The following is a 54914-nucleotide window of genomic DNA, read 5'->3' as shown; positions in this document are numbered from 1 at the left end:
GACCGCGTGATGCGGCTGTCGTGCCGGGGCGCGCCCTACCCCAACATCAGCCTTTCGTCATAGGGCGCGCGCGACAGGACGTGCGGGGCGCCCTCGGTGATCAGCACCATGTCCTCGAGCCGCACGCCGCCGCCGCCGCGCACGCCCGGCACCCAGATCAACGGCTCGACGGCGAACACCATGCCGGGCTCGAACTCGTAGGTCGGCGCGCCGGGCAGCGTCTCGCCGATATAGGGCGGCTCGTTCGCCCCGATGCCGACGCCGTGGGCGATGAACAGCGACAGGAACCTTCCGTCGAGCCCGTGCTTGCCGGCCGCCCGCACGATCGCGTCGGTGCAGTCCCGGTTGGTGCGGCCGGGCCGCATCTCGGCGATGCCGGCCATCAGCCCCTCGTAGACGGCCGTGAAGATCCGCTTCTGCTGATCGGACGGCTTGCCGCAGATCACGGCGCGGGCGACGTCGCCGAAATAACCGCCGAAGGCTGCGCCGATATCGATGAACACGATGTCGCCGGAGCGGATCAGCTTGTCGCCGCAGATGCGGTTGGGCGGCGCCATGTGCTCGCCCGAGGCGACGAACGGCGTCATCACGTGCGAGTACTCGCCGCCGAGCCGGAACAGCGTGCGCATCGCCTCGCCGGCGACCTCGCATTCGCGCACCCCGTCGGCGATCGCGGCCGTGGCCGAGGCCGTCACGGCGTCGGCGATGGCGGTCGCCTCCTCCAGGAGAACGATCTCCTCGGGCAGCTTGTGGCGGCGCGCCATCAGCATCGGCGTGTCGCCGTCCTCGATGGCGAGCTTGGGGAAGTGCCGGTGCAGCGCCTTCACGAAGACGGTGTTGGCCTCGTCGAGGCCGAGCTTCGCGTCGGCGAGGCCGTGCTTGCGCAGCACCGGCCCGAGGATGTCCTTGACCATGCCGTCGACGAGGGCGACCTCCTCGATGATCGGGATGGTGTGGGCCTCCTCGATCCACGGCATCGTGAGATCGACGCGGTCGCGCTCGCCGCCCGAGCAGAACAGGATCGGGGCGCGGCCCTCGATCAGCAGCGCACCGTTGAGGGCCGTCGTCTTGCCGGTGATCAGCTGCGGCCGCAGATCGGTGAGATAACGCTGGTTCTCGTCCTTCCAGACGAGCAGCGCGTCGAGACCCGCCTTGCGGCGCTGGTCCTGCGCCTTGGCGATGCGCTTCTGCCGCAGCGCAGCGACGTCGAGGCGTCGCTCGTAGCCGACATTGAAGGGGCCGCGCGCATACCGGTCCATGCGGACTGTCTCCTCGGATTTTCTGATCTGTCGCGGTCGGGTCGAGCCGCCCGGGAGAGGATCCCGGGTCCGCGATCATCGGGGCGAGGAGACTACACGAGGCCGGCGCGCGCACAGAACCCGCGGCCGTGCAGAGCAGCCGCGGCGGAAACGGAGGGCGACCAATTGTCTCCCGGACCGTGCATGCAAAGTGTGCGGTGCGGAAGACGGCGGTCGTTCCGAGGCGCGGGCGACGCCCGCAAACCCGGACTCCGACGCCAGGCTCGGAATTTTCGGCGGGATTCCGGGCTCGCGCCTTCGGCGCGCCCCGGACCGACGTCGCCCTACTTTCCCGACCAGTGCACGAAGCGGCGCTCGATCGTGAGGAACAGGAGGTTCAGCCCGTAGCCGAGCGCGCCGGCGGCGGCGATCGCGGCGTACATGCGCGGCATGTCGAACAGCTGCTGAGCCTCGAAGACGCTGTGGCCGAGGCCGTCCTGCGAGCCGATGAACATCTCGGCCACCACGATGATGACGAGCGCCAACGACACGCCGTTGCGCAGCCCCACGAAGGTCTGCGGCAGGGATTCCCACAGCATCACGTCGAACAGCACCCGCAGCCGCGACGCGCCCATCACCTTGGCGGCGAGCAGCCGCGTCTTTCGCGCGTTCATGACGCCGTAGGCGACGTTGAACAGGATCACCAGGATGGCGCCGAACGCCGCGACCGAGATCTTGGTCTCGTCGCCGACGCCGAACAGCACGAGGAACAACGGGAACATGGCCGAGGCCGGGGTCGAGCGGAAGAAGTCGATGACGAACTCGAGCGAACGATAAAGGCGTTCCGACGAGCCCAGCATGATGCCGAGCGGAATGGCGATCACGGCCGCGATGGCGGTCGCCATGGTGGTGCGATAGACGGTCTTGACGAAGTCGAAGCCGAGCGCGCCGCCGTCCATGCCCTTCCAGAACGCCTTGAAGGTCTCGGCCGGCGACGGCAGCAGCACCGGATCGACCCAGCCGCGCGACGTGACGAGCGACCAGATCGCCAACAGGCCGACGACGCCGACCAGCGGCAGGAACGCATCGAGCCTGCGGATCATCCTCGCCTCACCTCGCGCTGGAACACCTCGAGGCAGTGCGCCTTGAGCCGGACGAACTCCGGGTCCGACAACGTCTCGTCGCCGCGCGGCCGCGCCACGGACACGGGCACGAAGTCCGCGACGCGGGCCGGATGGCGCGACAGCAGCAGCACCCGGTCGGCCAGATAAACGGCCTCCTCGAGATCGTGCGACACCAGCACCATGGTTGTGCCGCTCTCGATGAACAGCTTCTGGAGCTGCTCGCGCATGAACAGCGTCATCTCGTAGTCGAGCGCCGAGAACGGCTCGTCGAGAAACAGGATCTCGGGCTCGACGACGAGCGCCCGCATGATAGAGACGAGCTGCTGCTGGCCGCCCGACATGTGATAGGGATGGAGGTTGAGGTCGATCTTGACGCCGAGCCGCTCGACCAGCGCCTCGGTGCGCGCCTTGCGCTCGGCCGCCGGCACCTTCATCAATTTCAGCGGATAGGCGATGTTGTCGAAGGCGCGCATCCAGGGAAACAGCGCCTCGCGGTAGTTCTGGAACACGTAGCCGAACTTGATCTCGGAGAGCAGCATCCCGTCGAACAGGATGCGGCCGGCATCGACCGGGATCAGCCCGGCGATCATGTTGATCAGCGTGCTCTTGCCGCAGCCGTTCGGCCCGAACACGGAGATCAGCTCGCCGCGCGGGATGTCGAGGTCGAAATCGTCGTAGATGACCGTGCGGCCGAAGCGCTTGCTCAAGCCCCGGATGGTGACGTGCGGCCGCTTGCCGGCGCCGCCGACCGGCGGGGTCGAGGGGAACTCTTCGCCGTGGTGATCGGGCGAAGCGTATCCCGTCGGCGAGGAGCGAACGGCGTCCGGCGTGGCGTCCATGAGCGGCGACCTGTCGGCGTTACGTCGGTTTCGACTCGGCTCGGTTCATCCCCGTCATCCTGAGGTGCCCGGCATCGCCGGGCCTCGAAGGATGCGGCCCTGGAATCAGCCTGGAGAGCCCGGGCCGTCGCCCACCCGATCTCGGGCTTGCCCGAGATCGGCATGTAATGTCGGCAAGTCGGCAAGCCGACTTGCATGGCTCGCCTTCGGCGAGCCCCTCGGGGTGACGGGTCGAGGCGACGGTATCGACCGCGTCATCAGAACCCCTTCACGACCTTCTTGACGTCGATCTTCTCGGGAACGACGCCGATCTGGGTGCCGAAGTCGGCGAACTGCTGGAGCCAGCCGAGCTGCTCGGGGCTCATGTCCTTGGTCATCGTGTAGCCGAGCATCGGCACCTCGTCGACGACGTTGTCCGGCGTCATCGTGTTCTTGGCGAGGTACTTCCGCGCCTCGGTCGGGTTCGCCTTGATGAAGGCGACCGCCTCGGCCCAGCCTTCCGCGAAGCGCTTGGCGACGTCGGGACGCTTGGCGATGAAGTCCGACGTGAAGGCGCAACCCGCCGCGAAGGCGTCGGCCTTCGGGTTACCGAGGATGTAGGTCGAGATCACGCCGGCCTCGATGCGCTTGGCCACGCCCAGCTTCTCCATGATGGTGGCACCGGGCTCCAGCGTGTAGCCGCCGTCGAAGGTGCCGGCCTTCATGGCGTTGACGTGCTGGCCCATGTCGAGCTGATCGATCGTGTAGTCGCCGTCCTTCAGGCCGACCTTGGCGAGCACGCCCTTCGCCGTGTTGAGGTTCGCCGGCCCCGGCGCCGACATCAGCTTGAGCCCCTTGAGATCGGCGATGGACTTCACCTTGTCGGTGAGGCCGGTGCGGACGACGAACTGCTCCATTTTGTATTCGGGCGTCTGGCTGTGCATCGCGATGTACATGGCGACGCCGGGCTTCTTGACGTTGGCGTTGAGGCCCTCGAGCGTGACGAGCACGGCCGAGACCTCGATCTGGTTGGTCATCAGTGCCGCGACATTGGCGGGTCCGCCCATCAGCGTGATGGTCTCGGGATCGATGTTACGGGCTTTGAAGTAGCCTTTCTCGAGCGCCACGAAATACGGCAACGAGGAGGAGATCGGGAACACCCCGACCTTCACCTTGTCCTGGGCGGCGGCCGGGGCGCCCGAGACGCCGAGGGCCACGAGCGCGGCGGCGAGCGCTCCGATCGTTCCGAACAGCTTCATCAGACGGCTCCCGTGAGGTCTGGCCTTTTCGCCGCGCACCGAATTCAGGTCGGCGAAGCGGGCGGGGTCAGGGGGGTTGGACGGTTGTCGGATCAGACGACCGGAGTGCGGTGCGCCGCACTCCGAATTCACAGTATTTGAAGCAAGGTGCGTGCCATCCTCGGCCCGTCACGCCCCGACGTCGACGATGGCGATCACCGGGCCGCCACCGTGCGGCCCTTGGTGCATGGCGTCGACCGACACGAAGACGCAGGGGTCGCCGATCGCCGCCGCCGCGACCCCGCCGACCGCGCCCTTGGCGTGGCGGTGGTGGTGCACGTCGGAATCGTCGAGCATGATCTGGCGGCGGCCCCGGAGCGTCGCGCGCTTGTCCGCCTCGCACTTGATGAAGACGTTGACGAGCTTGCCGTTCAGGTCGGCGGCGCGGGCGCGCTCCGGCAGGTCGAGGCCGGCGTCGCGGATCGCGTCGTAGATGCCGTCGATGTCGAGCGCGTCCTTCATCACGGCGTGGCCGATGCGGTAGCGCCCCCCCGCCCCCGGCTTGTTGCCGAGCAGCACGATCTGGGCTTTCGTCAGCTCGACGCCCGACGAACAGGACGCGACCGACGAGTAGAGATCGAGATTCTTGCAGATCTCCTCCGCCTTGGGCATCGCGATCTCGCCGAGCGCCACGGCGATCCCGAGCGCCGTCGTTCCGTTCGACACGCCCATCGAGTCGTGCACCTCGCAGGCGACCGTCTTGCCGCGATGCTCCGCGTCGCGCACCGAGTCGATGGTGAGGAGCGGCGTCTTGGTCTGGACGTAGTGGACGTCCTTCGGGTTCTCGATCCCGGCGTCGCGCATCGCCGCCTTCACGGCGGCCGCGACCTTCTCGACCATGGCCGGCCGGCCGATGTCCTCGGGCAGCAGATCCTCGGACAGCGCCGTGCCGATGGCGAGCCGCGCCTTGTCGGCCGGGCCGGTCTCGTCGTTGCGGGCGAACACGGTCGCGTGCGGCGTGATCACGCCGTCGCAGCCGCCCGACCACACCATCGGGATGCCGGCGATCTCGGCCTCGCTGCGCTTGCCCTTGGTCTTCAGCACGCGGCGGAACGCCTGGTCGGACAGCAGCCGAGTGAAGTCGTTGACGCCGCCGTTGCCCTCGGTCTTGCCGATGACGGCGATCACCTGGTCGGCGGAGAACTGCCCGGCATCGATGCAGGCGGCGAGCCCGGAGGCATCCTGCACGCTCTTGATCTCGATCTTGGCGACATCGATCGCCATGCTTCACGTCTCCTTCTCGGTCGTTGCATTCGCAGTGATTGCATTCGCAGCGATTGCATTCGCGGTCGTCGCGTTCATGGTGCTCGCGTTCGTGGTGCTCGCGTTCATGGTGGTCGTCGTCACCTGGCGGCGCGGTGCCGTCAGCTCGTTCGTGTCCACGGCTTGCACGCACCGCGCAGCATCGCTTGGAATCCCGGGCCGCGGTCGATCATCGGCAGCGGCGCGGCCCGCCGCAACCTGATTTCATCCCGCAGTGCGGCCGTGGCCTTCGTGTCGGGGACCGCAACGCCGTCGGCGCCGACGGCCAGGACGACGCCGTAATCCTCGCGCGCCGCCTCCGGCGAGACGCGCCCCTCCGTCACGTCGCGCGCCACCAGCTCCGGCTCGCGCAAGAGCGGATCGCCCCAGCCGCCGCCCCCGGTCGTCACCACGCGCACCACCTGCCCGGCTTTCACGGGCTCGCCGTCGACGAGCCCGCCGAGGCGACGCGCCTCGCCGTCGGGATCGACCGTGACGCAGAAGGGTTGCCCGGCCGCACCACCATTCACGCCGTAGCAGCCGAGCCGCACGCGATCGGCCGTCACGATGGTGCGGCAGTCGACCAGGGCGCGATAGTGCTTCTCGTAGCCGAGGCCGCCCCGCCGAAAGCCTGCTCCGCCTGAATCGGTTCGCAGCGCGAGCTTCTCGACCAGCAGCGGGAAGCGCGTCTCGGTGAACTCCGCCGGCTGGTTGCGCGAATCCGGGACGATGTGGATGGCGTCGTTTCCGTCCGCGTACCAGCGTCCGCCCGAGCCGCCACCCAGCACCTCGCGCGACAGGAACGGCTTGCCGTCCCGCCCGACTCCGAAGAAGCCCGTGTACCGGATCGTTTCCTGGTCGGCCGGGACGCGGCCGTCCACGGCCTGCGCCACCGTGCCGGCGAGCAGGCCGAGACAGCGCAGCAACACGAAGCTGCGCGCATTGGTCGGCGCCGGCCATTCGGGCGTGATCAGCGTGCCCTTCGGCGGGAAGATCACGTCGAACACCTCGCAGACGCCCTCGTTGACGTCGATCTCGGCGGCGCGCTCCGGCGTGTCGGCGAGGTTGCGCAGGATCGGCGCGATCCACTTGATCAGGAAGGCGCCGTCGGCGTAGTCGGCCGGCCAGTTGATCGGCCCCGCGGACTGCGGATCCGTGCCGGTGAAGTCGAGCGTGATCTTGTCGCCGCGCTTGATCATCTTCAGCGCGAGCTTGTGCAGCTTCGGATCCGTCAGCCCGTCGTGCTCGACGTAATCCTCCCACGCATACTCGCCGTCGGCGATCTTCGGCAGCAGCTCGTCGGCGAAGATGTCCCGGCACTTGTCCAGGATCGCCTGGAAGCACGCTTCCACCGTGTCCTTCCCGAAACGCGCGAACAGCTCGGCCATGCGGCGGGCGCCCATCAGGCAGGCCTGCATCTCGGAGTCGAGATCGGCGGCCAACATCTCGGGCACGCGGGTGTTGCGCTTGATGATCGTGAAGGCCGCCTCGTTGCGCACGCCCTGGTCGTAGAATTTGATGGGCGGCACCGCGAGGCCTTCCTCGAACACCGAGGTGGCGGTGCCCGGCATCGAGCCCGGCACGCGGCCGCCGATGTCGTCGTGATGCCCGAAGGCCTGGATGAACGCCACCACCTCGCCGTCGTGGAACACCGGCACGGTCGAGCACAGATCGGGTAGATGGCCGATCGAGCCCTCGGTCAGATAGGTGTCGTTCATCAGGAACACGTCGCCGGGCCGCATGGTCTCGACCGGGAAGTCGCGCACCACGGCGTTCGGCATCGCCGAGTAGGAGCGGCCGGTGAGCTTGCGGCAGCGCCGATCGAACAGACCGACCCGATAGTCGTGCGCCTCGCGGATCATCGGCGAGCGCGCGGTGCGCTCGATCGCATACTCGATCTCGGCCTCGATCGAGTTGAGCGTCCCCTCGACGATCTGCAGGACGATCGGATCGACGGCGACCTTGTCCGCCGTCACGTCGCGCGGCTGCATGGTCATCGTCCGTCCTCCCCGGTCTCGGCGCGAATGATCAGGATGCCGTGCGGGTCCACGGTCAGGGTCTGGCCCGGGAACACCACCGTGGTGGAGCCGAACTCCTCGACCACCAGCGGGCCGAAGATCGTCTCGCCGGGCGCCAGTGTCGCACGCGGATAGACCGGCGTGTCGACGACGGCGCCACCGAACCACACCGGCCGCCGTGCCGGCGGCACCGCGGCGCCGTCGCGCACGGCGAGCCGCGGCATCGCGGGCCGCTCGATCACGCCGAAGCCCGAGACCGTGAAATTGACCAGCTCGATCTGCTGGCGGCCGCGATAGTCGTAGCCGAAGGTCCGTCGATGCACCGCGTGAAACGCGTCGATCAGGCCGGCGACGAAATCCCCGTCGATCGCGCCGCCGGGCGCGGCGACCCGCACCTCCATCGATTGTCCGGCGTAGCGCACGTCCGCCTCGCGCACGAGCCGCACCCGGTTCGCCGCGATGCCGTCGCGTTCGAGCGTTCTTCGCGCGTCGTCCTCGAGCCCGGCGTAGATCGCCGCCACCGCGGCGACGTCGATCGCACTCTCGTGCATCACCTTGGTGACGATGTGATCGGTTCGCCAGTCGACCGCCAGCAGCCCGAAGGCCGAGAGATTGCCCGGGTTGGGCGGCACGATGCAGGCCTTCATGCCGATCAGCGCCATCACGGCCGGCGACTGCGCCGGGCCGGAGCCGCCGAAGGACAGGAGTGCGAAGTCGCGTGGATCGATGCCGCGCTGCACCGTCATCTGACGGATGGCGTTCGCCTGACTCCAGTTGGCGATCTCGACGATGCCCTCGGCGAGCTGCTCCGGGCTCATGTCGCCGGGCAGTTGCGCGGCGAGCGCCGCGAGCCCGGCGCGCGCCCGTTCGCGGTCGAGCGGGATGCCGCCGCCGATCAGCGCCGGCGGGATGCGGCCGAGCACCAGATTGGCGTCCGTGATGGTCGGCTGATCGCCGCCGTTCGGGTAGCACATCGGCCCCGGATCGGCGCCGGCCGACTTCGGCCCGACCTTCAGGTGGCCCTCGCGGGAAATCCAGGCGATCGAGCCGCCGCCCGTGCCGATCGTCTTGATGTCGATCATCGGCAGGCGCACCGGGAACGGCCCGACCGACCCGCCGTTGGTGACGCTCGGACGACCCTTCTCGATCAGGCAGAGGTCGGTCGAGGTGCCGCCGGCGTCGAGCGTGACGAGATCGGGAAAGCCGGCGATCTCGGCGATGACGGCGGAGCCGAGCGCGCCCGCGGCCGGGCCGGAGAGCGCCGTCGTGATCGGCTTCTTCATCACCTGCTCGGCACCGGCGACGCCGCCCGAGGACTGCATCACCAGGAACGGCACCGTCCGCAGCTCGGGGCCGAGCTCGTCGGCGATGCGGCGCAGGTAGCGGCCGACGTGCGGCTTCACGAAGGCGTCGACCAGGGTCGTGACGGTGCGCTCGTACTCGCGATACTCGGGCAGCACCTCGCAGGACAGCGACAGCACGGCCTCCGGATACTCCTCCGCGACGATCGCGGCGACGCGGCGCTCGTGCGCCGGATTGGCGTAGGCGTGAATCAGGCAGATGCCGATCGCCTCGATGCCCTGCTGCTTGAAGGCGCGCGCCGCGGCGCGCACGGCGTCCTCGTCGAGCGGACGCAGCTCGCGGCCGAGAAAATCGAGCCGTCCGCCGACCTCGCGCACGCGATGCAGCGGCACCAGGCGGTCGGGCTTCACCCAGAAATAGGAGTTGCCGTAGCCGTCGGGCACCGACTGGCGGGCGATCTCGAGAACATGGCGGAAGCCTTCGGTGACGATCAGGCCGAGAGAGTCGATGGCGCCCTGCAGGAGCGCGTTGGTCGCGACGGTCGTCCCGTGCGCGAGGCCGGCGACATCGGCGACGTCGCCGTCGGCGCTCTTCAGAATCTCGACGACGCCGCGCACCAGGCCGATCGCGGGGTTCTTCGGCGTCGAGGCGACCTTGGTGACCCGCATGACACCCGTCGCGGCGTCGACCGCGACGATGTCCGTGAAGGTGCCGCCGGTGTCGATGCCGATCCGCAAGCGGGGGTGCGTCGCGCCTTGCGTCATCCTGTGCCGTCTCCCGGTGAGGCGCCCCGAGCGGGCGCGAGGTCCGACAGCAAAAGTATGCGAAGCGCGGTTGTCCTTGTCCAAGCGGGATTGGCGAAGCCATTATCGGAAAATCAGATGGCTCTGACTCGTGTCCGGGCGCGACGTAGCATGTCGCGCCCATGCCATGACGCCGTCATGGCCGGGCTCGTCCCGGCCATCCGCGCCTCGAGCCGGCGCCAAGACGTGGATGCCCGCGACGAGCGCGGGCATGACGAGTCAGAGGATTGTGGCCGCCCCCTCACCTCACCAGCGCCGCGCGCACCACGGAAAAGTGACTCTCCTTGCGGCGCGACAGCGCCTGGCGGCGGCGGTAGAGGTTCATGTGGATGTTGCGCTGCGGAGCGATCGGCAGCGCCCGCAGCACGCCGAGCGCGACCTCGTTGTCGACGCAGGCGCGCGGCACGATGGCGAGCCCCCGCCCCGACTGCACGATCACCTTGATGGTCTCGATGTTGTCGGCGACGGCGAGGATGTTGGGCCGGATCCCGAGATCGGCGAACATCGCGTGGACGACGCGTCCGTAGCCGACCGAGAGCTCGCTCATCACGATCGGCTCCAGCACCAGGCGGCCGAGATCGACCGCGCGGGTGCCGCGGGCGAGCGGGTGCGCAGGGTGCGTGATCAGCGTCAGCTCGGCCTGGGCGAGCGGCTCGAACACGATGCCGGGCGGAACGTGCTCGGGGTCGGATTCGATCGCGAGCCCGGCGTCGATCTTCTCCTCGGCGAGCAGCGCGAAGATGGTCCTGGTCGGTGCCGTGAGAATGTCGAGGCGCACGGTGCGCAGGCTGTCCGGCACGGCGTGGAACAGCTTCGGGATCACGATCTGGGCCATGCCGGAGCCCATGGCGAGCGTGAACGTCTCGGACGGTGCACGCTTGAGCCGGCGGGCGATGTCGCCGAGGCTGTCGAAATCGCCGACGACGCGCTCGGCCTCGTAGAAGAAGGTGCGCCCCGCCTCCGTCACCTCGATGCCGCGCGGCGTGCGGCGGAACAGCGAGAATCCGATGCTTTCCTCCAGCATCCGCACCTGCTCGCTGACGGCCGATTGGGACACGTTCAGCCGGTCCGCAGCGCGTGTAAAGCTGCGCTCGCGGGCGACGCTCAGGGCGTAGCGGATCTGACGGAGCTCCATTCTCGCCTCCGCCGATCCGCCACCTGATCAGACCCGTGCGCCCCGCCGCGCCGCGTCCAGGGCGGCGCCGACCAGCCGCTCGTCGGCACCCGGCGCGCCGATCAGCGAGAGGCCGACCGGCAGGCCATCGACGCTCGCGAACGGCATCGTCACCTGCGGCGTGCCGGCCATGCCGGAGACCGCGGTGAGCGCGATGATGCCGGTGCGCAGCCCCCACATGGTCGAGCGCTTCTGGCCGGCGAGCGGCGCCGGGAACGGCGTCGTCGGCAGCGCGATCAGGCTGCCGTCGGCGATGAGCGTGTGGACGCGCTCGCGCACCTGCTCCCGCGTCTCGCGCGCCGCCGACAGCTCCTCGGGGCTCGCCTTGATGCCGCGCAAGAAATTGTCGGCGACCTCGAAGGAGAAGCGCGGATTGGTGCTGTCGATCCAGTCGCCGAACGTGGTCCACGCCTCGCGGCCCTGCAGCGCCGCCTGATGCGCCGACCAGGCGGCGAGCCCGGCCGGCGACAGCGTCACGCGCTCGATCACGGTCTCGCCGCCGAACGCCTTGGTCAGCGCCGCCTCGACAGCGGCCGCGGTCGCCGGCTCGGCGACCGCGAGCGCGTCCTCGGCGAGGACGATGCGCTTCGGCCGCGCGGCCTCGATCGACGATTCCAGCAACACGGCACTGACACGCGCGAAAATCTCGGCGTCGTCGGCCATCCAGCCGACCGTGTCGAAGCTCGGCGCCTGCGGCAGCATGCCGGCGACCGGCACCCGCCCGTGCGTCGTGCGGATGCCGTAGAGGCCGCAGAACGACGACGGCACCCGCACCGAGCCGGCCGTGTCGGTGCCGATGGCGAACGGCACGGTGCCCCCCGCGACCGCGGCGGCCGAGCCGCTCGACGAGCCGCCCGGGATGCGGCCCGGCGCCCGCGCGTTGGTCGGCGTGCCGTAGAAGGCGCTCTCGCCGAAGATGCCGCGCGAGATCTCGTCCGTGATGGTCTTGCCGATCATGGTGGCGCCGGCCGCGACCAGCGCCTCGATCGCCCACGCCGTCTCCTCGGCGGGCGGATGGCTGTCGCGCCAGTCGAAGTTGCCGCCGCCGGTGCGGTGGCCCTTCACGTGGAACAGATCTTTCGCGCCGAAGGTGAGCCCGCTCAGCGGGCCGCCGGGCCTGCCGTCGAGACGCACGTCGACGTCGTGACAGAACGCATTGTGAGGATCGGCGAACGAGAAAGCGTCGGTCATGCGGCAAATCCGGGCGCGATGGTTTTGGTCGGGACGAGCTCCTGCATCACGCGGGCGACACCCAGCACGGTCGCCTCGTGAAGCCGGGGCGCCGCGACCTGCAGTCCGACCGGCAGGCCGGCGGCGTCGAGGCCGGCCGGCACCGAGGCGGTCGGCACGCCGACCAGCGTGAGCACATAGGTGGGCGCGATCCAGTCGATGTAGCTCTTCATCGGCTGGCCGGCGATGTGGGTCGGATGATTCTGCTCGACCGGGAACGGCGGCACGGGAACGCAAGGCGTGAGGAGGACGTCGAAGCGGGAGAAGAAGGCGCAGGTGCGCTCCCACAGCCGCGCCCGCGCGGCTTCCGCCTCCACCACCTGGGCGAGACTCAAGGACCGACCATAGGCGATGTTGCCGGCGAGGTTCTTGCCCATCCGGTCGATCTGATCCATGCGCGCGCGATGGGTGAGCAGCACGGCGGCGCCGCGCAGCACCGGGAACGCCTCGCGGCCGTCGGTCAGATCCAGCACCGTCTCCTCGACGATCGCGCCGGCCTCCTGAAGCACGCGCGCGGCGCGGCGGCACAGCGCCGCGATGCCGCTGTCGATGCCGACGCCCGAGACGTCGTCGACATAGCCGACCCTGAGGCCCTTCACCGAGAAGGCCCGCACCTTGTCCAGGAGCCCGTCCATGGTCACGGGCAACGAGATGGGAGAGTCCGAGCACGGGCCGGCGATCGCCTCCATGGCGAGCGCGACGTCCTGCGCGGTGCGCGCCATCGGGCCGGAGACGCGCAGCGCGTCCCACGGCAGCGCGGAGGGCCGCAGCGGCGTGAGGCCCGGCGTCGGGCGCAGGCCGACGACACCGCAGAACGACGCCGGCACGCGCAGCGAGCCGCCGAAATCGGTGCCCTCGGCGAGCGGAAACAGGCCGGCCGCCAGCGCCGCGGCGCCGCCGCCGGTCGAGCCGCCGGCGGAGAGGCGCGTATCCCAGGGATTGCGGGTGACGCCGAACACCTCGTTGAACGTGTTGGCGCCGGCCGCGAATTCCGGCGTGTTGGTCTTGGCGACCACGATGGCGCCGGCCGCCTTCAGGCGGCGCACCACCTCGGCGTCGGCCGCCGGAATGTTGGTCTCGTAGAGCTTGGACCCGAAGGTCGTGCGGATGCCGGCCGTCTGGGTCACGTCCTTGATGCCGACCGGCACGCCGTGCAGCGGCCCGAGCGGCGCCCCCTGCATCACGGCGACCTCGGCGGCGAGCGCCGCCTGGCGGGCCTGCTCGCGCGCGATGGTGCAGACGGCGTTGATCGGGCCGTCGCGCCGCTCGATGCGGTCGATCACGGCCTCGACCACCTCACGCGGCGACACGGCCTTGGCGCGGATCGCCGTGGCGAGCGAGACGGCGTCGAGCCGGGCGAGGTCATCGGCCGAGGACACGAGGGCGGAGGATCCGGTGGCGGAGGACACGGACGAGACGGAACTGGTCATGAACAGCCTTGGGACAGGGCCTGGCGAGACGGCCCAGAGAACTTGCGGCCCAGAGGACTTGGGGACCGGGCGGCCCCACGGCCCTGCTTAGCAGCGCCGCCGTCCGCATGCAAAATTCGTGCAGCTTCTCCGGCTCACGGCCGCGGTCGGCAACCGCGGCACCGACCAGCCGACCGATCACCGGCGATGTAAACCGGTTTGGACAAATCGCCCCGGGCGGTCTTACACTCGGCGCGCCGCCGACCATCCGGGGCCGCGCGCGCTGGACGGCTCGGGGGCGATGATCCCCGGATGCGAAATCCCCCATGCAGACTTCTACGCTCGACTCCCAGCTCCAGCCGGTCGGCGCCGGCGCCTATGTGTGGCGCGGTGCCGACGGCGAATCCAATGCCGGCGCGGTCGACACCGGCGACTCGCTCCTCGTCGTCGACACCCAGCAGAACGAGAACCTGGCCCACGCCTTCCGCACCACGCTCGCCGATCAGATCGGCAAGCCGATCCGCGCCGTCGTCAACACGCACTATCATCTCGATCACGTGGCCGGGAACGGCGTGTTCGCCGGCAGCGTGCCGATCATCGCGCACGAGCGCACGGCGGAGGCCTTCGCGACGCTGCTCGGCGGCAATGGCGGCCAAGGCTGGACCGTCACCGATCTGCCGACCAAGTCGGCGCTCTGCTACGGCGAGAGCTTTTCCGAGCTGGTCGCCGACGATGCACCGGCGCGCGCCGAGGCGAACCGGCGACTGTCCGAGCCCGGCTACGAGCGCATCACCATCGTGCCGCCGACCCACACCTTCTCGGACCGCTTCGCCTTCCATCTGCCCGACGAGGTGGTGCGGCTGTGCTACTTCGGGCCCGCCCATTGCGACGGCGACGTCGTCGTGCATCTGGAGAACGCCCGCGTCGTCTTCATGGGCGACCTGTTCTTCCGCGACCGCTTTCCCTGGCTCGGCGACTGCGACCTCGACGGCTGGATCCGGGTGCTCGACTGCGTGCTGTCGTTCGAGATCGACACCGTGATTCCGGGTCACGGCCCGCCCGGCACGCTGCGGGACGTCGCGACCTTTCGTGATCTGCTCACCGCGCTGCGCGACGCGGTGGCGGCCGCGATCCGCACCGGCGCGTCCGAGGAGGACGCGGTGCGCAAGGTCCGCCTGCCCCGTTACGAGGCCCTGCCGCGCTACGCCGAATGGATCGGCGCCGACGTCCGCAGCGCCTACCGCTATCTCAAGGGCAAGCGGTTCGGGTGATCTTACCCTCTCCCTGAGGGAGAGGGTCGGGGCGCGCATCAGCGCGCACCGGGGTGAGGGTTTACGGCGCCAGTTGGCTGGCTTCGGCACCCCCTCACCCGGATCTCGCGCTGTCGCGCGAGATACGACCTCTCCCCGGCGGGGAGAGGTGAAGTCCCGCGTCGCGACCGCGGCGAACAGCGGCTCCGCTCGCGTCGCCGTTCTCACATCGCCGTCTTCTCCACCAATCCCGTCGATCGCACGAACCAGCGCTCGCTCGCCATCGGCTTGCCGTTCAGGCGGTCGAGCAGCCAGTCGGCGATCATGGTGGTGGGGAACGGCCCGAGATTAGTCGCCGGCACGTTGCCGACCGAGTGGCGCGAGTCCTGATAGACGACGAACCGCTTCGGCCCCTTCACCGCCGCGAGCAGGCGCTCGGAGTTTTCGAGCGGCGAGAGCTCCTCGCATTCGCCGGCGACGCACAGATACGGCACCGTGATCTTCTCCGCGTGCCCCTCCCAGGTGATGCTCGGGCGGAACGCGTCGAATTCGTCCTCGTCGGCGATGCCCGACATGTACATGAAGCGCTTCTTGAAGGTCGGGCAGGCCTGCTGAAAGATCGTCTCGCCGCCGGGCTCGTGGCACACCGACATCACGGCGCAGGCTTTCACGCGCGGCTCGTTCGCCGTCAGGATGGTGCCGAAGAACGAGCCGAACGAGATCGCCGACACGGCGATCCGATCGGGATCGACCTCGGGCCTCGCGACCAGCCAGTCGACGATCGGGCGGCCCACGGCGGCCCAGCGGTCGGTCGAGAAGTAGATGCCGAGGATCGGCGCCTCGTACTGGCCGGGGCCGTCGATCGCCAGCACGGCGACGCCGCGGGCCAGGAAGCGGTCGTTGGCGAGCGCCACCTGGGCCTCCTTGAAGCTGTCCATCCCAGGCACCGCGATCACCACCGGCAGGCGGCCACCCGTGTAGCCCGGCGGCAGATGGAACCAGGCTGGCAGCGCCCTGCCCTCGAACGGGATCCACACCGCCTCGACATGGTGGTCGGCGAGCGCCGCGTATTTGGTGAAGCACGCGCGCTTGCGGGCGTTGCAGGCGAGATTGGGCGCGTCGTTGCGGTCGTAGGGCCACTGCGCCGCGGCCCAGTGCACGGCCGCCATGTAGTAGTTGTCGCGCGCCGTCACGCGATGGCCTTCGGCCTCGGCGGCCTGCGCCTTCGCCTCGCGGCGGCGCGCCACCGCCTCGAATGCGGGGCCGATGTCGGCCATCTTCTTCACCTTCTCGCGGATGCCGGCAAAATCCGCGTTCGCCTCGGTGCCGCAGGGGCCGTTGAGATAGACCGAGCGCGGCTGGTCCCAGTCGATCCCGTTCGCCCGGACGATGTTGTCGATCACCCAACGCTGCTCGGAGAAGCGCCGCACATGCGGCTCGTCCCGCAGGTCGGGAACGGCACCGGCATGCAGATCGGTCGGCTGATTCATGGTCGGATCCTTGGACGGGTTTTTTTGCGCGGGCGGGCCGCGGGGCGGGAGCGACGAAGACGAGACGAAGAAGAAGAGACGAAGAAGACCGGTGCGCGGAGGCTTTCGAGGAGCGCTCGTGAGGACGTGTGGGTGGACGACCGGCGCGCCCGCGGGCGCGCCGCGGCGCCGGGGGCGATCAGGATTTCTTGCGCGACGACTTGCCGCCCTTGCCCATGCACGCGTCGATGTCGTTGGCGCGGGCATTGGCGCCGAGGCCCGGCTTCTTGGCGTAGGATTGGGCACAGCAGCGCCGGTACGAGGCAGGCCCGTACTGGCACACGATGCCGCCCTGGGCGACGGCCGGGCGGGTGTCGACGAGGGTGAAGGCGAAGGCGACGAGCAGCGCGGCCGCAAGGCCGGCCGACCAGGAGACGACCACCATCAGGTTCCTCCGTTGCAGCGTTTCCGACCCGTTGTCGTTGTTGGCGAGGCCGCGCCGGTGCGACCACCGGCGGCGGCGCGGCGGCGCGGCCCCTCGCGACCGTCATCGTAGAGCATGTCGGAGGCGTCCGGACAGCCCCCTTTCCTCTACCGGAACCGGCCCTATGATGGCGCCCGCGCGCCGGGTCCGCCCGGCGCGGCCCCCGTGAGGCATGGAGTGTGGCCGATGGCGATGACGATGACCGGCGAGGTGGAGCTGCCCGCCGCGCGCGAGACCGTGTGGGACAAGCTCAACGACCCCGAGGTGCTGCGCGTCTGCATCCCCGGCTGCGAGATGCTCGACCGCCTGTCCGAGACCGAGTTCCAGGCGATCGCCGTCACCAAGATCGGTCCCGTGAAGGCGCGCTGGAAAGGCAAGGTTAAGCTCACCGATCTCGACCCGCCGAACGGCTACCGCATCTCCGGCGAGGGCGAAGGCGGGGTCGCCGGCTTCGCCAAGGGCGGCGCCGTGGTGGCGCTGGCCGACAAGGACGGCGGCACGGTCCTGTCCTACAACGTCGAGGCGCAGATCGGCGGCAAGCTCGCCCAGCTCGGCCAGCGGCTGGTCGCCGGCGCCTCGAAGAAGATGGCCGACGAGTTCTTCACCAAGTTCGCGGCCGCCGTCTCGCCGCCGCCGCCCGAGGCGGGCGCCTAGGCGGACGGACGGCGCGGCACGCACGGGGGATCGCAGATGCCGGAGATCATGTCGGAGGGCTGCGCCCTCCATGTCGAGGTCGAGGGGCCCGCCGACGCCCCCGTCGTGATGTTCTCCAACTCGCTCGGCACCGACCTGACGATGTGGGATCCGCAAGTGGCGCCGTTCACGCGCCACTTCCGCGTGGTGCGCTACGATCGCCGCGGCCATGGCCGCTCCGGCGTCACGCCCGGTCCCTACTCCATCGCGATGCTGGGCCGCGACGCGCTCGCCATCATGGACGGGCTCGGGCTCGACAAGGTCCACTGGGTCGGGCTGTCGATGGGCGGCATGGTCGGCCAGTGGCTCGGCGCCAACGCGCCGCAGCGCCTGCACAAGCTGGTGCTCGCCAACACCACGAGCTTCATGCCCGACAAGCAGCCGTGGCACGACCGCATCGCGACGGTGCGGGCCGGCGGCCTTCAGGCGATCGTCGACAAGGTGATGGGCCTCTGGTTCACCGAGGATTTCCGCGACGCCGATCCGGCCGCCGTGGCGAAGGTGCGCGCCGTGTTCCTGAAGACGCCGGTCGACGGCTACGTCGCCAATTGCGAGGCGGTGCGCGACCTCGACCAGCGCGACCTGCTCGACAGGATCGCGGTGCCGACCTTCGTGGTCGCCGGGCGGTTCGACCAATCGACCCCGATCGAGGCGAACGACGTCATCCGCCGCAAGGTGCCGGGCGCGCAGCTCACGATCCTGGATTCGGCGCACATCTCCAACATCGAGCAGGCGGCCGCCTTCAACACCGAGGTGCTGGGGTTCCTCACGTCGTGAGCCGTTGCGCTCGGGGCACAGCGCTACGCCTTTTGGAGCGGCGTGCCCACCGGGTCGGGTGACTTCTTCAAACTTGTCATACCAACACGCGAGAAGGCGTGCGGTGCAGCGTATTTTGTCGACAGATCGTGGTGCACCGCCGCGGGACTTCGACTCCGGCTTGTGGTAGCGCTCGGGCGTCGAGGACGGGCCGCCGGGTTTCCGTCGCATCGGAGGAGACCCCCCATGAGCCTGCTTCGTGTCGTCTATTACAGCCGTCAGCGCGTCGGTCGCAGCCGCGAGACCATCACGTACCAGCTCGCCGACATCCTGCAGGCGTCGATCGCCAACAACCGGCAGCACGGCATCACGGGCGCCATGATCCTCGATCATCGCTGGGTCGTTCAGGTGCTCGAAGGCCGCACCAGCGCCGTCACCACGGCCTATCAGCGCATCGCCTGCGACGCCCGCCATTCCGACGTCGTTCTGGCCGACCAGACCGAGATCGACGAGCGCCGCTTCCCGTACTGGTGGATGGCCGGGGCGGCGATCGAGCCCGACATGGACGATCTGGTCCGCCGCTGGTGCGGCGACGGCGGCTTCGATCCGACCCGCATGGCCCCGCGCCGGCTCGTCGACCTCACCGAGGCGGTGGTGACGGCCTATATGGAGCGCACGCCGAGCCCGGTGATGCGCCGCGCCGGAGCGCCCGCACAGCCGCACGCGTAGTCCGGTTTCCACGCGGGTCGACGCACGCTGCTCGCGACGCAACGGCCGCGCGCACGGCGGACACGGGCTGGAAAAAATCCGACCACATCGCCGCCAAGAACGCCTATTAAGGAGCCCTCGACAAACCTCGAGGTGCCGACGTGACGACGAAGACGACGATGGCGGTCGGCGTGACCGCCGCGATGAGCCTGGTGGGCCTTCTGGCGAGCGCCCCGGCGCTTGCCCAGATCGCCGCACCGAGCCTGGACATCGGCGGCAAGACCAAGACGCTGACCTCGGAAGAGATCGAGAAGCAGAAAGCGATCGACGAGGCCTACAGCCGGACCGTCAAGCAGATGCCGGCGAGCAAGCCGGTCGCGGTCGATCCGTGGGGCAACGTTCGGGATGCGCCGTCGTCCACGACGACCCCCACGCAGAAGCCGGCCCCGAAGGCCGCCGCCGCCAAGCCGCAGGCGGCGAAGCCCCCGGCCGCGAAGCCGGCGCCCGCGCAACCGGTCGGCTCGTCCGCCGCAGCCGGCCAGCCGGCGCGCTAGACACGCTTCGGCCCTTCACCCGCCCCCCTGCTCGCGGAACGCCTGCGGGGTCATGCCGGTCTGCTTGCGGAAGAAGCGGGTGAAGTGCGACGGGTCGGCGAAGGCGAGGTCGAAGCCGATCTCGTGGATCGGCTGCGTCGTGAACACGAGCTGGCGCTTCGCCTCGGTGACGACGCGCTGGCGAATCAGGTGGCCGGCCGTGACGCCGGTCGCGCGCTTCACATGGTCGTTGAGCCGGTCGACCGTCATGGCGAGCTTGTCGGCATAGAAGGCGAGCTGCCGCTCGGTGCGGAAGTGCGCCTCGACCAGGCCGCGCAGCGCCTCCACGACGGGCGCCGCCGAGGCGAGCGACGGGGCGGACCGGGCCGCCCCGTGCGCATGCGCGCGCTCCCGCCCGGCGGCGAGGCGGGCCACCGCGATCGCGATCAGCGCCACATGGGCGCGCAGCGCCAGCCGGTAGCCCTCGCGCGCCCAGACATGCTCCTCGTTGAGGGCGCGGAACAGCGCCGCGATGCGGGCCGCCTCGGCCGCGTCGGCGATCGGCACCACCGGATCGGCGGCGAGCGCGCGCAACCGTGCGAGTGATTCGCCCGAGCGCTCGCCGAGCCCCTGCGCCACGTCCTCGGTGAAGGTGACGACGAAGCCCTCGGTGTCGCCGGGCCGGAAGCGGAAACCGTGCGCCACGGTCGCCGGCACCAGGATGGCGCAGGGCGCCGCGAAGGCGCGGGTCGTCGCCTCGTGGCTCATGATGCCGCCGCCGGAGGCGATCAGCAGGATCTGGAAAAGGTTGCGGTGCCGGTGCGCCCGGATCGTCCAGGCGTGGCGGGTCGAGCGCGACGAGATCGTCTCGACATGGACGAAGTCGAACGCCTGGTCCTCCGGCGGATCGCCGTAGAGGTGGAACAGCGGCAGCGCCGGCGCGGGGGCGGTCGCGGCGAGAGTGGTCACGGAAGTGGATCGGTCGCGGGGGTCATGGCATCAGCTTATGCCAGTCTCGCGCGGTTCGGAATGCGGCACGTGACTGCGGCACGCGAATCCGGCACCCGGGGATCGAGGAAGCCCCGCCGCGTCGCGACGGAGCCCCCCGAAGAGCGCGTCGGTCAGCGCTGGCCGTGCTGCCCGCCCGAGCCGTGCTGGCCGGATCCGCCGTGCTGGCCGGGATGGCCCTGCTGCGACTGCTGGCGCTGCTGATCGGGGCGGCGCTCGCCCTGCTGCTGCTGGTTCTGCTGCGCCTGGTCGCGGCGCTGCCCGCCCTGCTGCTGGTGGTCGGCCTGGCCGTGCTGCCCCTGCTGCTGCTGGTTCTGACCCTGCTGGTGCTGACCCTGCTGGTGCTGACCCTGCCGAGCCTGCTGCTGCTGCTGACCCTGGTTCTGGTGGGAGGTCCGGGTGTCCTGCGTCATGTGACGTCCTTCCGTTGTCCAGCCCGGCACGAAGTTGGACGGCAAATTGCGTCAGGATCAAGACGTACCAGCGTATAACAAGTTCGTGATTCAGCCGTGATCGTATCGGCGACTGTATACGCCCGCACTTTGTCTATCCCGCGGTCTATCCCGCGCGATATTTCTACGATGCATTCCTTGCCATCGACCTTTCGGCCCTCGGATTCCCCGCCGACCCTCGCCTGGCCCGGTCCGGCCGCGATCGGACCGGTGGTCCGGCCGCATCGCCGCATGACGGTGCGGCGGCGAGCAACGTCCCGTCGGGCATCCTCCTTGCAAGGCGGTCGGGCGCGGCGACGACCGGCGGCCGGGGGTGAATTCCCGCGACACGATCGAGCGTTGCCGGGCCTGAGGGCCACTGTTAAAGGTGGCAGGGTCAATCTGCGCGAGGGGGGCGGCAGCAGCGGATGGACGTCTTCGTTCAGCAACTGATCAACGGGATCACGCTCGGTTCGATCTACGGGCTGATCGCCATCGGCTACACGATGGTGTTCGGCATCATCGGCATGGTGAACTTCGCCCATGGCGACGTCTTCATGGTGTCGGCCTTCTTCGCGCTGATCGCCTTCCTGGTGCTCACCTCGTGGATCGGCATCGGCTCGATCACGCTGGCGCTGCTGATCGTGCTGATCGTCGCCATGGTGCTGACCTCGGTGCTCAACTGGGCGATCGAGCGGCTCGCCTATCGGCCCTTGCGGGGATCCTTCCGGCTCGCCCCGCTGATCTCGGCGATCGGCATGTCGATCTTCCTGTCGAACTTCGTCCAGGTGGCGCAGGGGCCGCGCAACAAGTCGATCCCGCCGCTCCTGCGCGGCGAGTTCGTGCTGATGGACGCCTCCGGGTATCAGGTCACCCTGTCCTACAAGCAGATCATGGTGTGGGTGGTGACGGCCGCGCTGCTCGCCGCGTTCTGGTGGGTGGTCACCCGCACCGCGCTCGGCCGCGCCCAGCGCGCCTGCGAGCAGGACCAGAAGATGGCGGCGCTGCTCGGCGTCGACGTCGACCGCACCATCTCGATCACCTTCGTGATCGGCGCCGCGCTCGCCGCCGTCGCCGGCACCATGTACCTGATGTACTACGGCGTCATCAATTTCGCCGACGGCTTCACGCCGGGCGTGAAGGCGTTCACGGCGGCCGTGCTGGGCGGCATCGGCTCGCTGCCGGGCGCGGTGATCGGCGGCCTCCTGATCGGCCTCGTCGAGACGATGTGGTCGGCCTACTTCTCGATCGACTACAAGGACGTCGCCGCCTTCTCGATCCTCGCCATCGTGCTGATCTTCCTGCCCCAGGGCCTGCTCGGCCGGCCCGAGGTCGAGAAGGTGTGACGATGCCTGCGGCTCCGTCGCCGACCCTGACTGCCGAATCGCGTCCCGCGCCGGCTCCGAGCAGCGCGCCAGTCTTCCTTCTCCCCGCGTGCGGGGAGAAGGTGGTTCGCCGCGCAGCGGCGAGTTGGATGAGGGGGCGTTCCCCTGGAGCGGAGACTCGCGGCGACGCCCCCTCACCCGACGTCCGTGCTGGACGCGCGAACGTCGACCTCTCCCAGCAAGCGGGGAGAGGTGAAGCGCACGAGGCGCAGCATGAGTGACGCGGGAGCCGGCACGACGGCGCGGCGCGCCGTCAAGGACGCGAGCGTGTGGGGCGCCGTGGCGCTCGCCGTGTTCGTGCCGCTGATCGGCCTGCAGGCCGTGCAGGACATCCGCGGCGAATTGGTGCTCGAAACGCGCTGGCCGCTGCTCGCCGCGCTGGTCGCCATGGTGGTCGGCGGCAGCCTCCTGAACACGCTCCTGATCGCGCCGTGGCGCGAGCGCCGCGCCCGGCGCGTGCCGGTCGGGGGCGGTGCGCCCGCCCGTCTCGCCGCCGCCGTCGCGCGCCGGTTCCCGCCCTTCGCGATCGGCTTCGTCGTCGTCTTCCCCTTCCTCGCCCTGTGGCTCACCGGCTTTCAGGGCGCCGTGAAGTGGATCGACAATTTCGGCATCCAGATCCTGATCTACGTGATGCTGGGCTTCGGGCTGAACATCGTGGTCGGGCTCGCCGGCCTCCTCGATCTCGGCTACGTCGCCTTCTACGCGGTCGGCGCCTACTCCTATGCGCTGCTGGCGAAGGAGTTCGGCTTCTCGTTCTTCACGCTGCTGCCGCTCGCCGGGATCCTCGCGGCGTTCTGGGGCATCATGCTCGGCTTCCCGGTGCTGCGGCTGCGCGGCGACTACCTCGCCATCGTGACGCTCGCCTTCGGCGAGATCATAAGGCTCGTGCTGATCAACTGGGTGCCGGTGACCAACGGCTACGCCGGCATCGGCGGCATCCCGCGCCCGACCTTCTTCGGCATCCCGTTCAACGCGTCGAGCGAGGGCTTCGCGGCCGTGTTCGGGCTGCCGTTCTCGCCGATCTATCGCGGCATGTTCCTCTACTACATCATCCTGGCGCTCGCCCTCCTCACCGCCTTCGTGACGATGCGGCTGCGCCGCCTGCCGATCGGCCGCGCCTGGGAGGCACTGCGCGAGGACGAGATCGCCTGCCGCTCGCTCGGCATCGACACGACGACGACCAAGCTCACGGCGTTCGCGATCGGCGCCATGTTCGGCGGCTTCGCCGGCTCGTTCTTCGCCGCCCGGCAGGGCTTCATCTCGCCGGAGAGCTTCACCTTCATGGAATCGGCCACCATCGTCGCCATCGTGGTGCTGGGCGGCATGGGCTCGCAGATCGGCGTCGCGATCGCGGCGGTCGCGATGATCGGCGGCACCGAGCTGTTGCGGGAGCTCGACTTTCTGAAGGAAATCTTCGGCCGCGAGTTCGACCCGACCCAGTACCGCATGCTGCTGTTCGGCTTCGGCATGGTGGTGATCATGATCTGGAAGCCGCGCGGCCTGATCTCGACGCGCTCGCCGTCGGTGTTCCTGAAGGAGCGCAAGGCGGTGTCTGGATCGCTCGTCAAGGAGGGCCACGGCTGATGTCGGCGGCCCCTGCCCTTTTGAAGGTCGAGCACCTCACCATGCGATTCGGCGGCCTCGTCGCCGTCGGCGACCTCGGCTTCACGGCGCGGCGCGGCGAGATCACGGCGCTGATCGGCCCGAACGGCGCCGGCAAGACCACGGTGTTCAACTGCATCACCGGCTTCTACAAGCCGACCGAGGGCCGCATCGCCGTCGTGCACGGCGAGCCCGCGCTGTGGGACGTGCTCGAGCCGCTGACCCGGCGCGGCGACCGCCACGTCCGGCTCGCGAACGGCGGCCTCTATCTGCTCGAGCGCATGCCCGACTATCTGGTGTCGCGCCACGCCAAGGTCGCCCGCACGTTCCAGAACATCCGCCTGTTCTCCGGCATGACCGTGCTCGAGAACCTGATGGTCGCCCAGCACGCGCCGCTGATGCGCGCCTCGGGCTTCACGGTGCTGGGCGTGCTCGGGCTCGGCGGCTACGGCCGCGCCGAGCGCGCCGCGGTCGACAAGGCGAAGCACTGGCTGGAGCTGACCGGCCTGATCGACCGCGCCGACGAGCCGGCCGGGGCCCTGCCCTACGGCGCGCAGCGGCGGCTCGAGATCGCCCGCGCCATGTGCACGGACCCGGTGCTGCTGTGCCTCGACGAGCCGGCGGCCGGCCTCAATCCGCGCGAGAGCGCCGCCCTCAACGACCTGATCCTCGCGATCCGCGACCGCCACGACACCTCGGTGCTGCTGATCGAGCACGACATGTCGGTGGTGATGGAGATCTCCGACCACGTCGTCGTGCTGGACTACGGCGTCAAGATCGCCGACGGCACGCCCGAGGAGGTCCGCAACGACCCGAAGGTGATCGCCGCCTATCTGGGCGTCGCCGACGACGAGGTCGAGGCGGTCGAGGCGGAGGTCGGGCTGTGAGAACAGCTCACGAATGTCGGTCCGAAAGGCAGAGCGCGCGCGCTCCTTCTCCCCGCGTGCGGGGAGAAGGTCGGGATGAGGGGGCGCCCCCACGACGCAGAGACTCGCGGCGATGCCCCCTCACCCGGAGCCCGCGCTTGCGCGCGGACTCCGACCTCTCCCCGCGTGCGGAGAGAGGTTTAGCGCCGCGCGCGGGGAGAGGTCGGTCGCCGTGCGCGCGCGCCGATGCTGCGCGAGAGAACAAGGATCTGTCTCATGGCTGAGCCGCTGCTCGCCGTGCGCGGCGTGAAGACCTTCTACGGGAGCATCATGGCGCTCAAGGGCGTCGATCTCGACGTGAACGAGGGCGAGATCGTCACGCTGATCGGCGCCAACGGCGCCGGCAAGTCGACCCTGATGATGACCATCTGCGGCAATCCGCGCGCCCGCGAGGGCCGCATCCTGTTCGACGGCCGCGACATCACGCAGCTGCCGACCCACGAGATCGCCCGCCTGCGCATCGCCCAGTCGCCGGAGGGGCGGCGCATCTTCGGCCGCATGACGGTGATGGAGAATCTCCAAATGGGCCTCGTCGCGGCCGGGCGCGACGCCGATCCGGCCGAGCTCGACCGTGTGCTCGCCTTCTTCCCGCGGCTTTCCGAGCGCATCGGCCAGCGCGGCGGCACGCTGTCGGGCGGCGAGCAGCAGATGCTCGCCATCGCCCGCGCCCTGATGAGCAAGCCGCGGCTCCTGCTGCTCGACGAGCCCTCGCTAGGCCTCGCGCCGCTGATCGCCCAGGCGATCTTCGACATCGTGAAGGAGCTCAACCGCTCGCGTGGCCTCACCGTGTTCCTGGTCGAGCAGAACGCCTTCCATGCGCTCAAGCTCGCCCACCGCGCCTATGTGATGGTCAACGGCACCATCACCATGACGGGCTCGGGCCGCGAGCTCCTGGAGCGGCCCGAGGTGAAGGCCGCCTATCTCGAAGGCGGCCGCCGCGAGGCGGCGACGACGGGGCATTGAGGAATGCCGAAGCCCCGTCCCCGTCGTTCCGAGGCGGCGCGCAGCGCGCGCCCCGGAGCGACCGCGTGAGCTGAAGGTCGAGGGGTCCGACATGCAAGGCCTGCTCTACGAGGAGAACTCCTTCGGCGTGTTCCTGCTGGTCACGCTGGTGCTCGGCGGTGCCGGGGCGTGGCTGTCGGGTCGCGCCATCGCGCTGACCTGGCGGCCGTGGTGGATGGCGGCGCTCGCCATGCTGCTGCTCGGCGCGGCGGTGCGCTTCGTCCATTTCGCGCTGTTCGACGGGACGCTGCTGTCGCCCTACTTCTATGCAGTCGATGCCGCGATCCTGATCGCCATCGCGCTCGCCGGTTTCCGCGCGACGCGACGGCGCCAGATGGCGCGGCAATACGGCTTTCTGGTCGCGCCGATCGCATCGGACTGACGGCGGTCCGTTGCACCGGAGCCGCGCCGGCGCGGCACAGCGCCGCGGGGCGGCGCCCGGCCCGCGGCCGAGTTGCCGGATGACTTTCGAAGGCGATTCCGTATCAAATACGGCCATCGTGCCGGCCGTGGCGCCGCGGCGCCGCAGGGCCAGCCCCTACCGTGCAGGAGGATGATCGATGATCCACGCCAGGACGCAGGTCCTCGGATTAGGCCTCGCGCTCGCCCTCGCGGGCGGCCTCGCCGCCACCGGAGGCGCGCAGGCGCAGATCCGCATGGGCGTCGGTGGGCCGATGACGGGCGGCAGCGCCGCCTTCGGGGCGCAGCTCAAGCAGGGCGTCGAGCAGGCCGTCCAGGACGTCAACGCGGCCGGCGGCATCATGGGCCAGAAGATCGAGCTCTCGGCCGGCGACGACCGCGGCGATCCCAAGGAGGGTGTCTCGGTCGCCAACAAGTTCGCCGCCGACGGGGTCAAGTTCGTGGTCGGCCACTTCAACTCCGGCGTCACCATGCCGGCGTCCGAGGTCTATCAGGACAACGGCATGCTGGCGATCACGCCGGCTGCCACCAACCCGAAGATCACCGAGCGCAAGATGTGGAACATGTTCCGCGTCTGCGGCCGCGACGACCAGCAGGGCGGCATGGCCGGCGCCATCATCGCCGACAAGTTCATGGGCAAGCGCGTCGCCGTCGTCCACGACAAGACGACCTACGGCCAGGGCCTCGCCGACGAGACCCGCAAGGCGATGAACGCGAAGGGCATCAAGGAGGTGCTCTACGAGGGCGTCAACAAGGACGACAAGGACTTCACGGCGCTGGTCTCCAAGCTCAAGGCGGCCAATCCCGACCTCGTCTACTGGGGCGGCCTGCACGACACCGGCGGCCTGATCCTGCGCCAGATGCGCGACCAGGGCGTCAAGGCGCCGCTGATGGGCGGCGACGGGCTCGCCGACGACGAGTTCGCCTCGATCGCCGGACCGGGCGCCGAGGGCACGCTGATGACCTTCTCGCCCGATCCGCGCACCAACCCGAAGAACAAGGCGATCGTCGAGGCCTTCCGCAAGCGCGGGTTCGAGCCGCAGGCCTACACGCTCTACAGCTACGCCATCGTGCAGATCATGAAGGCGGCGATCGAGGAGGCGAAGTCGACCGACCCGCAGAAGGTCGCCGCCGTGCTGGCCTCCGGCAAGCCGTTCGACACCGTGCTCGGTACGCTCTCGTTCGACAAGAAGGGCGACATCTCCAACGACGGCTATCTGGTCGACGGCAAGAAGAAGGACCGCTACGTCCTCTACGTCTGGAAAAAGGGCTCGGACGGCAAGCTCTCCTATTTCGAGGCGGAGTAGCCTCGGAAGACGACGGGGTCGCGAGGGATCCAAAGGACGCCCTCGCGGCCCGGTCCGGTCGGGCCGCTCCGGCGATCGGACGATCGTTCCCGACAGGGTCGAGCGCGTCCGAAATTCCGGGCGGGCGCGGAATCGGCCCCAGCGCGACCTTGCGGGCTCGTGGCGCCGACCGTAACACTCGCTTCCGAAAGGGAGTCGAGCGTGCCCCGCGACAACGAACGGACCCTCGCGCTTTTGCGCCACCTCGCCGGGCGGCCGGGCCACGACGAGGTCAAGGCGGATTTCCGCCAGCTGCTGCTCGAGGAGTTCGGGGCCGAGCTCGCGGCATTGGATTTCGAGCGTCGCGTTCCGGAGGTCCGCGGCCGCCTCGACGCGGTGATCGGGCGGACCGTCTTCGAGGCGAAGCGCAATCTCGATCAGGAATGGGACGACGTCGTCCGCCGGATGCCGGACTATCTGGCGGACCGGGAGCGCGCCGAAGGGGAGCGATTCGTCGGCATCGCATCCGACGGCCTCAAATGGGTTGTGTTCGAGCGTCAGGACGAATCGCTCGTCCGGGTCAAGGACATCAGCCTCGATCCGGAACAGCCGGCCGTGTTTCTGGCGTGGCTCGACGGTGCCCTCGCGCTGAAGAGCTCGCTGCCGCCCGACGCCCTCACCATCCGGGCCGAGCTCGGGCAGGACTCGATCGCCTTCCACCGCGCGAACCAGATGCTCGCGGCCCTGTGGGACAGCCTGAAGGCCGAACCGGCCGTCGTCCTGAAGCGGCAGCTCTGGGCACAGCTCCTCAAGCTCGTCTACGGCCGCGAGGTGGAAAGCGACGCGTTGTTCTTCCAGCACACCTTCCTGGTGGTGGTCGCCAAGGCCATCGCGCTCGCCGTGCTGGGGTTGCGTGACGACGATCCCAAGCGTGTGCTGTCCGGTGCCGCGTTCGAGGCGGCCGGCATCTACGGCGCCGTCGAGAGCGATTTCTTCGACTGGGTGGTGGCGAGCCCGCAGGGCGAGAATCTGGTCCGCCGCATCCTGACCCATGTTCGGCGCTTCCGGCTCGACGAGGTCGAGATCGACGTCCTCAAGGTTCTCTACGAGTCCCTTATCGACCAGGCGCAACGCCATGGGCTGGGCGAGTACTACACACCCGACTGGCTGGCCGCGAAGGTGGTGCGCAACGCCGTGAGGACGCCGATGGAGCAGAAGGTGCTCGATCCGGCCTGCGGCTCGGGGACGTTCCTGTTCCACGCCATCCGCAACTTCCTCGCCTCCGCCGAGGAAGAAGGGCTCGAGCTGAACCTGCGTGCCGAAGAGGTGACGAACCACGTCGCCGGGATGGACATCCACCCGGTCGCTGTCATCATCGCCCGCGTCACCTACCTTCTCGCGCTCGCGCCCTCGCTCGCCATCCGGGCGGAATCCCTCTATATCCCGGTCTATCTCGGCGACGCGATGCAGCTCTCGACGCAGCCGTGGATGAAAGGCAAGGAGCTCGCGATCCAGGTTCCGGATCCGCCGGGCGCCGCAGCGGCCGACAACGGCATGATCGGCCGCCGCCGCACCGAGCTGAAATTCCCCGAGATCCTCTGCAAGGACATCCGGCTGTTCGACAAGCTGGTCGCCAAGATGCGGCAGGGCAGCGAGCAGAAGCTGACGCGCGAGCAGATCGAGCCGGTGTTCACGCTGGAGATCGAGCGGCATTACAAGCGCGACGTCACGCCGGCCGAGGCCGAAGGCGTCATCGAGATGGGCGCGACCTATGCGGTGTTCGACGAGCTGTGCCGACAGGGTCGCGATTCGGTGTGGACCTATGTGGCCCGCAACCTGTCGCGGCCGCTCGCGCTCGCCTTCGGGGCCGGCTGGGCGAACGTCATCGTCGGCAATCCGCCCTGGGTGGCGTTCCGCCACATGTCGGCCGATCTGCAGAGGCGCTTTCGCGATCTCGCCAAGGGCGAGCGCGTCCATGTCGGCGGCAAGTTCGCGACGCAGAACGACCTCGCGGCGCTGTTCGCGGTGCGGGCCGTCGCCCTCTATCTCCGCGCCGGTGGACGGATCGCCTTCGTGATGCCGCTCGCCGCGCTGACGCGCGGCCAGTTCGAGAAGTTCCGCAGCGGCTCGTTTCACTCGACACGCATCGCTTGGGACGAGGCCTGGACCATGGACGACAGCGTTCAACCGCTGTTCCCGGTGCCGTCCTGCGTGGTGTTCGGCCGCCGCCGCGCGACCTCCAGAGCGGCGCCCGAGACGGTGCGGGCCTACTCCGGCACCCTGCCCTTTCGCGACGCCTCGGAGGCCGTGGCGGATCAGCGCCTGGCTGTCGCGGAGAATGCGCCGAAGCCGGCGGAAGGACGGTTCGTCGGTGGATCGCCTTATCGATCGGCGTTCCGCGACGGCGCGACCCTGTACCCGCGTGTGCTTTGCATTGTCGAGCGTCCACCGACTGGCAGGCTCGGGATGAGTCGAGCGGCGCCGCGGGTCGTCAGCCGCCGCTATGCGCAGGAGAAAGCCCCCTGGAAAGATGTCCCGTCCATCGAAGCGAACGTCGAGGCCGAGTTCATCCACCCGGTGCTGTTCGGCGAAAGCATCCTCCCTTATCGCGTGTTCAATCCTTTTGAAGCGGTTGTACCTGTCCTGAACGACGGAACCGTGTTGGATGCGGCCGCAGCGGCGAACCGTAGTTTTCTCGGTCTCCATTCATGGATGAGCGCTGCCGAGCGATCGTGGAACACTCATGCCGCGCACGAGACGATGACGCTCGCCGGCCGCTGGAACTATCACAACGAGCTCGGCGCCCAGTTTCCGATCGCACCGCTCCGCGTGGTCTACGCCAAGGCCGGGACACTTCCCGCCGCTTGCGTGGTTCGCGGCCGCGAGGTCATCGATCACATGCTGTACTGGACCGCGCCGGCGACCGAGGACGAGGCGCACTATCTCGTGGCGATCCTCAACAGCGAGACGTCGCGCTCGCGCATCGCCGCTCTGCAGGCCCGCGGCCAATGGGGCGCCCGGCACTTCGACAAGGTGATGTTCAACCTGCCGATCCCGCGGTTCGACGCCGAGAGCGAGGTCCATGGCGCGCTGGCTGCCGCTGGTCGCGAGGCCGAGACGGCCGCCGCCGCCGTGACGTTGCCGGACGCCGTCAAGTTTCAGCGCGCCCGCAAGCTGGTACGTGACGCCTTGATCGACACCGGCGTCGCCGGACGCATCGACGCACTGGTCGCACGTCTGCTCGACGGCGCATGACCGTCGGGCGGCCGGCCCGGACACGACGCGGCTCCCCTCACGATTTCCGAAACGCACAAGTCCCGAAACGCACAAGTCCCGAAACGAAAACGGGCACCGAAGCGTGCTTCGGCACCCGTGATCCGGTAGTAAGGACATCACCACCAATCAGCCGACGGATCCGGGCGGCGACGACCGCCCGACGGCGCAGGGCGGACGCGTGAGCGCAGAAGCGCCACGCGTCACCTCGTCTGGACGGCAAAAAGCCCTCCGGACGATGCGGGCGGAAACGGTCCGGAAACCGCCTCCCCCCGCCTGCGCGCGCTCCTCGAAAAGAGGAGAAGCGCCGAAGACGGGAAGAAGTGTTACTTCTTCTCGGCGTAGATCTTGTCGGCGATCGACATGTGGCTGTAACGCGGGTGCGTCAGCACGAGCGCGTGGATCGCGATGGCGACCACGAGGGCCGCGATCCAGATCACGGGCAGCCAGGTCGACGGATTGAGGACCAGCCAGATCTTGTAGTCGTCTTGCGGGTTCGACATAGCCTGTTCCCCTCTCGCTCAGTACCAGGGCTTCCAGGCCCACACGAGGACGTGGGCGAGGACGCAGATCACCATGAAGGCCGTGAAGGTGGTCTTGAACTGGGCGTGGAACTCGAGCGCCTCCTCCTCGGTGAGGCCGGACAGGCTCCGATTTTCAGCCATCTGTATACCCTCCATTGAGGTGGCCGCGGTTCGTCGCTGCAAACGCCCCGCATGCCGGGTTTTGCCGTAGCGTGCGCCACGGCGGTCATTCCGCCCGACAGCATCGGGGGAATACTGGATCGAGAACGTGCGCCAGGAGTCCTTCCAATCGACGTCGTTGAGCCACCGCGCGAATGGCCTCGCCCAGCCGACCACGTCCTCGTTGAACTTGAAGTCCGTCATCCGTGTCCCACTGTCGGCGACCGGTCACCCGAGCCGCCGCACGTCGCGAGCCCCGCCACCGGTCGCCCGCATGAAACTCGCCACGCGCACCCCCGTGGACGGCCGGCCCGCCGCGCGCATGGGCCGGACGTCCCGGCACCGATCGCGGTCACCTCGGACCCTTGCTGGTCGAGCCCGGACTCGCGTCGCGCCGGGCTCGATCCTCTACCGCCTCACGTCGTCGTTTTGATCAAGCGAGTGTAATGCTACCTTTACATTCAAGAGTGTCAACGAGGAGCAATACGTAATTTCCCGCGGCTACCCCTCATCCCCCGGCGCAGTATCGACGCGCGAATATGTGCCGGCAGCGTAATCCGGGCCGGAGTCGCTGCAGCGCAACGATCGGTAGCGGAACGGCGGGCGGCCGGCGGGCGCGGAACCTATCCGGACGGACTAGCGTCCTCTCTGCTCGGCCTGCCTGACACGGTGCCGCACGGGCGATGTGTCGCGCCGAGATCGACAATTCGGCCATCGGCCCGGCGCGACTCCGAACGGCGACGACGGCGCCGGACCAGCTCAGCCGATGGTGCCGAGCACCGGAAACCACTCGAGCAGCAGGAAGCTCAGCTGATTGACGAGACCGAGCAGGAAGGCGAGCCCGGTGAGCACCAGCAGGACGCCCATGCCCTTCTCGACCAGGCCGAGATGGCGCTTGAAGCGCGCCAGGAGCGCGGCGAAGGGCTCCACCGCGAAGGCGGCCAGGAGGAACGGCAGGCCGAGCCCGGCCGAGTAGACGGCGAGCAGCGCGGCGCCCTTCAGCACCGTCTCCTTGGTGCCGGCGACCGCCAGGATCGCCGCCAGGATCGGCCCGATGCACGGCGTCCAGCCGAACGCGAAGGCGAGCCCCATCACATAGGCGCCCCACAGGCCGACCGGCCGCGCCATGGTCGGCCGCTTCTCGCGCATCAGGAAGGCGACCCGGGTGAGGCCGAGGAAATGCAGCCCCATGCCGATGATGACCAGCCCGGCGACGATCGACAGCACGTCCGAATAGGCGCGCAGGAGCCGGCCGATCACGCTGGCGCTGGCGCCGAGCGCGACGAACACGGTCGAGAAGCCGGCGACGAACAGGAGCGCCGCCAGGACGGTGCCGCGCCGGTCGCGCGCCGGGACGCCCTCGGCGAGCGCGGCGGCGCCCGCCCGCTCGATCGAGGTGCCGGCGAGGTACACGAGATAGGGCGGCACCAGCGGCAGCACGCAGGGGCTGAGAAAGCTCACCACGCCGGCCAGGAGGGCCCACAGGAAGGAGACGTCGGTCATGCCGCCGTGATGCGCCGGCCCGGCCCGCAAGGCAAGCGCCGCCGCCGTCGCGCATCGTTCTCCCGTTGACCACGCACGCGAATCCCTGTCGGCTCGCCGACCCGAGAACGATCGCGAAGGGACCGCGGATGGCCAAGAACCTGCTCACCGACGTCGCCGGGCTCATGGTCGGCAGCGCCGACGACGCGCGGCTCGCGTCGGGCGTCACCTGCGTGCTGTTCGACGCGGCGGCGGTCGCGGCCTGCGACGTGCGCGGCGGTGGGCCGGGCAGTCGCGAGACCGACCTGCTGGCGCTCGGCCGCACCGTCGAGCGGGTCGACGCCCTGGTGATCTCGGGCGGCTCCGCCTTCGGGCTCGACGCGGCGAGCGGCGTCCAGGCCTTCTTGCGCGAGCAGGGGCGCGGCTTCGCGGTCGGGGCCATGCGGGTGCCGATCGTCCCGGGCGCCGTGCTGTTCGACCTCCTCGCCGGCGGCGACAAGGCGTGGGGACGCTTCCCGCCCTATCGCGAGCTCGCCTATGCGGCCGCCGCCGCGGCGACGGCCGAAACCTTCGCGCTCGGCAGTGTCGGCGCCGGTCTCGGCGCCACCACGGTCGATCTCAAGGGCGGGCTCGGCTCCGCCTCGGCCGTCACCGAGGACGGCGTGACCGTGGCGGCGCTCGCCGCCGTCAACGCCTGCGGCGGCGCCGTGATCGGCGGCGGCCCGTGGTTCTGGGCCGGCGCGGTCGAGCGCGACGGCGAGTACGGCGGCCACGGCCTGCCGGAGCGGGTGCCGGCGGCGGCGCTCGTGCCGCGCACCAAGGGCATGCCCGGACAGAACACCACGCTGGTGATCGTCGCGACCGACGCGATCCTCGACCGCTCGCAGACGCAGCGCCTCGCCGTGATGGCGCAGGACGGCTTCGCCATCGCCCTCCACCCGGTCCACACGCCGCTCGACGGCGACATCGTGTTCGCGGCCGCGACCGGCCGGGTCGCCCTGCCCGATCCGGTGTTCGGGTTGACCCGGCTCGGCGCCGTCGCGGCCCAGACGGTCGCCCGCGCCATCGCCCGCGGCGTCTACGAGGCGACCGCCCTGCCTTTCCCCGGCGCCCTGCCGGCTTACAAGGATCGTTTTCCGGGGTGAATCGCGCGCGACCTCACCGGAAGCGCGGCTTGCGCTTCTCCTTGAAGGCGGCGACGCCCTCCTTCGACTCCTCGGTCTCGTAGAACAGGCCGACCGCCTGCATGCCGAGCGCCGAGATGCCGCGGATCGAGTCCGAGTCGGCATTGAAGGCCCGCTTGGCGAGCGCGAGCGCGGTCGGGCTCAGCGCCAGAATCTCGTCGCACCAGCGCGCCACCTCGGCGTCGAGCGCGTCGTGCGGCACGACCGCGTTGACGAGCCCCATCTCCAGCGCCTGAGCGGCCGTGTAGCGCCGGCACAGGAACCAGATCTCTCGCGCCTTCTTCTCCCCGACCACACGGGACAGGAAGGCCGTGCCGAACCCCGGATCGACCGAGCCGACTTTTGGGCCGACCTGACCGAACACGGCGCGCTCGGAGGCGATCGCGAGGTCGCAGCAGGTGACCAGCACGTTGCCGCCCCCGATGGCGAAACCGTTGACCCGCGCGATCACCGGCTTCGGCACGTCGCGGATGATGGTGTGCAGCTCCTCCAGCGGCAGCCCGATGGTGCCGCGCCCGCCGTAGCCGCCCGCGTGCGAGGACTGGTCGCCGCCCGTGCAGAACGCCTTGTCGCCCGCCCCCGTCAGCACGATCACGCCGACCGCGCGGTCCCACCCGGCCGCCGTGAAGGCGGCGATCAGCTCCTCGACGGTCTCGGCCCGGAAGGCGTTGTACGTGTCCGGTCGCGCGATGGTGATGCGGGCGACCCCGTCGCCGGTCTCGACCGTGATATCCTTGAAATCCGGCATGCGTTCCTCCCTGACGGTGACCCGTGCCGATGCCACGGTCGAGGCCTAGCCGGACCGGGCGAGTGTTGCAGATCCCGCGCAAGCCGGCCGAAACCCGCGCCGGCGGCCGTGTTTCCGCCCGGAACAGGTGAAATCGGTAAACGAATTCGGATAGCATGAACCACAGGTGGGTCTCGATCGACTGAGTCGCGCAGCGACGGAACGGGGACGTCCGATCCGGCTATCGGCGAGCGAGCCAGAGGGGAACAGGCCATGCGCACATACACAGTGGCAGCCGGTCTCGTCGTCGTGGCGATCGCCGGCTCGATCGGAATTGTTTTTGCTCAGAAGGGCTTGCCCTGGCCGATGCCGGCCGGGACGCAATCCTCCGCTGCCTCCGCTGCCTCCGCTGCCTCCGCGGCGCCCGTGACCCCGGCCGCGACGACAGGCGCGACGTCGGCCGCCACGACGGCCGTCGCCTCGGCCGAGCCGCGCCCGGTGGTGAGCCAGGCGGTGAGCCAGGCGCTCGGCCCGGTGGCGGCGCCGTCCGGCGACGCCCCGATCGTCGTCGCGCAAGCCGGCGCCATGCCGCGCACCGCACCGGCGACCGCGACCCCGGCCACCGCGCCGAAGCCGGTCGCCGCGCCGGCCCCCGCGCCCGCCAATCCGAACCTGCCGCCGCTCGCCGGCCCGGCCGCCGTCAAAGGCCCGGCCTGCAACAATCCAGGCGCGCTCGGCGTCTCCCGCACCGTGCAGATCGACACCTCGGGCGGCCCGGGCTTCGGCTTCGAGCACTTCAAGCAGTTCGACTTCCTGCAGCCCGGCGAGGTCGTGCTGACCTTCGACGACGGGCCGTGGCTCGGCAACACGCCGGCCGTGCTCAAGGCGCTCGAGCAGGAATGCGTCAAGGCGGTCTTCTTCTCGATCGGCAAGCACGCGACCTACTATCCGGAGATCCTGCGCCAGGTCTACGAGGCCGGCCACTCGGTCGGCTCGCACACCTGGTCGCATGTCGACCTGTCGAAGAAGACCCCGGACGAGCAGAAGGAGGAGATCGAGAAGGGCATCAGCGCCGTGAAGGCCGCCATCGGCCAGCCGATCGCGCCGTTCTTCCGCTTCCCGCAGCTCAAGCATCCGCCCGAGGCCGTCGCCTATCTCGGCGACCGCAACGTGGCGATCTTCTCGACCGACCTCGACTCCTTCGACTTCAAAATCCGCAAGCCCGACCAGATCGTCGCGCGCGTGATGGACAAGCTGAAGAAGCACGGCAAGGGCATCGTGCTGATGCACGACTTCCAGCACGGCACCGCGCTCGCCACCCCGACGCTGCTCGCCGAGCTGAAGAAGGGCGGCTACAAGATCGTCCACATGGTCGGCACCAACGGGCTGCAGTCGATGGCGCAGTACGACGCCATGATCGCCAAGAACGAGAAGCTGCCGACCGCCGGCTCCGGCCGCCCGATCTCCAGCGTCGTGCGCACCATCGAGCAGTGAGGCTTTCCCTCCGGCGCGACAGGCCGCCTCGGTAATAAGATAAAAAAAGCCCCGCTCCGGCGGGGCTTTTTCGTGTCGGCGCGACCGACGCGCAATCGGATGGATTTGCCCCTCATGGTGAGGAGTGCGACGCCGCTGTCCGGACCCTCTCCCTGAGGGAGAGGGGCGACGCGCGAAGTGCGGCGGGGTGAGGGTTTACGGAGTCAGTTGGAGAGCACGGCACCCCCTCACGCGGATCTCGCGCGGTCGCGCGAGATCCGATCTCTCCCCGCCGGGGAGAGGTGACAATCGGGCCGTTGGAAAGCCAGCAGCTGATCTCCAGACCGCCGACCTGATCAGATCAGCTGCTTCACCGCCGCCCCGGTCGGCTGGGTCGCGACCATCTCGAGCTGCTGGCGCAGCATGCGCTGGAACTGCTCCTGCACGGTGGCGTCGCTGCGCAGCCCGGAGGCGGCGGCGGTCGAGCGACGCGACAGCGCCGTGGTGAGCTCGTCCTGCGACACGCCGCCGTCGTCGTCGGCGTCGAGCGTCTCGAACAGCGACGTCGCCGAGGAGCCGCCCGGGCGACCGCCGAGGCTCGTCAGGATGTCGTCGAACTCGGTCTTGTCGATGCGGCCGCTACCGTCCTTGTCGAAGCGGGCGAAGGCCTGCGACGCGAGCGCGCCGCCGCCGCTCTTGGCCTGCAGGGCGAGCAGCGCCTGCATGGTCTCGGACGAGACGACGCCGGTCCCCTGCGTCGCTTTCTTGGCCTTCGTCTTGCCGGCCCCCTCCTCCTCGACGGAGAACTGGCCGGCGGCGCGTTGAGACGTGGCGGCGTTGGAGCCGAACAGGCTCTTCAGCGTGTCGAGAACGTCGAGGGCCGACAGGGCCGAACCGGTGAGGAACATGGCGTGTCTCTCTGGTCGGATCGCAACTGACACCCCCTCAGCAAGCGTCGTGCCGGACGATTTCTCCATCCGTTTCAATGGTTCCTGTCGTTAACGAACCGGAAAAACTTGCCCTCGCGGGCCGACCCGGGAAATTTCTGCCGGGCGCCGCGCCCGACCGTGGCGGGCCGCATCCCGGCGCGCGAGCCCGCCCGGACCCGTGGACGACGGGGTGGCGCCGAGCCGTCCGGCTTGAGCGGCGGCGCGATCTGGGCGACAAGCACATATTGCCTTTCCGCGATGCGAGCGGGCGCGATCCGAGCGTTCGCCGCGCCACCGCCGAACCCTGTGGATCCCATGAATCGGTCTTTCGCTCATCGTCCCCTGAAGATCGCGCCGTCGATTCTGTCCGCCGATTTCGCCCGCCTCGGCGAGGAGGTCCGCGCCGTGGTGGAGGCCGGCGCCGACTGGATCCATGTCGACGTGATGGACGGCCACTTCGTCCCCAACATCACGATCGGCCCCGACGTCGTGAAGGCGCTGCGCCCGCACACCGACCGCACCTTCGACGTCCATCTGATGATCTCGCCCTGCGACCCCTATCTCGAGGCGTTCGTCAAGGCGGGCTCCGACATCGTCACGGTGCATGTCGAGGCCGGCCCGCATGTCCACCGCTCGCTGCAGGAGATCCGAAGGCTCGGCAAGAAGGCCGGCGTCACGCTCAATCCGGGCACGCCGGAGACCACGATCGAGCACCTCGTCGACGACGTCGACCTGATCCTCGTGATGTCGGTCAATCCGGGCTTCGGCGGCCAGGCCTTCATTCCGGCCGCACTGGAGAAGATCCGGCGGCTGCGGGCGATGTGCGGCGACCGGCCGATCGACATCGAGGTCGACGGCGGGGTGACGCCGGAGAACGCCGGCCGCATCGCGGCGGCGGGCGCCAACGTGCTGGTCGCCGGCTCCGCCGTGTTCAAGGGCCGCACGCCCGAGGCCTACAAGGCCAACATCGCGGCGATCCGCGCCGCCGCCGCCGCGGCCCGCGGCGAGATGGTGTGATCACCCCGGCTCGCCGCCGGTGCGGGCGGCGAGCGCGACGGCCTGCATGCGGTTGTCGAGGCCGAGGCGGCGCAGCACCGCGGCGACGTGCAGCTTGGCCGTGTTGGTCGAGATGCCGAGCGCGGCGGCGATCTCGCCGTTGCTGCGGCCCTCGCCGAGCAGCGCGAAGACCTGACGCTGCCGCCGCGGCAGGTGATCGACGATCGACACAGCCTCCGACACGCCGCCCTCGCCGCGCACCGGCAGAATCGTGGACGCCAGCCGGTCGCCGTCCGCCGCCGCCTCGCCCGTCGGTCTCGACGCCGAGCCGTCCTGCGGCCGGCCGGCTCCCGCCGCGACGGCGTCGCCCGCGGACGGCATCCCGTCGGCGGCGGGTGCCACCAGGCTGCGGACGATCGTGTCCTCGATGGTGGCGACGATCGCCTCCAGGGTCGCGGCCGGCACCACGTCGGGCGAATGCAGGGCGCGCAGGCCGTCGCGGCCGATCTCGGCCGGCAACAGGCTCGACAGGTCGAGGTGGAGGAGCGTGACGCCGCGCGGCCGGGCCTCGGCGAGCGGCGTCGCCACCAGGAGGATCCAGCGGGTGTCGCGCAAGGACCGGCACGGATAGACGCTGGTGACAAGGTCGCAGTCGCCCTCGATCAGCGCCTCGATCCGGCGTGCCCGGTCGGCCGGGCAGAGCGACAGATAGTTGAGGCCGCGGCCGCCGTCGGGCAGCGCCGCGCCATTGACCGGAGACGGATCCCGCCAGGTCGCATTCGTGTGGACGATCGTGCCGTCGGGGTCGAGCACCGTGACGTTGGCGGCGAGGGACCGCAACGTGTCGAGCCGGGCCGAGGCGGTCTGCATGGGCTGGTCCCCCCGCGAGCGCGAGTCCGGGGCAGCATCGGATCGCTGTACCGTCTGATTGACGATGTCGATTGTCAATATGTGCGATCGGCCCGGCAGGCCTTCTGCGCGCCGGACCATCGTGGCCGTCGGGCGACCGGCGCGCCGCGCCGGCCACGTCGCTCGTCATTCCGCCGCCAGAGCCGCCTCCCCGTGGTCTTGCGTGAGCCGGGCGCCGAGCGCCACGGCCTGCATGCGGTTGCCGAGACCGAGCCGGCGCAGCACGGCCGAGACGTGCAGCTTCGCGGTGTTCATCGAGATGCCGAGCGCCCCGGCGATCTGGGCGTTGTTCATGCCTTTGCCAAGCAATGCGAGCACCTGGCGCTGGCGACGCGGCAGGCCGGCCATCACGTCGTGCGCGTCGCCGTCGCCGGCGCGCGGCGCCGCCGCGGCAACCGTCGCCGGCTCCGCCGCGGGCCGCGTCAGCATGCGGGCGATGGTCTGCTCGACGGCGTGCACGATGGCGTCGCGGGTGTCGACCGGCAGTGCGGTCGGGCAATGGCTCGCCCGCACCATCCGGGAGCCGAGCTCGGGCGGGAGCAGGCCGGAGAGATCGAGGCGCAGCACCGAGATGCGCCGCGGCGCGGCGGCCGAGAGGGGCAGCCCGACGGTGAGAACCCAGCGGGTGCGGGCCGGCATGTGCCACGGTGCGACGGCGGTGAACAGATCGGAGCGGCCGGCGATCACGGCCGACAGGCCGGCCGCCTGCTCGGGCGCGCACAGGTTCAAGAAGTCGCGGCCCAGGCCCCCGTCCGGCGGCAGGCCGGCCTCGGCCGCCATGCGGCGCCAGCCGGCATTGGTCTCCCGGATGATTCCTCCCGGATCGAGCACCGCCACCTGAAGGGGCAGCGACACCACCGACTCGATCGGCGCGGCGAGCATGACCATGGGTCGACACCGAATCAGAACGGGCACCTGTGGGAGCGACTCGGAGCCGGTGAGTCCGACCCCGGACATCCACAAATGTAAGGTTAGATTGACAATCGAGAGTGTCAAGTGGTCAAACACCTGACCGCCGGGTCTAATCGCGCCCGGAACCGCCCCGGAAGTGGGGGTGCGCTCGTCGAGACCCGTCGACCGGGTGTCAACCGGGCCGGTCACCCCGAACCCAGGGTGCGGCCGAGGGCCCCGGCCGGAGATCGGCGAGCCGGGGCCGGCCGCACGGGCCGACGGATCGATCCCCGCCCGATCGTGGCGTCGCCTTTGAGATCGAGCGTCATGATTCCTCCCGACCGGAACGGCGCCACGCCCGTCCTGCCCGAGGATGACGCCGCGGGGCTTCGGACACGGCCGCGCCCCCGAGTAGGCCCCCCGACGTCGCCGTGGCCGGCCGCCGACCGATCTGCTACAGCCCGCCTCGCCGCCGGGGACCGACCCGAACGCGCCCCGAGTCGCCCTTTTCGAGTCGGCCGGGCCGAACGACCGAACACGAGCGAGTGCGTCCATGATTCCGCGTTACAGCCGCCCCGAGATGGCCGCCATCTGGGATCCGCAGACCCGCTACCGCATCTGGTTCGAGATCGAGGCGCATGCCGCCGATGCGCTCGCCGAGCTCGGCGTGGTGCCGCGCGAGGCCGCCGCGACCCTCTGGGCCAAGGGCAAGGACGCCGTCTTCGACGTCGCCCGCATCGACGAGATCGAGCGCGTGACGAAGCACGACGTGATCGCGTTCCTCACCCATCTCGCCGAGATCGTCGGGCCGGAGGCGCGCTTCGTCCACCAGGGCATGACCTCGTCCGACGTGCTCGACACCACGCTGGCCGTGCAGCTCGCGCGTGCCGCCGACCTCCTGATCGCCGATCTCGACGGCCTCTTGGCCGCGCTGGAGCGCCGCGCCTTCGAGCACAAGCTCACCCCGACCATCGGGCGCTCACACGGCATCCATGCCGAGCCGACCACGTTCGGCCTCAAGCTCGCCGGCGCCTATGCCGAGTTCTCCCGCGCCCGCGCACGCCTGGTGGCCGCCCGCAAGGAGATCGCCACCTGCGCGATCTCGGGGGCGGTCGGCACCTTCGCCCAGGTCGATCCGCGCGTGGAGGAGCACGTCGCCGCCAAGATGGGGCTCTCCGTCGAGCCCGTCTCGACCCAGGTGATCCCGCGCGACCGCCACGCCATGTTCTTCGCGACGCTCGGCGTCGTGGCCTCGTCGGTCGAGCGGCTGGCGATCGAGATCCGCCACCTGCAGCGCACCGAGGTGCTGGAGGCCGAGGAGTTCTTCTCGGCCGGCCAGAAGGGTTCGTCGGCGATGCCGCACAAGCGCAACCCGGTGCTGTCGGAGAACCTCACCGGCCTCGCCCGCATGGTGCGGGCTTATGTGACGCCGGCGCTCGAGAACGTCGCGCTCTGGCACGAGCGCGACATCTCCCACTCCTCGGTCGAGCGGATGATCGGCCCCGACGCCACCGTCACGCTCGACTTCGCGCTCGTCCGCCTCACCGGCCTGATCGACAAGCTCCTGGTCTACCCGGCCAACATGCAGAAGAACCTCGACCGGCTCGGCGGCCTGGTCCATTCGCAGCGGGTGCTGATCGCGCTGACCCAGAAGGGCGTCAGCCGCGAGGACTCCTATGCCTGGGTCCAGCGCAACGCCATGAAGGTGTGGGGCGGCGAGTCGAGCGACTTCATGGGGCTGCTGAAGGCCGACCCGGACGTGCGCCAGGCGCTGTCCGATGCCGAGATCGAGGCCCAGTTCGACCTCGGCTGGCACCTCAAGCACGTCGACACGATCTTCCGACGGGTTTTTGGAAAGGCGTGAGATTCGCCCTGCGTCACGGCGCGTCACGGGAACACGCCCGAACCTCCTCGCCTTCACGTTGAAATGGACCATGCGGCGGCCTATTTCGCGATGGGTGAGGAGGATCGACCGTGCGGGTGTCCGTGACCGACGCGAAAGGCCAGCTCACCGCGCTGGTACCCCGCGCCGAAAGCGGCGAGGAGGTCGTGCCGACCCGCCACGGGGAGCCGGCCGTGCGTCTCGTTCCGGTCAAGAGGACGATCGACCGCGCCGCACGGCGGGCCGTCATGGAGGATGTGCGGGCATCCGGCCTCGCCAAGGCGACGCCCGGGCCGAGCGCCGCGCGAAGCCAGGATTTCCTCTACAACGACTTTGGCCTGCCGAAGTGATCGTCGTCGACACGTCGGCCCTGCTGGCGATCGCTCTCGACGAGCCTGAAGCCGACGCTCGCCAGGCCGCGCTCGAAGCCGAGGACGCGATCTTCATCTCGGCCGGCACCGTCGCCGAGGCATTCATCGTGGCCGCGCGACACGGCGTCATCGAAGAAATCGAACGGCTGCTCGATGACCTGGGCATCGAAGGCGTCACCGTCACGGCCGCGGCGGCGCGGCGGATCGGCGAGGCGCATCGTACCTTCGGCAAAGGGGTTCACCCGGCGGGTCTGAACTTCGGCGACTGCTTCGCCTACGAGGTGGCCAAGGAGCACGCCTGCCGCCTGCTCTATAGCGGCGACGACTTCTCGAAGACCGACGTCCAAAGCGTCCTTCAGCCCCTCCGCGCCGCACCGCCCGCAGCCCCGCCCTGTCCGGCCCGCCTGTCGGATCGGCCCGATCTGCGCTACAGTCGGCACCGGGGACGGAGGGATCTTCGGAAATCATGGCGGCGCGGCCGACCATCCTGGTGTTCGATTCCGGGCTCGGCGGCCTGACCGTGCTGCGCGAGGTCGTCGCGGCGCGTCCCGACGCCCGCTACGTCTACGCGGCCGACGACGCCTTCTTCCCCTATGGCCGGCGCGGCGAGGCGGCGCTGACGGCCCGCCTCGTGCCGCTGATGGGCGAGCTGATCGCGGCGCACCAGCCGGACCTCGTGGTGATCGCCTGCAACACCGCCTCGACGCTCGTGCTGCCGCATCTGCGCGCCGCCTTCGGGGTGCCGTTCGTCGGCACCGTGCCGGCCATCAAGCCGGCCTGCGCGGCGTCGCAGTCGCGCCTGGTCTCGGTGCTCGGCACCGAGGCGACCGTGAAGCGGGAATACACCCGGGCGCTGATCCGCGACTTCGGCCAGGGTTGCGCCGTGACGCTGGTCGGCTCGGCCCATCTCGCGTCGATCGCCGAGGCGGCGCTGCGCGCCGAACCGGTCGACGCGGCGGCGATCGGGCGCGAGATCGCCCCCTGCTTCGTCGAAGAGGATGGCCGCCGCACCGACACGATCGTGCTCGCCTGCACGCATTACCCGCTGCTGCGCGACGAGCTGGTGGCGGCGAGCCCGTGGCCGGTCGCCTTCGTCGATCCCGCCCCGGCGATCGCCCGGCGGGTGGCCGACCTCTTGGGCGGCGAGCGCCCTGCCCCCGACGCCTCCCCGCTCGTGGGCGGCCGCGCCGCCGAGGACGCGATCGTCTTCACGTCCGGCCGCCCGCCGGCCCCGCCGCTGGCCGCCGCGCTCGCGCGGTTCGGCCTCGCGCTGCCGGAGGCCCCGGCCGCGGCGCAGGCGGCACGTCGCGCCTCCCCGGCCCTCGGCGCCACCGGCTGAGCCCCCGGCGGACCGCCGCCGGCTCCGGCGGAACCGACCGTTTGACATTTCCGCCGCATCCCCTAAAACCCGCTCCGTCACGCGGGCCGTTTCGGCCCGCGCGGCGTTTCGCGACCCGTGGCCGACGCCTGCGCAAGGCGGCCGGCCTGTCGGTCCCGGCCCCTCGTTTCGGGGACATGCCGGGGCAAAGGAGGGCGCGATCCTCACGGTTCCGTCACCGACAGGACCATCATCGACAAGGCGGGCGCAACCCCGCCAGCGAGGACGCGATGACCAAGCGCATCGAAGCGAAGTACAAGATCGACCGGCGGATGGGCCAGAACATCTGGGGCCGCCCGAAGAGCCCGGTGAACCGCCGCGAGTACGGCCCCGGCCAGCACGGCCAGCGCCGCAAGGGCAAGCTGTCCGACTACGGCGTGCAGCTGCGCGCCAAGCAGAAGCTGAAGGGCTACTACGCCAACATCTCCGAGAAGCAGTTCCGCGGCATCTACGAGGAGGCCGTGCGCATGAAGGGCGATTCGGGCGCCAACCTGATCGGCCTCCTGGAGCGCCGCCTCGACGCCGTCGTGTACCGTGCCAAGTTCGTCGCCACGCCCTTCGCGGCCCGCCAGTTCATCAACCACGGCCACATCAAGGTGAACGGTCGCCGGGTCAACATCCCGAGCTATCGCTGCAAGGTCGGCGACGTGATCGAGGTGAAGGACAAGTCGAAGCAGCTCGCCGTCGTGCTGGAAGCGACCCAGCTCGCCGAGCGTGACGTGCCGGACTACATCGACGCCGATCACGGTAAGATGACGGCCAAGCTCGCCCGCATCCCGGTGCTGAGCGACGTCCCCTACGCGGCCCAGATGGAGCCGAACCTGGTCGTCGAGTATTACTCGCGCTGATTTTTCGCCGCGCGCGACCCCGAGATCGACAGCCGGTCGCCCGCGGGCGACCGGCTTTTTTCGTGCCGTTCGGTTCGGCCGAGGATCGCGCCGCGCCGCTACTACGCCGGCACGGAGACGACCTCGCCACCCGACATGAGGCCACCGGCCGCAGCCTGGTTCAACGCTTCTTCCACACGACGTCGAGGCTCAACGGGCCCCCGCCGGCGCAGGCGAAGTAAAGAAAGATGAAGCAGAACAAGACCGCGGCCTCGCCGCCGTTGCCCTGCGGGAAGACGCCGCGCGGCGCGTGGCCGAGGAAATACGCGAAGGCGAGCTCGCCGGAGAGAATAAAGGCGACGGTGCGGGTGTAGAAGCCGACCAGCAAAAGCGCGCCGAGGACGAGCTCGAGCGCCCCGGCGATCCAGTAGAGCGACCACAACTCGACGGTGCGGCCCGCGATCGGCCAGCCGAAGAACTTGCTGAGGGGATGTTGGAGCAGCAGGAGCGCCGTCATGATTCGGACGATGCTCAGTACGATGGGTGAAAAACGCTCGGCGACAGACTGGATGTTCACGGGGGTGGTTCTCCTTTGCCGCGCCCGTCTACGCGACTCGGGTTCGCGATGCCGTTCACAATGCCCTGATCGGCGCCCGAACCGACCGGAGCCCGCCACCGGCGAGCGCCGCCCGTGCCGCGCCCGCGAGATCGTTCCGGACGAGATCGTTCCGGATCCGAGCACTTGCGGCTACAACACCGGACGCGCGTTTCGTTCAGTCCCGAGGCCCACCATGCGCTCGCTCGTCTCCGCCGCCGCCGAAAGCTGGGTGCCCTGGGCGCTCGCCGCCGCCGTCTTCGCCGCCCTGACGGCGATCTTCGCCAAGCTCGGGGTCGAGGCGGTCGGCTCCGACTTCGCGACCTTCGTGCGCACGCTCGTCGTGGTCGTCGTGCTGGCCGCGCTGCTGACGGCGACCGGCCAGTGGCAGGCGCCCGGCACGGTGCCGGGGCGGACCTGGCTGTTCCTCGGCCTGTCCGGCCTCGCCACCGGAGCGTCGTGGCTGTGCTACTTCCGCGCCTTGAAGCTCGGCGACGCCGCGCGCGTCGCCCCGCTCGACAAGCTCAGCGTCGTGCTGGTGGCGATCTTCGGTGCCGCCGTGCTGGGCGAGCGGTTGTCGGCGGCCAACTGGGCCGGCGTCGCCCTGATCGCCGCCGGGGCGCTCCTGGTCGCCTATCGGGGCTGATCGCCGGACGGGTGATGCCCGGCCGCCGGATCCCGCCGCAGCACGAAGACGTAAGGCTCCGGAAGCCCGCGCAGATCCATCACGCCGAGCAGCGTGTCGGCGTCGACCTGCCGGAACACGTCGATGATCGGCTGGCGGTCGTAGATCATGGCGGCGCCGACCTGGCCCCTGAAGGTGACGAGCCGCAGGCGGGCCGCCGGACGCGCGGTCGCGAACAGCGGCAGCGCGAGCCGGAAGGCGCCGCGAAGGACGGCCGATCCGGCGAGGCGCGGCCAGCGGACCAGCAGGCCGACCGGCAGCCGGCCCGGATCGAGCGCCACCAGCGACCCGTCACGCCGTCTGAACAGCAATGGGTAAACTGTCTCGCTGTCGACGAATTCCTTGCCGTACCAGCCGAGCGCCTCGAGCAGCCCGTCGAATCGGTGGCCGGTCGGCAGGCCGCGACCGCGCCAGCGGCCCGTCATCGCCTCGCGCGGGACGGAGGGCAGCGCATCGAACAGCGCCATGGCGTCGGCCGCGGTGGCGCCGGCCTCCAGCCGGGCGAGCCGTGCGACGGCATCGCCCGTGGGCTCGGACACGAGGTCGGACATGGGGGCGGACGATTCGGCTGTCACGCGCCGCCGGCCGGCGGGCCGCCCGCATCGGCCGCGGTTTTCGACCCGGCCTCGGCGGCGGCCGTAGCCGCCGTGTGGGCCGCCTTCTCGGCCTTCCTGTCCTCGCGCCAGCGATTGAACTCGAAGATGCCGAACCAGAACCAGTTCGGCGGCCACCACAGCACCGGCCCCTTCTTGTCGTGCCAGAGAAAGCCGCGGCCCTTGAAGTAGTACATGCGACACCTCCGCCGGAGAGACGCCGAGCCTAGCCCGACGCGGGCCGCCGGACATCCGGGAAGGTCGGGAGGTCGTGTGCCGCGCAGGCGCCGGCAGCGGACCGGCGGCGGCCGGTCGCGCGGGCTCGCGCGCGACCGCAACCACTCCGCCCAAACCGTCAGAATTTCACCAGAATGTCCTCGTGACGGACGATGAACTGGCAGGCCAGGCGCCACGGCGGCGGCAGATCCTTCACCTCGGCGTCGTGGATCTGCTTGTCGGTGATCTTGCCGGCCAGCTTGAGGACGGTCTTCTCCTTCTCGGTCAGGGCGATGCCGAGCGGCGTCTTGTCCGACAGCACCGTGACCTGACAGGCGCACGAGCCGCACTCGCCGTTCTCGCATTCGAAGTGGATCGGAACCTTGTGCTCCTTGGCCACCGAGAGGAGCGTGCGCGTGTCGCCGGCGGTGGCGTACACGGTCACGTCCTTCGGCATGGCAGGCGAGGTAAAGGTGACGTCGGCCACGGGTGATCTCTCCCAGAATCGAAGTGTTCCAATATGAACGCCCATGGCAACCGGCGTGCCACCCGCCGCATCGCGCGCCCGGCTGAAAACACTCGATTTTCCGGAGTCGACCGGCGCGCGCCCCTGTGGTGTTGCAGACAAAGCTGTCGGACCTGTCGGCAAGCCGCCAACCGGTCGCGCCGGAACCGGCGTGCCGCGCCGCCCCGGCCCCTCCGGTCCTCGCCTCGGCCGAGCGACGGTTCCGGCCATGGGCCTACAACCTGCGCACTAATGGGATGCTCCCCAGGGGTGTGCCTTTCACGCTTCGTTAACCGAAACGACCTCAAGCATGGGGCAAGGATCGGACACCGGAGATTGCAATGGCACACTCGATCGAGGAGCGCATTCGCGAGCGCGCGTATCACCTCTGGAACAACCACGGCCGCGTCGATGGCCGCGACGACCATTACTGGCTGCAGGCCGAACGCGAGATTCTGGCCGAGCTGTCCGGCGCCACGCCGGCCGACGACGCGGCCCCCATCGCCGCCGACGCGGCCGGGTGCGACAGCGCGGTGACGAGCCAGGCGGTGACGAGCGAGGCGGTGGCGAGCCCGGCGGTGGCGAGCGAGGCGATCGGCGCCGATGCGCCGGCCGTGGCAGCGCAGGACGCGCCGGCGGCCCCGAAGGCCAAGACGGTGACGAAGCGCACCAAAGCGGGCGCGGACGCCAAGACGGCCGAACCGCTGCCGAAAAGCCCCAAGGCGCCCAAGAAGGCGTCGCGCCTCGCCGCCAAGGCGAAGGCGGCAGCGGCCAAGCGCGCCGGAACGGCCGACGCAAAGGCGAAGGCGCCGGCGGCCGCACCGGCCCCGGCTCCGCTCCCCGGACTGGCGCCGACCACCCCGTCGACGATCGTTCCGATGCCGGGAAAGCCGGCCGCCGCCGAGACGAAGCCGGTGGGCAAGCCGAAGCTACGGGCGAGGGGCTGAGCGACACCGAACGACGTCGACCGCCCGGCGGAGGTCGCAACGCGACGAGCCTGCGCGGCGTTCCCGGCACCGGACCGCGCTCCGGCCTCGTGCCCGGACGAGGCGCATCGGACAAGGCGCATCGGACAAGGCGCGTCGGACGAGGCGTGTCGGGCCGCCGGCCCGCGGTGCCTCTGTGCGGGTGCCCCGCAGGTCTCAGGCCATCCGGCGACGCGGAACGGGCGGACGGGCTAGACCGTGCCCCCTGCCCCGCCGTCCGGCGGCGCGCTCGCCGACGCCGGCCCGACCGCCGGTCGCCGCGGGAACAGGAGGCGCTGATACAGCAGCCCGATGCCGACCAGAACCAGGCCGAGGCCGATGAAGGACAGGGCGCGGAAGATGCCGGTGAGCCCGGCCATGTCGTAGAGAAACACCTTGGCGACCGTCAGTGTCACGACGGCCGCGGAGGCGAGCCGGGCCGGCTGCGAGCGCAGCAGGATGCCGGCGAGCAGCAGGGCCACGCCGAAGCCGAGCCAGGCGGCCGAGTAGGTGTACTGCTCGAGATCCCCGGTCGCCCCGACGGTCAGCACGGCGCCGTGATAGACGCGGCGGATCTCGAGGCTCAGCCACATCAGCGCGAGACCGACCGCGGCGGTCGCGGCGACCGCCCGGTAGGCCATCGGCCGGGTGTGGCGGGCGACCAGCGCAAGCGTCGCGGCGAGCACGGCCGGCACGCCGTAGCCGAGCAGGATCAGGTTCACGAGCGGCCCGCCGACCGCGTCGCCGGTGACCAGCGGGTTCGCCACGACGACCAGCCCGCCGACGATGCCGCCGAGCGCCAGCACCGCCATCACCAGGGCGCCGCCGTCGTGCACGATCGACCGCGTGCGAAGCCGCAGCCGTTCGAGCCCGATCGCCAGCGCCAGCCAGGCCGCGACCTGCAGCCCGACCTCGGCGAGCGGCCGCCGCGGCACGGCGTAGACGTCACCGCCCTGGACGAGGTGTCGGATCTCCAGCGTGACCAGCAGCACCGTGAAGAGGATCGCCAGCACGTCGACGGTGCGGGCCGCCACGTCGTCGACGCGCTTGCGCAGCAGATGCCCGGCCGTCCAGAAGGCGATCGCCGGCACGCCGTAGCCCCACAGGAGCCAGTTGAGGATCGGCGTGTCGCCGACCGCGGCACCGACGATGCGCGGCTCCCAGCCGATGCGGGCGAGCACCACGAGCGACATCGCGGCGGCGAGGAGCCGCAGCGCAGGCAGCGGCCGGTGGCGCTCGACGAGCGCGATGCCCGGCACCGTCAGGGCGAGCGCGATGGTGAGAAAGCCCTTCTCCAGCGCCATGGTCAGGGCCAGCGCCAGCGCCGCGATGGTGCCGACCGCGAAGATCGCCTGCCCCGCCGCGAGGCCGGGCCGCGACGGACGACGCACCAGCGTCTCGGTCGCGACTGCGAACAGCGCGGCGAGCAGCAGCGCGAGGCCGGCGAACGGGATCGACCGGTCGAAGCCGGCGATGCGCCAGTAGAGCGCGATCAGGATCGCGAGCGGCGTCGCGATCGCGCCCCACGCCCACACCTGCGGGATCACGGGCCGCGCGGCCCGGCCTTGCGCGAAGAAGCCGGAGACGCCGAACAGCGCGGCGAAGCCGAAGCCGGCGAGGAGATGCAGCGTGAAAGACGCGCGCACCGGCTCCGGCACGGCCCCCGCCACGGGTCCGGCCGGCGCGATCAGGCTGTCGAGCCGCGTCTCGGTCGCCCATTCGGCCATCACCAGCACGGCGAGCCCGGCCGCGACCGGCACGGCGCCGAGCCCCGCCGTGCTTCGCCAAGCGATGCCGATCGTGGCGACGACGAGCAGCACGAAGCCGCTCAGCGCGACGGAGTCGTGGCCGCTGACCATCGTCAGAAGCCCGGCCGGCACCAGCCAGGCGGCGAGCGAAAGCGACGAGATCTCGTCGACCGTGTCGGGCTCGGCGGTCGGCCCGAACAGCAGGCCGGCGACGATCAGGGCGGCGGCGAGCACGAAGCCCGCGACCATGTAGACGGTGTGCGGCACGGCGGTCGCGACCGCCGCCTCGGCGATGCCGGGCAGCGTCCAGGCGCTCGCGAAGCAGACGGCGGTCAGCGCGAGCCAGCGCCACAGCCGCGCCCGCGCCAGCGCATAGGCGGCCGCCGTGACGACGATCAGATAGAGGTAGAGGGCCCAGAAGCTCGGCTCCTCGGAAGAGACGAGGAGCGGCGTCACATAGGCGCCGACCAGCCCGAGCCCGGCGAGCGCCGGGCCGTGCAGCAGCGCCGCCGCGAGCGTCGCCAGCGCGACGACGCCGAGCAGCAGAAAGGCGACGGGCGGCGCCAGGAAGCCGTAGAGCGCATAGGCCGCGTAGACGGTCGCATAGGCGACCGTGGTGCCGGCCGCGGTGAGAATGCTCGGCACATGCGCGGTCGGGACCGCGACGGCGCCGACGCGGATCTCGTTGCGGCGCGTCCACTCACCGGCGGCGACCAGCGCGGCGGCGAGGAGCGCGCCGAGCGCCACCCGCACGCCCGGGCCGAGCAGGCCCTGCTCGATCGAGTAGCGGACCAGGAAGATGCCGCCGAGCGCCAGCGCGACGCCGCCGATCCACACGACCCATTGGGTGCCGAAACGCTCCTCGAAGCCGCGCTCGGGCTCCGGCACGGACCCCGGCTCGGGGGCGGACACCGGCGCGCGCGGCGGCGCGGCGGCGTCGGGCCGCACCGGCGGCACCGAGGACGGCGGGATCGCGGAGGGCGGGACGGGGCTCGACGGTGCCGGACGCGGCGCAGACCCGGGCGTGGCGATGGCCGGTCCGTCGTCGGGGGCCTTCGTCCCCGTCGCTTCGGGCGGCATCGCCGCCGGCGCGGCCGCGGGCTCCGCGGCAGGCGCGCTCGCCTCGGGCCGCTCGCTGTCGCGGCGCACCGGCCGGACCGGCGGCTCGTTCCGCAGTTCCTCCCGCAGGGCGATCACCTGTTGCTCGAGCCCGGACAGCCGCGCGTTCAGCGCGGCGACGCGGCGCGTCTCGCTCCAGGCCAGGATGATCGCCGCGACGGCGGCCAGCAGCGCGAGCATCTCCATGTCGGCCTCTCTGCGTCTGCACACGGCAGGGGTCTAGGTAGACGGAACAACCTACGCCGAAAGCGTTGGCCGCGGGTGAAGCGCGACGGAGCGGCGGCGCGGTCCGGCCGGCGGCGCCCTCGCCGGGCCGCATTCGCCGGCGCAGGATCGCGCATGTCGCGCGCCGATTTCCATCTGCTGACGACCTGGGACGTTCCGGCCCCGCCGGAGCGGGTGTGGATCGAGCTGATGCGGCCGCAGGACTGGCCGGCGTGGTGGCCCGCCGTGACCCGGGCCGACGTGCTCGATCCGGGCGACGCCGCGGGCGTCGGCTCGCGCATCCGCTTCGAATGGAAGACGGCCCTGCCCTACCGCATGGCCTTCGACATCCTCACCACCCGGGTCGAGCCGCTGGCGCTGATCGAGGGGCGTGCCTCCGGCACGCTCGACGGCACCGGCCGCTGGCGGCTCGCCGCGACCCGCGGCGGCACCCGCGTCACCTACGACTGGACCGTGACGGTCGCGGCGCCGGGCCTGCGTCTCGTCGCCCCGCTCGCCCGACGAGCCTTCACCTGGAACCACGACGCGGTGATGCGGCAAGGCCACCAGGGGCTCGTCACCCGCCTGCGCCGCGGCTGAGCCCGTGGCCGCGCACGCGACCGAACGACGTTCGCCCATGCTGCCGCCTCACCCGCCCGCCGGGCGGGACGGGCGCAGGCAATCCGGACCGATCATGCACGGTGCATCGGCCGCGACGACCGGCGGCGCCGTGGCGTGCCGACGGGACGCGGCGAGCTCGGTCGAGACGAGCCCGCCGAGCACCAGGGCGAGACCGGCGGCGGCGTAAGCGAGGCGTTCGAGCGGCGGCATCGGCGCGGTCCGTTGCGGAGGTGTGGTGTTGTCGCGCCGGGGCCGCGTCGCGTTCGACCCGCCCCGGCCGCGACGGCGCGCGTCGCCTCCGGTGGTTACCGCCGTCTTGCCGGTCGGCCGGCGGAGCCCGGCGGCCCGTCCGCCGGGCGGGGACGGTGCGGTCGCGGATGTCCGACGAATGCCGATTGTTGACGTGGCGCATGGCGCTGCCGCGGCACCGGCGCAGGCTCGTCGCGCCGGGCCGATGAGCCGCCCGACCGTCGCGTCCGAGGACATCTGCCTTCGCGGCCGTCTCTGATCGAAGCCGTCCGTTCCGAGGAGGCTCGCATGACCGTCCGTTCGCTGCCGCCGCTGCCGGCCGGTCCCGGCCGGACACTGGCGATCACCCTCGCCCTCGTGTTCCTCGCCTGCCTGATGCTCGGCGTGATGCTGCCGATGCGCGGCGCCCATGGCGTCGCTGGGCCTGTCGCTGCGCCGGCGGACACCGGCGCGCCAGGGTGAGGCGCAATCAGAATCCGGGAAACAGCGTCCGCAACATCCTCCGGCGCGGTCGTGCCGCGACGGGCGCCTCGGCGCCGTGATGTACCGTGAAGCACCCGCGCATCCGGATGATCGTCCAGATCAGCGGGTTCCAGCCGAGCCAGCTCCGCTCCACCTCGCCGGCCAGCAGGTCGGGCCGGACCTCGGGTGGCGCCCCGAACACCTCCGGCATGGCACGCGACAGATTGGGATCGGCGAGGATGCTCCACTTGGAATGGCCGCCCATCAGGGGCGAGCGCAGCCCGTAGACGACGCGGCCGACGCGCGACTCCCGGATCGCGAAGGAGCACATCGCGCAGGGCTCGACCGTCGTGTAGAGCGTGCAGCCGGCGAGGCTGCGCCGGCCGAGCGCGCGGCGCGCCTGCGCCATCGCGACGATCTCGGCGTGACGGGTGACGTCCTGGTCCTGCCGGACCGCGTTGGTGGCCTCGGCGATCACCTCGTCGTCGCGGCAGATCACACAGGCGAACGGCAACTCGCGCCGGCCGCCGCCGCGGCCGAGCGCGATCGCCCGGGTCATCATCTGCTCGTCGCGTGCCGCGATCCGTCCCGCGTCCATTCCCGCCCTCTCCCGGACGGGATTGTGCGGAACGCCGCGCCCGCAAACAAGCCGGCCGAAGGTCGGTGGCGGCCGCGGCGGACCCGACGCCGATTACCGGTACCCGGCCGCCTCGAACACGGCGCGGCAGTCCGGGCTCAGCCGGCTGACCCGAGCCGCCAGACAGGCCGTGATCGCCTTGATGTTCGGGATCTCGCCGGCACACAGCCGGAACACGTCCGGCCGGCAGGCCCGCTGCTGGGCCGGCGTCCCGCGATACTCGCCCTGGGCGTTCGCCGTCGCGGCGCAGACCCCGCCGAGCACCAATCCCAGCGTCAGAACTCGCAGTCCTCGTGCCATCGGCCTCCTCCCGTCGCGAGGGTGCGACCGCCGGGCTCGCCGGCGGTCCGATCGCGATTGGTGCCCGAGAGGCGCGGAGAGGTTCGACGGCCCGTGTGGCGCGCACACGGCTAAACCATTGCGACTACCCTTACCGCGTGCACCGCAGCACCTCCTCCCGTCACTGGACAGATGCGACGTTAGTCTATAGGTAGTCTCCCTGATCAGGGCTGGACGACGGCGGACGCCGACGCGTCGTGTCGCACGTGCCGCATCGAACCGGCCCGATCCCGGGATGCTCCAACGGCCGCGCTCCGGCGTACTGGATCAGGAGCCGTCCGGACCGAAGGGACCAGAGGACACGCCGCATGACCATGGAAGTCGAGACCATCGCCCGCCGCGCCACCACGCATGACTGGTGTCCCGAGGCCGACACCCGCGACAGCATCCCGGCACGGCGCAACGCACTCGCCGGCCTGTGGGCCGGGCGCCTGATGCGGATGCCCGACGAGACGCTGGCGATCTACGCCGCCGAGGTGCACGCCTCCGGCACGATGAGCGGCAGCGAGGCGATCGTGCAGAAGCTCTGGTACGATCTCAACCGCGCCGGGGTGCCGATCTCGCGCGACGCCGTCGTGAGCAAGATCGGCGAACTGCACCGTGATGCCATGGGACAGCTCAGCGCGACCGACTGACCGTCGATCGCGGCGGTGGCGAGCCCGCCGCCACGCGAACCTCGTCTCGTCGGCCGATCCTCTCGTGATCACGTCGGATTTCGATATTGTCTGCTCGGTCACGTCCGGTCATGATCAGAATGTCTTGTGCTCGGCAAACACGGGACGTGTCGTGACGATCGATCGCCGCACCCTGCTCGGATCGCTCCTGGCGTCGGCCGCCACGGCCGGCGCCGCCTCGCCGGCGGGCGCGACCGACCGCAGCCGCGCCAATGCGTGGACCCACACCTTCGCGCGGCCGGAAGGCGAGCCGATCCGGCTCGCGGCGCATGCCGGCAAGCCGATCCTCGTCGTCAACACCGCGTCGCTGTGCGGTTACACGCCGCAATATGCCGGGCTCGAGGTGCTGTGGAAGCGCTTCGGCGGCGCCGGCCTGCTCGTCGTCGGCGTGCCCTCGGACGACTTCGGCGGCCAGGAGCCGGGCGATCCGGCGAGCATCGACCACACGACGCATCGTTACGGCGTGACCTTCCCGATCGCCGCGAAGACGCGGGTGCGCGGCGCCGAGGCGCATCCCTTCTACCGCTGGGCCGCGCTCGAGCGGCCGCTCGACACGCCGCGCTGGAACTTCCACAAATACCTGATCGATCGCGACGGCCGCATCGCCGCGGCGTTCGGCGCGCCGGTCGAGCCGACCGACCCGCGGATCGTCACCGCGCTGACCACGATGCTGGCCTGATCGCACGCC

At 70.3% G+C, this 54914-nt stretch carries 55 protein-coding genes and 1 pseudogene (1 of these 56 cut by a window edge); 28 read left to right on the top strand and 28 right to left on the bottom strand.

Features of this window, described 5'->3' with window-relative positions:
* Window positions 1-10, top strand: partial view of an FAD-dependent monooxygenase gene (locus ACFSOX_RS02830; RefSeq protein ID WP_378476272.1) — the end only. Its footprint begins 1226 nt before the window's first position; only the last 10 of its 1236 coding nucleotides appear in the window; its start codon lies beyond the left edge, outside the window; the stop codon is at window positions 8-10.
* A gap of 25 nt (window positions 11-35) precedes the next feature.
* Here ACFSOX_RS02830 and ACFSOX_RS02825 read toward each other — a convergent pair whose 3' ends face one another.
* The 10 genes from ACFSOX_RS02825 to ACFSOX_RS02780 form a co-directional block, all read right to left on the bottom strand.
* The gene (locus ACFSOX_RS02825; RefSeq protein ID WP_378476271.1) at window positions 36-1259 is read right to left on the bottom strand and encodes a M24 family metallopeptidase; all 1224 of its coding nucleotides are present in this window, start codon (window positions 1257-1259) and stop codon (window positions 36-38) included.
* A 323-nt stretch (window positions 1260-1582) separates the two neighbouring features.
* On the bottom strand, window positions 1583-2341 hold the full coding sequence (locus tag ACFSOX_RS02820; protein WP_378476270.1) for an ABC transporter permease: 759 nt from the start codon (window positions 2339-2341) through the stop codon (window positions 1583-1585).
* Complete coding sequence (locus tag ACFSOX_RS02815) at window positions 2338-3201, bottom strand: ABC transporter ATP-binding protein (protein WP_378476269.1); 864 nt, start codon at window positions 3199-3201, stop codon at window positions 2338-2340. The genes ACFSOX_RS02820 and ACFSOX_RS02815 overlap by 4 nt, the downstream gene beginning before the upstream one ends.
* 257 nt (window positions 3202-3458) lie before the next feature.
* Complete coding sequence (locus tag ACFSOX_RS02810; RefSeq protein ID WP_378476268.1) at window positions 3459-4439, bottom strand: ABC transporter substrate-binding protein; 981 nt, start codon at window positions 4437-4439, stop codon at window positions 3459-3461.
* Window positions 4440-4607: 168 nt separating this feature from the next.
* The gene (gene atzD, locus ACFSOX_RS02805) at window positions 4608-5702 is read right to left on the bottom strand and encodes a cyanuric acid amidohydrolase (RefSeq protein ID WP_378476267.1); all 1095 of its coding nucleotides are present in this window, start codon (window positions 5700-5702) and stop codon (window positions 4608-4610) included.
* Between the two features lie 140 nt (window positions 5703-5842).
* Window positions 5843-7717, bottom strand: a complete 1875-nt coding sequence (locus ACFSOX_RS02800; protein ID WP_378476266.1) for a hydantoinase B/oxoprolinase family protein — start codon at window positions 7715-7717, stop codon at window positions 5843-5845.
* Complete coding sequence (locus tag ACFSOX_RS02795; protein WP_378476265.1) at window positions 7714-9804, bottom strand: hydantoinase/oxoprolinase family protein; 2091 nt, start codon at window positions 9802-9804, stop codon at window positions 7714-7716. The genes ACFSOX_RS02800 and ACFSOX_RS02795 overlap by 4 nt, the downstream gene beginning before the upstream one ends.
* Window positions 9805-10084: 280 nt before the next feature.
* Complete coding sequence (locus ACFSOX_RS02790) at window positions 10085-10978, bottom strand: LysR family transcriptional regulator (RefSeq protein WP_378476264.1); 894 nt, start codon at window positions 10976-10978, stop codon at window positions 10085-10087.
* A gap of 27 nt (window positions 10979-11005) precedes the next feature.
* Window positions 11006-12208: an amidase gene (locus ACFSOX_RS02785; RefSeq protein ID WP_378476263.1), complete on the bottom strand. Its 1203-nt coding sequence runs from the start codon at window positions 12206-12208 to the stop codon at window positions 11006-11008.
* Window positions 12205-13626 carry an amidase gene (locus ACFSOX_RS02780; RefSeq protein WP_378476262.1) on the bottom strand — a complete coding sequence of 474 codons (1422 nt, stop codon included), beginning with the start codon at window positions 13624-13626 and terminating at the stop codon, window positions 12205-12207. Before ACFSOX_RS02780 ends, ACFSOX_RS02785 begins: the two co-directional genes overlap by 4 nt.
* 356 nt (window positions 13627-13982) lie before the next feature.
* On the opposite strand from ACFSOX_RS02780, the gene ACFSOX_RS02775 reads away from it, so the two are divergent.
* Window positions 13983-14927 (top strand): MBL fold metallo-hydrolase, encoded by a 945-nt coding sequence (locus ACFSOX_RS02775; RefSeq protein WP_378476261.1) that lies wholly within the window; start codon window positions 13983-13985, stop codon window positions 14925-14927.
* 203 nt (window positions 14928-15130) lie between these two features.
* Here ACFSOX_RS02775 and ACFSOX_RS02770 read toward each other — a convergent pair whose 3' ends face one another.
* Together ACFSOX_RS02770 and ACFSOX_RS02765 are read right to left on the bottom strand one after the other, a co-directional pair.
* Window positions 15131-16396, bottom strand: a complete 1266-nt coding sequence (locus ACFSOX_RS02770; protein WP_378476260.1) for an alpha/beta hydrolase family protein — start codon at window positions 16394-16396, stop codon at window positions 15131-15133.
* Window positions 16397-16574: 178 nt separating this feature from the next.
* Window positions 16575-16820, bottom strand: a complete 246-nt coding sequence (locus ACFSOX_RS02765) for a hypothetical protein (protein ID WP_378476259.1) — start codon at window positions 16818-16820, stop codon at window positions 16575-16577.
* A 225-nt stretch (window positions 16821-17045) separates the two neighbouring features.
* Between ACFSOX_RS02765 and ACFSOX_RS02760 the strand changes: the two genes are divergently transcribed.
* The 4 genes from ACFSOX_RS02760 (at window position 17046) to ACFSOX_RS02745 (ending at window position 19570) form a co-directional block, all read left to right on the top strand.
* Window positions 17046-17513, top strand: coding sequence for an SRPBCC family protein (locus ACFSOX_RS02760; protein WP_378476258.1), 468 nt, complete (start codon window positions 17046-17048; stop codon window positions 17511-17513).
* Between the two features lie 36 nt (window positions 17514-17549).
* Complete coding sequence (gene pcaD, locus ACFSOX_RS02755; RefSeq protein WP_378476257.1) at window positions 17550-18329, top strand: 3-oxoadipate enol-lactonase; 780 nt, start codon at window positions 17550-17552, stop codon at window positions 18327-18329.
* Window positions 18330-18554: 225 nt separating this feature from the next.
* A complete protein-coding gene (locus ACFSOX_RS02750; protein ID WP_378476256.1) occupies window positions 18555-19037 on the top strand; it encodes a BLUF domain-containing protein in 483 nt (160 codons plus the stop codon).
* A 140-nt stretch (window positions 19038-19177) separates the two neighbouring features.
* Window positions 19178-19570 (top strand): hypothetical protein, encoded by a 393-nt coding sequence (locus ACFSOX_RS02745; RefSeq protein ID WP_378476255.1) that lies wholly within the window; start codon window positions 19178-19180, stop codon window positions 19568-19570.
* 15 nt (window positions 19571-19585) lie between these two features.
* Here the strand turns inward: ACFSOX_RS02745 and ACFSOX_RS02740 are convergent, their stop codons facing one another.
* A complete protein-coding gene (locus ACFSOX_RS02740) occupies window positions 19586-20518 on the bottom strand; it encodes a helix-turn-helix domain-containing protein (RefSeq protein WP_378476254.1) in 933 nt (310 codons plus the stop codon).
* Window positions 20519-20682: 164 nt separating this feature from the next.
* Between ACFSOX_RS02740 and ACFSOX_RS02735 the strand changes: the two genes are divergently transcribed.
* The 8 genes from ACFSOX_RS02735 (at window position 20683) to ACFSOX_RS02700 (ending at window position 30864) form a co-directional block, all read left to right on the top strand.
* Window positions 20683-21048 carry a hypothetical protein gene (locus ACFSOX_RS02735; protein WP_378476253.1) on the top strand — a complete coding sequence of 122 codons (366 nt, stop codon included), beginning with the start codon at window positions 20683-20685 and terminating at the stop codon, window positions 21046-21048.
* A 368-nt stretch (window positions 21049-21416) separates the two neighbouring features.
* Window positions 21417-22334, top strand: a complete 918-nt coding sequence (locus tag ACFSOX_RS02730; protein WP_378476252.1) for an ABC transporter permease subunit — start codon at window positions 21417-21419, stop codon at window positions 22332-22334.
* Between the two features lie 252 nt (window positions 22335-22586).
* Window positions 22587-23957 carry a high-affinity branched-chain amino acid ABC transporter permease LivM gene (gene livM, locus ACFSOX_RS02725; protein WP_378476251.1) on the top strand — a complete coding sequence of 457 codons (1371 nt, stop codon included), beginning with the start codon at window positions 22587-22589 and terminating at the stop codon, window positions 23955-23957.
* Window positions 23957-24862 carry an ABC transporter ATP-binding protein gene (locus ACFSOX_RS02720; RefSeq protein WP_378476250.1) on the top strand — a complete coding sequence of 302 codons (906 nt, stop codon included), beginning with the start codon at window positions 23957-23959 and terminating at the stop codon, window positions 24860-24862. The genes livM and ACFSOX_RS02720 overlap by 1 nt, the downstream gene beginning before the upstream one ends.
* 255 nt (window positions 24863-25117) lie before the next feature.
* Complete coding sequence (locus ACFSOX_RS02715; protein ID WP_378476249.1) at window positions 25118-25864, top strand: ABC transporter ATP-binding protein; 747 nt, start codon at window positions 25118-25120, stop codon at window positions 25862-25864.
* Between the two features lie 91 nt (window positions 25865-25955).
* Complete coding sequence (locus tag ACFSOX_RS02710; protein WP_378476248.1) at window positions 25956-26285, top strand: DUF6867 family protein; 330 nt, start codon at window positions 25956-25958, stop codon at window positions 26283-26285.
* A 178-nt stretch (window positions 26286-26463) separates the two neighbouring features.
* Window positions 26464-27630: a branched-chain amino acid ABC transporter substrate-binding protein gene (locus ACFSOX_RS02705; protein ID WP_378476247.1), complete on the top strand. Its 1167-nt coding sequence runs from the start codon at window positions 26464-26466 to the stop codon at window positions 27628-27630.
* A gap of 201 nt (window positions 27631-27831) precedes the next feature.
* Window positions 27832-30864 carry an N-6 DNA methylase gene (locus tag ACFSOX_RS02700; RefSeq protein ID WP_378476246.1) on the top strand — a complete coding sequence of 1011 codons (3033 nt, stop codon included), beginning with the start codon at window positions 27832-27834 and terminating at the stop codon, window positions 30862-30864.
* Window positions 30865-31208: 344 nt separating this feature from the next.
* On the opposite strand, the gene pufA is transcribed toward ACFSOX_RS02700, so the two are convergent.
* From pufA to ACFSOX_RS02685, 3 genes are all read right to left on the bottom strand, one after another.
* Window positions 31209-31385, bottom strand: a complete 177-nt coding sequence (pufA, locus tag ACFSOX_RS02695) for a light-harvesting antenna LH1, alpha subunit (protein ID WP_378476245.1) — start codon at window positions 31383-31385, stop codon at window positions 31209-31211.
* An 18-nt stretch (window positions 31386-31403) separates the two neighbouring features.
* Window positions 31404-31547, bottom strand: coding sequence for a light-harvesting antenna LH1, beta subunit (gene pufB, locus ACFSOX_RS02690; RefSeq protein WP_111358560.1), 144 nt, complete (start codon window positions 31545-31547; stop codon window positions 31404-31406).
* 777 nt (window positions 31548-32324) lie between these two features.
* On the bottom strand, window positions 32325-33068 hold the full coding sequence (locus ACFSOX_RS02685) for a cytochrome c biogenesis CcdA family protein (RefSeq protein WP_378476244.1): 744 nt from the start codon (window positions 33066-33068) through the stop codon (window positions 32325-32327).
* Window positions 33069-33196: 128 nt separating this feature from the next.
* Between ACFSOX_RS02685 and ACFSOX_RS02680 the strand changes: the two genes are divergently transcribed.
* Window positions 33197-34192 (top strand): P1 family peptidase, encoded by a 996-nt coding sequence (locus ACFSOX_RS02680; protein ID WP_378476243.1) that lies wholly within the window; start codon window positions 33197-33199, stop codon window positions 34190-34192.
* A gap of 13 nt (window positions 34193-34205) precedes the next feature.
* Here the strand turns inward: ACFSOX_RS02680 and ACFSOX_RS02675 are convergent, their stop codons facing one another.
* On the bottom strand, window positions 34206-34979 hold the full coding sequence (locus ACFSOX_RS02675) for an enoyl-CoA hydratase-related protein (RefSeq protein ID WP_378476242.1): 774 nt from the start codon (window positions 34977-34979) through the stop codon (window positions 34206-34208).
* 252 nt (window positions 34980-35231) lie between these two features.
* On the opposite strand from ACFSOX_RS02675, the gene ACFSOX_RS02670 reads away from it, so the two are divergent.
* Entirely contained in the window at window positions 35232-36452 is a 1221-nt protein-coding gene (locus tag ACFSOX_RS02670; protein WP_378476241.1) for a polysaccharide deacetylase family protein, read from the top strand.
* 335 nt (window positions 36453-36787) lie between these two features.
* Here the strand turns inward: ACFSOX_RS02670 and ACFSOX_RS02665 are convergent, their stop codons facing one another.
* Entirely contained in the window at window positions 36788-37339 is a 552-nt protein-coding gene (locus tag ACFSOX_RS02665; protein WP_378476240.1) for an EF-hand domain-containing protein, read from the bottom strand.
* A 336-nt stretch (window positions 37340-37675) separates the two neighbouring features.
* On the opposite strand from ACFSOX_RS02665, the gene rpe reads away from it, so the two are divergent.
* Window positions 37676-38377: a ribulose-phosphate 3-epimerase gene (rpe, locus tag ACFSOX_RS02660; RefSeq protein WP_378476239.1), complete on the top strand. Its 702-nt coding sequence runs from the start codon at window positions 37676-37678 to the stop codon at window positions 38375-38377.
* On the opposite strand, the gene ACFSOX_RS02655 is transcribed toward rpe, so the two are convergent.
* On the bottom strand, window positions 38378-39226 hold the full coding sequence (locus tag ACFSOX_RS02655; RefSeq protein ID WP_378476238.1) for a helix-turn-helix transcriptional regulator: 849 nt from the start codon (window positions 39224-39226) through the stop codon (window positions 38378-38380).
* Between the two features lie 165 nt (window positions 39227-39391).
* Window positions 39392-40153 carry a helix-turn-helix transcriptional regulator gene (locus tag ACFSOX_RS02650; protein ID WP_378476237.1) on the bottom strand — a complete coding sequence of 254 codons (762 nt, stop codon included), beginning with the start codon at window positions 40151-40153 and terminating at the stop codon, window positions 39392-39394.
* A 556-nt stretch (window positions 40154-40709) separates the two neighbouring features.
* On the opposite strand from ACFSOX_RS02650, the gene purB reads away from it, so the two are divergent.
* From purB to rpsD, 5 genes and pseudogenes are all read left to right on the top strand, one after another.
* The gene (gene purB / locus ACFSOX_RS02645) at window positions 40710-42020 is read left to right on the top strand and encodes an adenylosuccinate lyase (protein WP_378476236.1); all 1311 of its coding nucleotides are present in this window, start codon (window positions 40710-40712) and stop codon (window positions 42018-42020) included.
* Window positions 42021-42130: 110 nt separating this feature from the next.
* On the top strand, window positions 42131-42388 hold the full coding sequence (locus tag ACFSOX_RS02640) for a type II toxin-antitoxin system Phd/YefM family antitoxin (RefSeq protein ID WP_378476235.1): 258 nt from the start codon (window positions 42131-42133) through the stop codon (window positions 42386-42388).
* Window positions 42385-42765: pseudogene (locus ACFSOX_RS02635) on the top strand (type II toxin-antitoxin system VapC family toxin); the annotation flags it as partial. The gene ACFSOX_RS02640 and the pseudogene ACFSOX_RS02635, both read left to right, overlap by 4 nt.
* Window positions 42766-42875: 110 nt before the next feature.
* Window positions 42876-43748 (top strand): glutamate racemase, encoded by an 873-nt coding sequence (gene murI, locus ACFSOX_RS02630; protein WP_378476234.1) that lies wholly within the window; start codon window positions 42876-42878, stop codon window positions 43746-43748.
* A 269-nt stretch (window positions 43749-44017) separates the two neighbouring features.
* Window positions 44018-44635, top strand: a complete 618-nt coding sequence (gene rpsD / locus ACFSOX_RS02625; RefSeq protein ID WP_378476233.1) for a 30S ribosomal protein S4 — start codon at window positions 44018-44020, stop codon at window positions 44633-44635.
* A 160-nt stretch (window positions 44636-44795) separates the two neighbouring features.
* Here the strand turns inward: rpsD and ACFSOX_RS02620 are convergent, their stop codons facing one another.
* Window positions 44796-45191 carry a DoxX family protein gene (locus ACFSOX_RS02620; RefSeq protein WP_378476232.1) on the bottom strand — a complete coding sequence of 132 codons (396 nt, stop codon included), beginning with the start codon at window positions 45189-45191 and terminating at the stop codon, window positions 44796-44798.
* A gap of 214 nt (window positions 45192-45405) precedes the next feature.
* Here ACFSOX_RS02620 and ACFSOX_RS02615 point away from each other — a divergent pair, with 214 nt between their 5' ends.
* Entirely contained in the window at window positions 45406-45855 is a 450-nt protein-coding gene (locus ACFSOX_RS02615) for an EamA family transporter (protein ID WP_378476231.1), read from the top strand.
* Here the strand turns inward: ACFSOX_RS02615 and ACFSOX_RS02610 are convergent.
* The 3 genes from ACFSOX_RS02610 to ACFSOX_RS02600 form a co-directional block, all read right to left on the bottom strand.
* The gene (locus tag ACFSOX_RS02610; RefSeq protein ID WP_378476230.1) at window positions 45843-46445 is read right to left on the bottom strand and encodes a DUF4334 domain-containing protein; all 603 of its coding nucleotides are present in this window, start codon (window positions 46443-46445) and stop codon (window positions 45843-45845) included. The genes ACFSOX_RS02615 and ACFSOX_RS02610 overlap by 13 nt on opposite strands.
* A gap of 20 nt (window positions 46446-46465) precedes the next feature.
* Window positions 46466-46684 carry a hypothetical protein gene (locus ACFSOX_RS02605; RefSeq protein ID WP_378476229.1) on the bottom strand — a complete coding sequence of 73 codons (219 nt, stop codon included), beginning with the start codon at window positions 46682-46684 and terminating at the stop codon, window positions 46466-46468.
* A gap of 158 nt (window positions 46685-46842) precedes the next feature.
* A complete protein-coding gene (locus tag ACFSOX_RS02600) occupies window positions 46843-47190 on the bottom strand; it encodes a 2Fe-2S iron-sulfur cluster-binding protein (protein ID WP_378476228.1) in 348 nt (115 codons plus the stop codon).
* Between the two features lie 359 nt (window positions 47191-47549).
* Here ACFSOX_RS02600 and ACFSOX_RS02595 point away from each other — a divergent pair, with 359 nt between their 5' ends.
* On the top strand, window positions 47550-48155 hold the full coding sequence (locus ACFSOX_RS02595; RefSeq protein ID WP_378476227.1) for a DUF2934 domain-containing protein: 606 nt from the start codon (window positions 47550-47552) through the stop codon (window positions 48153-48155).
* 230 nt (window positions 48156-48385) lie between these two features.
* On the opposite strand, the gene ACFSOX_RS02590 is transcribed toward ACFSOX_RS02595, so the two are convergent.
* The gene (locus tag ACFSOX_RS02590) at window positions 48386-51226 is read right to left on the bottom strand and encodes a DUF2339 domain-containing protein (RefSeq protein WP_378476226.1); all 2841 of its coding nucleotides are present in this window, start codon (window positions 51224-51226) and stop codon (window positions 48386-48388) included.
* 153 nt (window positions 51227-51379) lie between these two features.
* Here ACFSOX_RS02590 and ACFSOX_RS02585 point away from each other — a divergent pair, with 153 nt between their 5' ends.
* On the top strand, window positions 51380-51844 hold the full coding sequence (locus tag ACFSOX_RS02585) for an SRPBCC family protein (RefSeq protein ID WP_378476225.1): 465 nt from the start codon (window positions 51380-51382) through the stop codon (window positions 51842-51844).
* Window positions 51845-51892: 48 nt separating this feature from the next.
* Here the strand turns inward: ACFSOX_RS02585 and ACFSOX_RS02580 are convergent, their stop codons facing one another.
* Entirely contained in the window at window positions 51893-52075 is a 183-nt protein-coding gene (locus tag ACFSOX_RS02580; RefSeq protein ID WP_378476224.1) for a hypothetical protein, read from the bottom strand.
* 327 nt (window positions 52076-52402) lie between these two features.
* Between ACFSOX_RS02580 and ACFSOX_RS02575 the strand changes: the two genes are divergently transcribed.
* The gene (locus tag ACFSOX_RS02575; RefSeq protein ID WP_378476223.1) at window positions 52403-52576 is read left to right on the top strand and encodes a hypothetical protein; all 174 of its coding nucleotides are present in this window, start codon (window positions 52403-52405) and stop codon (window positions 52574-52576) included.
* A 7-nt stretch (window positions 52577-52583) separates the two neighbouring features.
* Here ACFSOX_RS02575 and ACFSOX_RS02570 read toward each other — a convergent pair whose 3' ends face one another.
* Both ACFSOX_RS02570 and ACFSOX_RS02565 read right to left on the bottom strand, forming a co-directional pair.
* Entirely contained in the window at window positions 52584-53174 is a 591-nt protein-coding gene (locus ACFSOX_RS02570; protein WP_378476222.1) for a nucleoside deaminase, read from the bottom strand.
* A 93-nt stretch (window positions 53175-53267) separates the two neighbouring features.
* Entirely contained in the window at window positions 53268-53513 is a 246-nt protein-coding gene (locus ACFSOX_RS02565) for a hypothetical protein (RefSeq protein WP_378476221.1), read from the bottom strand.
* A 347-nt stretch (window positions 53514-53860) separates the two neighbouring features.
* Between ACFSOX_RS02565 and ACFSOX_RS02560 the strand changes: the two genes are divergently transcribed.
* Window positions 53861-54187, top strand: coding sequence for an ATPase inhibitor subunit zeta (locus ACFSOX_RS02560; protein WP_378476220.1), 327 nt, complete (start codon window positions 53861-53863; stop codon window positions 54185-54187).
* Between the two features lie 151 nt (window positions 54188-54338).
* The gene (locus ACFSOX_RS02555) at window positions 54339-54905 is read left to right on the top strand and encodes a glutathione peroxidase (RefSeq protein ID WP_378476219.1); all 567 of its coding nucleotides are present in this window, start codon (window positions 54339-54341) and stop codon (window positions 54903-54905) included.
* The last annotated feature ends 9 nt before the right edge of the window (window positions 54906-54914 follow it).

This window comes from Rhodoplanes azumiensis, from assembly GCF_042682915.1.
Taxonomy (GTDB): domain Bacteria; phylum Pseudomonadota; class Alphaproteobacteria; order Rhizobiales; family Xanthobacteraceae; genus Rhodoplanes; species Rhodoplanes azumiensis.
This window is presented reverse-complemented; position numbering and strand designations above follow the sequence as displayed.

Bases quoted from the DNA above. Each gene is read 5' to 3' on its own strand.
- ACFSOX_RS02580 (WP_378476224.1), bottom strand. From the start codon at position 52,075: ATGCCGCCGCTCGAACGCCTCGCTTACGCCGCCGCCGGTCTCGCCCTG.
- ACFSOX_RS02665 (WP_378476240.1), bottom strand. From the start codon at position 37,339: ATGTTCCTCACCGGTTCGGCCCTGTCGGCCCTCGACGTTCTCGACACG.
- ACFSOX_RS02605 (WP_378476229.1), bottom strand. From the start codon at position 46,684: ATGTACTACTTCAAGGGCCGCGGCTTTCTCTGGCACGACAAGAAGGGG.
- ACFSOX_RS02705 (WP_378476247.1), top strand. From the start codon at position 26,464: ATGATCCACGCCAGGACGCAGGTCCTCGGATTAGGCCTCGCGCTCGCC.
- ACFSOX_RS02775 (WP_378476261.1), top strand. From the start codon at position 13,983: ATGCAGACTTCTACGCTCGACTCCCAGCTCCAGCCGGTCGGCGCCGGC.
- ACFSOX_RS02770 (WP_378476260.1), bottom strand. From the start codon at position 16,396: ATGAATCAGCCGACCGATCTGCATGCCGGTGCCGTTCCCGACCTGCGG.
- ACFSOX_RS02810 (WP_378476268.1), bottom strand. From the start codon at position 4,439: ATGAAGCTGTTCGGAACGATCGGAGCGCTCGCCGCCGCGCTCGTGGCC.
- ACFSOX_RS02825 (WP_378476271.1), bottom strand. From the start codon at position 1,259: ATGGACCGGTATGCGCGCGGCCCCTTCAATGTCGGCTACGAGCGACGC.
- ACFSOX_RS02815 (WP_378476269.1), bottom strand. From the start codon at position 3,201: ATGGACGCCACGCCGGACGCCGTTCGCTCCTCGCCGACGGGATACGCT.
- ACFSOX_RS02595 (WP_378476227.1), top strand. From the start codon at position 47,550: ATGGCACACTCGATCGAGGAGCGCATTCGCGAGCGCGCGTATCACCTC.
- ACFSOX_RS02680 (WP_378476243.1), top strand. From the start codon at position 33,197: ATGGCCAAGAACCTGCTCACCGACGTCGCCGGGCTCATGGTCGGCAGC.
- atzD (WP_378476267.1), bottom strand. From the start codon at position 5,702: ATGGCGATCGATGTCGCCAAGATCGAGATCAAGAGCGTGCAGGATGCC.
- ACFSOX_RS02790 (WP_378476264.1), bottom strand. From the start codon at position 10,978: ATGGAGCTCCGTCAGATCCGCTACGCCCTGAGCGTCGCCCGCGAGCGC.
- ACFSOX_RS02670 (WP_378476241.1), top strand. From the start codon at position 35,232: ATGCGCACATACACAGTGGCAGCCGGTCTCGTCGTCGTGGCGATCGCC.
- ACFSOX_RS02615 (WP_378476231.1), top strand. From the start codon at position 45,406: ATGCGCTCGCTCGTCTCCGCCGCCGCCGAAAGCTGGGTGCCCTGGGCG.
- ACFSOX_RS02570 (WP_378476222.1), bottom strand. From the start codon at position 53,174: ATGGACGCGGGACGGATCGCGGCACGCGACGAGCAGATGATGACCCGG.
- ACFSOX_RS02715 (WP_378476249.1), top strand. From the start codon at position 25,118: ATGGCTGAGCCGCTGCTCGCCGTGCGCGGCGTGAAGACCTTCTACGGG.
- ACFSOX_RS02785 (WP_378476263.1), bottom strand. From the start codon at position 12,208: ATGACCGACGCTTTCTCGTTCGCCGATCCTCACAATGCGTTCTGTCAC.
- ACFSOX_RS02590 (WP_378476226.1), bottom strand. From the start codon at position 51,226: ATGGAGATGCTCGCGCTGCTGGCCGCCGTCGCGGCGATCATCCTGGCC.
- pufB (WP_111358560.1), bottom strand. From the start codon at position 31,547: ATGGCTGAAAATCGGAGCCTGTCCGGCCTCACCGAGGAGGAGGCGCTC.
- pcaD (WP_378476257.1), top strand. From the start codon at position 17,550: ATGCCGGAGATCATGTCGGAGGGCTGCGCCCTCCATGTCGAGGTCGAG.
- ACFSOX_RS02650 (WP_378476237.1), bottom strand. From the start codon at position 40,153: ATGGTCATGCTCGCCGCGCCGATCGAGTCGGTGGTGTCGCTGCCCCTT.
- ACFSOX_RS02560 (WP_378476220.1), top strand. From the start codon at position 53,861: ATGACCATGGAAGTCGAGACCATCGCCCGCCGCGCCACCACGCATGAC.
- ACFSOX_RS02585 (WP_378476225.1), top strand. From the start codon at position 51,380: ATGTCGCGCGCCGATTTCCATCTGCTGACGACCTGGGACGTTCCGGCC.
- ACFSOX_RS02765 (WP_378476259.1), bottom strand. From the start codon at position 16,820: ATGGTGGTCGTCTCCTGGTCGGCCGGCCTTGCGGCCGCGCTGCTCGTC.
- ACFSOX_RS02760 (WP_378476258.1), top strand. From the start codon at position 17,046: ATGGCGATGACGATGACCGGCGAGGTGGAGCTGCCCGCCGCGCGCGAG.
- ACFSOX_RS02685 (WP_378476244.1), bottom strand. From the start codon at position 33,068: ATGACCGACGTCTCCTTCCTGTGGGCCCTCCTGGCCGGCGTGGTGAGC.
- ACFSOX_RS02575 (WP_378476223.1), top strand. From the start codon at position 52,403: ATGACCGTCCGTTCGCTGCCGCCGCTGCCGGCCGGTCCCGGCCGGACA.
- livM (WP_378476251.1), top strand. From the start codon at position 22,587: ATGAGTGACGCGGGAGCCGGCACGACGGCGCGGCGCGCCGTCAAGGAC.
- rpe (WP_378476239.1), top strand. From the start codon at position 37,676: ATGAATCGGTCTTTCGCTCATCGTCCCCTGAAGATCGCGCCGTCGATT.
- purB (WP_378476236.1), top strand. From the start codon at position 40,710: ATGATTCCGCGTTACAGCCGCCCCGAGATGGCCGCCATCTGGGATCCG.
- ACFSOX_RS02655 (WP_378476238.1), bottom strand. From the start codon at position 39,226: ATGCAGACCGCCTCGGCCCGGCTCGACACGTTGCGGTCCCTCGCCGCC.
- ACFSOX_RS02710 (WP_378476248.1), top strand. From the start codon at position 25,956: ATGCAAGGCCTGCTCTACGAGGAGAACTCCTTCGGCGTGTTCCTGCTG.
- ACFSOX_RS02720 (WP_378476250.1), top strand. From the start codon at position 23,957: ATGTCGGCGGCCCCTGCCCTTTTGAAGGTCGAGCACCTCACCATGCGA.
- ACFSOX_RS02750 (WP_378476256.1), top strand. From the start codon at position 18,555: ATGAGCCTGCTTCGTGTCGTCTATTACAGCCGTCAGCGCGTCGGTCGC.
- murI (WP_378476234.1), top strand. From the start codon at position 42,876: ATGGCGGCGCGGCCGACCATCCTGGTGTTCGATTCCGGGCTCGGCGGC.
- ACFSOX_RS02800 (WP_378476266.1), bottom strand. From the start codon at position 7,717: ATGACCATGCAGCCGCGCGACGTGACGGCGGACAAGGTCGCCGTCGAT.
- rpsD (WP_378476233.1), top strand. From the start codon at position 44,018: ATGACCAAGCGCATCGAAGCGAAGTACAAGATCGACCGGCGGATGGGC.
- ACFSOX_RS02675 (WP_378476242.1), bottom strand. From the start codon at position 34,979: ATGCCGGATTTCAAGGATATCACGGTCGAGACCGGCGACGGGGTCGCC.
- ACFSOX_RS02820 (WP_378476270.1), bottom strand. From the start codon at position 2,341: ATGATCCGCAGGCTCGATGCGTTCCTGCCGCTGGTCGGCGTCGTCGGC.
- ACFSOX_RS02565 (WP_378476221.1), bottom strand. From the start codon at position 53,513: ATGGCACGAGGACTGCGAGTTCTGACGCTGGGATTGGTGCTCGGCGGG.
- pufA (WP_378476245.1), bottom strand. From the start codon at position 31,385: ATGTCGAACCCGCAAGACGACTACAAGATCTGGCTGGTCCTCAATCCG.
- ACFSOX_RS02610 (WP_378476230.1), bottom strand. From the start codon at position 46,445: ATGTCCGACCTCGTGTCCGAGCCCACGGGCGATGCCGTCGCACGGCTC.
- ACFSOX_RS02795 (WP_378476265.1), bottom strand. From the start codon at position 9,804: ATGACGCAAGGCGCGACGCACCCCCGCTTGCGGATCGGCATCGACACC.
- ACFSOX_RS02730 (WP_378476252.1), top strand. From the start codon at position 21,417: ATGGACGTCTTCGTTCAGCAACTGATCAACGGGATCACGCTCGGTTCG.